Origin of the sequence: Desulfofundulus thermobenzoicus, from assembly GCF_009428905.1 — a bacterium.
GTDB classification, from domain to species: domain Bacteria; phylum Bacillota; class Desulfotomaculia; order Desulfotomaculales; family Desulfovirgulaceae; genus Desulfofundulus_A; species Desulfofundulus_A thermobenzoicus.
On the sequence record NZ_WHYR01000021.1, the window covers coordinates 1 to 57,671 of the forward strand.

Annotated in this window: 59 protein-coding genes (1 of these 59 running past the window's edge); 41 read left to right on the forward strand and 18 right to left on the reverse strand. The window is 55.2% G+C overall.

Features of this window, described 5'->3' with window-relative positions:
* The 3 genes from GFC01_RS08990 to hfq all read left to right on the forward strand — a co-directional run.
* A partial coding sequence (locus tag GFC01_RS08990; RefSeq protein WP_194174882.1) for a class I SAM-dependent methyltransferase occupies positions 1-441 on the forward strand: 441 nt, incomplete at its 5' end.
* Positions 434-1,429 carry a tRNA (adenosine(37)-N6)-dimethylallyltransferase MiaA gene (gene miaA / locus GFC01_RS08995; protein WP_341473860.1) on the forward strand — a complete coding sequence of 332 codons (996 nt, stop codon included), beginning with the start codon at positions 434-436 and terminating at the stop codon, positions 1,427-1,429. The genes GFC01_RS08990 and miaA, both read left to right, overlap by 8 nt.
* Complete coding sequence (gene hfq / locus GFC01_RS09000; RefSeq protein WP_152946428.1) at positions 1,426-1,665, forward strand: RNA chaperone Hfq; 240 nt, start codon at positions 1,426-1,428, stop codon at positions 1,663-1,665. The genes miaA and hfq overlap by 4 nt, the downstream gene beginning before the upstream one ends.
* On the opposite strand, the gene GFC01_RS09005 is transcribed toward hfq, so the two are convergent.
* The 3 genes from GFC01_RS09005 to spoVK all read right to left on the reverse strand — a co-directional run bounded on the left by GFC01_RS09005 (position 1,662) and on the right by spoVK (position 4,891).
* Complete coding sequence (locus tag GFC01_RS09005) at positions 1,662-2,582, reverse strand: selenium metabolism-associated LysR family transcriptional regulator (protein WP_152946430.1); 921 nt, start codon at positions 2,580-2,582, stop codon at positions 1,662-1,664. The genes hfq and GFC01_RS09005 overlap by 4 nt on opposite strands.
* Position 2,583: 1 nt before the next feature.
* Positions 2,584-3,825 (reverse strand): methionine gamma-lyase family protein, encoded by a 1,242-nt coding sequence (locus GFC01_RS09010; RefSeq protein ID WP_152946432.1) that lies wholly within the window; start codon positions 3,823-3,825, stop codon positions 2,584-2,586.
* Between the two features lie 208 nt (positions 3,826-4,033).
* Positions 4,034-4,891 carry a stage V sporulation protein K gene (gene spoVK, locus GFC01_RS09015; RefSeq protein ID WP_243137403.1) on the reverse strand — a complete coding sequence of 286 codons (858 nt, stop codon included), beginning with the start codon at positions 4,889-4,891 and terminating at the stop codon, positions 4,034-4,036.
* 358 nt (positions 4,892-5,249) lie between these two features.
* Between spoVK and GFC01_RS09020 the strand changes: the two genes are divergently transcribed.
* The 15 genes from GFC01_RS09020 (at position 5,250) to GFC01_RS09090 (ending at position 23,748) form a co-directional block, all read left to right on the forward strand.
* Positions 5,250-6,851 carry an ATP-binding protein gene (locus GFC01_RS09020; RefSeq protein ID WP_152946434.1) on the forward strand — a complete coding sequence of 534 codons (1,602 nt, stop codon included), beginning with the start codon at positions 5,250-5,252 and terminating at the stop codon, positions 6,849-6,851.
* 127 nt (positions 6,852-6,978) lie between these two features.
* The gene (locus GFC01_RS09025) at positions 6,979-7,743 is read left to right on the forward strand and encodes a response regulator (protein ID WP_152946436.1); all 765 of its coding nucleotides are present in this window, start codon (positions 6,979-6,981) and stop codon (positions 7,741-7,743) included.
* A 181-nt stretch (positions 7,744-7,924) separates the two neighbouring features.
* A complete protein-coding gene (locus GFC01_RS09030) occupies positions 7,925-8,986 on the forward strand; it encodes a TRAP transporter substrate-binding protein (RefSeq protein ID WP_152946438.1) in 1,062 nt (353 codons plus the stop codon).
* Between the two features lie 169 nt (positions 8,987-9,155).
* Entirely contained in the window at positions 9,156-10,184 is a 1,029-nt protein-coding gene (locus tag GFC01_RS09035; protein ID WP_152946440.1) for a TRAP transporter substrate-binding protein, read from the forward strand.
* A 209-nt stretch (positions 10,185-10,393) separates the two neighbouring features.
* Positions 10,394-10,933, forward strand: a complete 540-nt coding sequence (locus GFC01_RS09040; RefSeq protein WP_152946442.1) for a TRAP transporter small permease — start codon at positions 10,394-10,396, stop codon at positions 10,931-10,933.
* Entirely contained in the window at positions 10,911-12,194 is a 1,284-nt protein-coding gene (locus GFC01_RS09045) for a TRAP transporter large permease (RefSeq protein ID WP_152946444.1), read from the forward strand. The genes GFC01_RS09040 and GFC01_RS09045 overlap by 23 nt, the downstream gene beginning before the upstream one ends.
* A gap of 86 nt (positions 12,195-12,280) precedes the next feature.
* Positions 12,281-14,011: a sigma-54 interaction domain-containing protein gene (locus GFC01_RS09050; protein WP_207707600.1), complete on the forward strand. Its 1,731-nt coding sequence runs from the start codon at positions 12,281-12,283 to the stop codon at positions 14,009-14,011.
* Positions 14,012-14,604: 593 nt separating this feature from the next.
* Complete coding sequence (locus GFC01_RS09055; protein WP_152946446.1) at positions 14,605-15,498, forward strand: HpcH/HpaI aldolase/citrate lyase family protein; 894 nt, start codon at positions 14,605-14,607, stop codon at positions 15,496-15,498.
* Between the two features lie 122 nt (positions 15,499-15,620).
* On the forward strand, positions 15,621-16,847 hold the full coding sequence (locus GFC01_RS09060; RefSeq protein ID WP_152946448.1) for a succinate--CoA ligase subunit beta: 1,227 nt from the start codon (positions 15,621-15,623) through the stop codon (positions 16,845-16,847).
* Positions 16,848-17,744 carry a succinate--CoA ligase subunit alpha gene (locus GFC01_RS09065; protein ID WP_152946449.1) on the forward strand — a complete coding sequence of 299 codons (897 nt, stop codon included), beginning with the start codon at positions 16,848-16,850 and terminating at the stop codon, positions 17,742-17,744.
* A gap of 130 nt (positions 17,745-17,874) precedes the next feature.
* Positions 17,875-19,212, forward strand: a complete 1,338-nt coding sequence (locus GFC01_RS09070; RefSeq protein ID WP_341473861.1) for an MmgE/PrpD family protein — start codon at positions 17,875-17,877, stop codon at positions 19,210-19,212.
* 109 nt (positions 19,213-19,321) lie between these two features.
* The gene (locus GFC01_RS09075) at positions 19,322-20,527 is read left to right on the forward strand and encodes a Coenzyme F420 hydrogenase/dehydrogenase, beta subunit C-terminal domain (RefSeq protein WP_341473862.1); all 1,206 of its coding nucleotides are present in this window, start codon (positions 19,322-19,324) and stop codon (positions 20,525-20,527) included.
* Between the two features lie 186 nt (positions 20,528-20,713).
* Entirely contained in the window at positions 20,714-22,396 is a 1,683-nt protein-coding gene (locus GFC01_RS09080) for an FAD-binding protein (RefSeq protein ID WP_152946455.1), read from the forward strand.
* A gap of 3 nt (positions 22,397-22,399) precedes the next feature.
* Positions 22,400-23,044 (forward strand): succinate dehydrogenase/fumarate reductase iron-sulfur subunit, encoded by a 645-nt coding sequence (locus tag GFC01_RS09085; RefSeq protein WP_152946456.1) that lies wholly within the window; start codon positions 22,400-22,402, stop codon positions 23,042-23,044.
* A gap of 65 nt (positions 23,045-23,109) precedes the next feature.
* Complete coding sequence (locus GFC01_RS09090) at positions 23,110-23,748, forward strand: DUF1847 domain-containing protein (RefSeq protein ID WP_152946458.1); 639 nt, start codon at positions 23,110-23,112, stop codon at positions 23,746-23,748.
* 234 nt (positions 23,749-23,982) lie between these two features.
* Here GFC01_RS09090 and lexA read toward each other — a convergent pair whose 3' ends face one another.
* Positions 23,983-24,591 carry a transcriptional repressor LexA gene (gene lexA, locus GFC01_RS09095; RefSeq protein WP_341473863.1) on the reverse strand — a complete coding sequence of 203 codons (609 nt, stop codon included), beginning with the start codon at positions 24,589-24,591 and terminating at the stop codon, positions 23,983-23,985.
* A gap of 171 nt (positions 24,592-24,762) precedes the next feature.
* Between lexA and GFC01_RS09100 the strand changes: the two genes are divergently transcribed.
* The 21 genes from GFC01_RS09100 to GFC01_RS20175 all read left to right on the forward strand — a co-directional run bounded on the left by GFC01_RS09100 (position 24,763) and on the right by GFC01_RS20175 (position 44,990).
* Positions 24,763-26,466: a sigma 54-interacting transcriptional regulator gene (locus tag GFC01_RS09100; protein WP_152946462.1), complete on the forward strand. Its 1,704-nt coding sequence runs from the start codon at positions 24,763-24,765 to the stop codon at positions 26,464-26,466.
* Positions 26,467-26,763: 297 nt separating this feature from the next.
* Complete coding sequence (locus GFC01_RS09105) at positions 26,764-27,612, forward strand: fumarate hydratase (protein ID WP_243137393.1); 849 nt, start codon at positions 26,764-26,766, stop codon at positions 27,610-27,612.
* 29 nt (positions 27,613-27,641) lie between these two features.
* On the forward strand, positions 27,642-28,196 hold the full coding sequence (locus tag GFC01_RS09110; protein ID WP_152946514.1) for a Fe-S-containing hydro-lyase: 555 nt from the start codon (positions 27,642-27,644) through the stop codon (positions 28,194-28,196).
* 134 nt (positions 28,197-28,330) lie between these two features.
* On the forward strand, positions 28,331-29,446 hold the full coding sequence (gene sucC / locus GFC01_RS09115) for an ADP-forming succinate--CoA ligase subunit beta (RefSeq protein ID WP_341473864.1): 1,116 nt from the start codon (positions 28,331-28,333) through the stop codon (positions 29,444-29,446).
* A gap of 29 nt (positions 29,447-29,475) precedes the next feature.
* On the forward strand, positions 29,476-30,351 hold the full coding sequence (sucD, locus tag GFC01_RS09120; RefSeq protein WP_341473865.1) for a succinate--CoA ligase subunit alpha: 876 nt from the start codon (positions 29,476-29,478) through the stop codon (positions 30,349-30,351).
* 37 nt (positions 30,352-30,388) lie between these two features.
* Positions 30,389-32,059: an acyl-CoA mutase large subunit family protein gene (locus tag GFC01_RS09125; protein ID WP_152946464.1), complete on the forward strand. Its 1,671-nt coding sequence runs from the start codon at positions 30,389-30,391 to the stop codon at positions 32,057-32,059.
* Positions 32,060-32,077: 18 nt separating this feature from the next.
* Entirely contained in the window at positions 32,078-32,482 is a 405-nt protein-coding gene (locus GFC01_RS09130; protein ID WP_152946466.1) for a cobalamin B12-binding domain-containing protein, read from the forward strand.
* 13 nt (positions 32,483-32,495) lie between these two features.
* Positions 32,496-32,897, forward strand: coding sequence for a methylmalonyl-CoA epimerase (gene mce, locus GFC01_RS09135; RefSeq protein WP_152946468.1), 402 nt, complete (start codon positions 32,496-32,498; stop codon positions 32,895-32,897).
* A 23-nt stretch (positions 32,898-32,920) separates the two neighbouring features.
* Positions 32,921-34,456, forward strand: coding sequence for a carboxyl transferase domain-containing protein (locus GFC01_RS09140; protein ID WP_152946470.1), 1,536 nt, complete (start codon positions 32,921-32,923; stop codon positions 34,454-34,456).
* Between the two features lie 22 nt (positions 34,457-34,478).
* Positions 34,479-34,676 carry a hypothetical protein gene (locus GFC01_RS09145; protein ID WP_152946472.1) on the forward strand — a complete coding sequence of 66 codons (198 nt, stop codon included), beginning with the start codon at positions 34,479-34,481 and terminating at the stop codon, positions 34,674-34,676.
* 68 nt (positions 34,677-34,744) lie between these two features.
* On the forward strand, positions 34,745-35,161 hold the full coding sequence (locus GFC01_RS09150) for a biotin/lipoyl-containing protein (RefSeq protein WP_152946474.1): 417 nt from the start codon (positions 34,745-34,747) through the stop codon (positions 35,159-35,161).
* A 44-nt stretch (positions 35,162-35,205) separates the two neighbouring features.
* Positions 35,206-36,138, forward strand: a complete 933-nt coding sequence (gene mdh / locus GFC01_RS09155; protein WP_152946476.1) for a malate dehydrogenase — start codon at positions 35,206-35,208, stop codon at positions 36,136-36,138.
* A 26-nt stretch (positions 36,139-36,164) separates the two neighbouring features.
* The gene (locus GFC01_RS09160; protein ID WP_152946478.1) at positions 36,165-37,556 is read left to right on the forward strand and encodes an oxaloacetate decarboxylase subunit alpha; all 1,392 of its coding nucleotides are present in this window, start codon (positions 36,165-36,167) and stop codon (positions 37,554-37,556) included.
* 199 nt (positions 37,557-37,755) lie between these two features.
* Complete coding sequence (locus GFC01_RS09165; RefSeq protein WP_341473866.1) at positions 37,756-38,460, forward strand: response regulator transcription factor; 705 nt, start codon at positions 37,756-37,758, stop codon at positions 38,458-38,460.
* 188 nt (positions 38,461-38,648) lie between these two features.
* Positions 38,649-39,542 (forward strand): phosphate ABC transporter substrate-binding protein, encoded by an 894-nt coding sequence (locus GFC01_RS09170; RefSeq protein ID WP_152946522.1) that lies wholly within the window; start codon positions 38,649-38,651, stop codon positions 39,540-39,542.
* 85 nt (positions 39,543-39,627) lie between these two features.
* Positions 39,628-40,605, forward strand: coding sequence for a phosphate ABC transporter permease subunit PstC (gene pstC, locus GFC01_RS09175; RefSeq protein WP_152946480.1), 978 nt, complete (start codon positions 39,628-39,630; stop codon positions 40,603-40,605).
* Positions 40,602-41,486, forward strand: a complete 885-nt coding sequence (pstA, locus tag GFC01_RS09180) for a phosphate ABC transporter permease PstA (protein ID WP_341473867.1) — start codon at positions 40,602-40,604, stop codon at positions 41,484-41,486. The genes pstC and pstA overlap by 4 nt, the downstream gene beginning before the upstream one ends.
* Before the next feature lie 31 nt (positions 41,487-41,517).
* Positions 41,518-43,395, forward strand: coding sequence for a methyl-accepting chemotaxis protein (locus GFC01_RS09185; RefSeq protein ID WP_152946482.1), 1,878 nt, complete (start codon positions 41,518-41,520; stop codon positions 43,393-43,395).
* Between the two features lie 60 nt (positions 43,396-43,455).
* Positions 43,456-43,665, forward strand: a complete 210-nt coding sequence (locus tag GFC01_RS19375; protein WP_243137397.1) for a PHP domain-containing protein — start codon at positions 43,456-43,458, stop codon at positions 43,663-43,665.
* A gap of 239 nt (positions 43,666-43,904) precedes the next feature.
* Positions 43,905-44,213: an STAS domain-containing protein gene (locus GFC01_RS09195; protein WP_152946484.1), complete on the forward strand. Its 309-nt coding sequence runs from the start codon at positions 43,905-43,907 to the stop codon at positions 44,211-44,213.
* A 177-nt stretch (positions 44,214-44,390) separates the two neighbouring features.
* Entirely contained in the window at positions 44,391-44,990 is a 600-nt protein-coding gene (locus GFC01_RS20175) for a zinc dependent phospholipase C family protein (RefSeq protein ID WP_423244380.1), read from the forward strand.
* A gap of 703 nt (positions 44,991-45,693) precedes the next feature.
* Here GFC01_RS20175 and GFC01_RS09205 read toward each other — a convergent pair.
* From GFC01_RS09205 to GFC01_RS09215, 3 genes are all read right to left on the reverse strand, one after another.
* A complete protein-coding gene (locus GFC01_RS09205) occupies positions 45,694-45,888 on the reverse strand; it encodes a DUF2922 domain-containing protein (RefSeq protein ID WP_152946487.1) in 195 nt (64 codons plus the stop codon).
* A 26-nt stretch (positions 45,889-45,914) separates the two neighbouring features.
* On the reverse strand, positions 45,915-46,139 hold the full coding sequence (locus tag GFC01_RS09210) for a DUF1659 domain-containing protein (protein ID WP_152946489.1): 225 nt from the start codon (positions 46,137-46,139) through the stop codon (positions 45,915-45,917).
* Between the two features lie 79 nt (positions 46,140-46,218).
* Positions 46,219-47,046 (reverse strand): bactofilin family protein, encoded by an 828-nt coding sequence (locus GFC01_RS09215; RefSeq protein WP_152946491.1) that lies wholly within the window; start codon positions 47,044-47,046, stop codon positions 46,219-46,221.
* Between the two features lie 873 nt (positions 47,047-47,919).
* Between GFC01_RS09215 and GFC01_RS09220 the strand changes: the two genes are divergently transcribed.
* Together GFC01_RS09220 and GFC01_RS09225 are read left to right on the forward strand one after the other, a co-directional pair.
* The gene (locus GFC01_RS09220; protein WP_152946493.1) at positions 47,920-48,201 is read left to right on the forward strand and encodes a hypothetical protein; all 282 of its coding nucleotides are present in this window, start codon (positions 47,920-47,922) and stop codon (positions 48,199-48,201) included.
* Positions 48,182-48,466: a hypothetical protein gene (locus GFC01_RS09225; protein WP_152946495.1), complete on the forward strand. Its 285-nt coding sequence runs from the start codon at positions 48,182-48,184 to the stop codon at positions 48,464-48,466. Before GFC01_RS09220 ends, GFC01_RS09225 begins: the two co-directional genes overlap by 20 nt.
* A gap of 5 nt (positions 48,467-48,471) precedes the next feature.
* On the opposite strand, the gene GFC01_RS09230 is transcribed toward GFC01_RS09225, so the two are convergent.
* The 11 genes from GFC01_RS09230 to GFC01_RS09275 all read right to left on the reverse strand — a co-directional run.
* Positions 48,472-49,005, reverse strand: a complete 534-nt coding sequence (locus tag GFC01_RS09230; RefSeq protein WP_152946497.1) for a DUF2179 domain-containing protein — start codon at positions 49,003-49,005, stop codon at positions 48,472-48,474.
* 112 nt (positions 49,006-49,117) lie between these two features.
* Positions 49,118-50,278, reverse strand: coding sequence for a glycosyltransferase family 4 protein (locus GFC01_RS09235; protein ID WP_152946499.1), 1,161 nt, complete (start codon positions 50,276-50,278; stop codon positions 49,118-49,120).
* Positions 50,279-50,393: 115 nt separating this feature from the next.
* Complete coding sequence (locus GFC01_RS09240; RefSeq protein WP_152946501.1) at positions 50,394-50,864, reverse strand: hypothetical protein; 471 nt, start codon at positions 50,862-50,864, stop codon at positions 50,394-50,396.
* 209 nt (positions 50,865-51,073) lie between these two features.
* A complete protein-coding gene (locus GFC01_RS09245) occupies positions 51,074-51,382 on the reverse strand; it encodes a late competence development ComFB family protein (protein ID WP_152946503.1) in 309 nt (102 codons plus the stop codon).
* 24 nt (positions 51,383-51,406) lie between these two features.
* Complete coding sequence (locus GFC01_RS09250) at positions 51,407-51,883, reverse strand: HAD family hydrolase (RefSeq protein WP_341473868.1); 477 nt, start codon at positions 51,881-51,883, stop codon at positions 51,407-51,409.
* Between the two features lie 26 nt (positions 51,884-51,909).
* Positions 51,910-53,025 carry a 6-phosphofructokinase gene (locus tag GFC01_RS09255; protein WP_152946528.1) on the reverse strand — a complete coding sequence of 372 codons (1,116 nt, stop codon included), beginning with the start codon at positions 53,023-53,025 and terminating at the stop codon, positions 51,910-51,912.
* A gap of 43 nt (positions 53,026-53,068) precedes the next feature.
* Positions 53,069-53,842: an alpha/beta fold hydrolase gene (locus GFC01_RS09260; protein WP_152946505.1), complete on the reverse strand. Its 774-nt coding sequence runs from the start codon at positions 53,840-53,842 to the stop codon at positions 53,069-53,071.
* A 123-nt stretch (positions 53,843-53,965) separates the two neighbouring features.
* The gene (locus GFC01_RS18770) at positions 53,966-54,124 is read right to left on the reverse strand and encodes a hypothetical protein (RefSeq protein ID WP_194174883.1); all 159 of its coding nucleotides are present in this window, start codon (positions 54,122-54,124) and stop codon (positions 53,966-53,968) included.
* Positions 54,125-54,171: 47 nt separating this feature from the next.
* Positions 54,172-56,904, reverse strand: coding sequence for a UPF0182 family membrane protein (locus tag GFC01_RS09265; protein WP_423244381.1), 2,733 nt, complete (start codon positions 56,902-56,904; stop codon positions 54,172-54,174).
* A gap of 44 nt (positions 56,905-56,948) precedes the next feature.
* A complete protein-coding gene (locus tag GFC01_RS09270) occupies positions 56,949-57,143 on the reverse strand; it encodes a hypothetical protein (RefSeq protein WP_152946507.1) in 195 nt (64 codons plus the stop codon).
* A gap of 128 nt (positions 57,144-57,271) precedes the next feature.
* Positions 57,272-57,671 carry the final stretch of a hypothetical protein gene (locus tag GFC01_RS09275; protein WP_152946510.1) on the reverse strand. It continues 629 nt past the right edge of the window, so 400 of the gene's 1,029 nt are visible here — the last part of the coding sequence; its start codon lies off the right edge, out of view; it ends in the stop codon at positions 57,272-57,274.

The following is a 57,671-nucleotide window of genomic DNA, read 5'->3' on the forward strand; positions in this document are numbered from 1 at the left end:
GAAGAGGGCCGGGTGGTGGGGGTGGAGTCGTCCCCGGTGCTGGCCGCCCTGGTGGAGCACGGCCTGGCCGGATACAGGGGCCGGGGTTCAGAGGACCTGGACCGGGCCAGGACCAGGGTGGAGGTGGTTTGCGCGGACCACTTTGAATACCTGCGCAGTATACCCCGGAACAGCTTTGACGTGGTTTATTTCGATCCCATGTTCCGCTGCCCTTTAAGGCTTTCCAGCGCCATGGAACCGGTGAGGGGGGTGGCCAACCCGCAGCCTTTGCGCAGGGAGGCACTGCAGGAAGCCCTGCGGGTGGCCCGCCGGCGGGTGGTAGTGAAGGAAACCCGGGAAAGCGGCGAATTTGCCCGGCTGGGCATCGGGAATGTCCAGGGGGGTAAGTACTCTCCGGTGGCCTACGGCGTACTGGTCAAGGAGGTGGGGTCCGGTGTTTGAGCCCCTACCCCTGCTGGCCATAGTCGGTCCCACGGCAGTGGGTAAAACCGCCGTGTCCGTGGAGGTGGCCCGTCGATTAAACGGGGAGATAGTCTCGGCCGATTCCATGCTCATTTACCGTTACCTGGACATTGGCACGGCCAAGCCTACCATGGCCGAACGCCGGGGCATCCCCCATCATATGATCGACATCATTGATCCCGATGAGCCGTACAGCGTAGCCCTGTACCAGGCGGCGGCCAGAAAGCACATCAACGAAATCTGGCAGCGGGGCAGGCTTCCCATGCTGGTGGGAGGCACCGGCCTTTTTGTCCGGTCCGTCGTCCGGCCCTATCATTTTACCGGCGCCGGGGTTGATCCCCTCTTCCGGGAACAGATGGCTGAAGAGGCCCGCCGGCAGGGCCCCCTGGCCCTGCACCGGCGGTTGGCCCGGGTGGACCCGGTTTCGGCGGAGCGCATCCATCCCCATAATATTAAACGGGTCATCCGGGCGCTGGAAGTATACCACCTGACCGGCCGGCCCATGTCCGCCGGCCTGGAGAATGAAGCCCGGGGACCGGTGTATAACCTGCTGTTCATTGGTTTGACCATGGATCGCCGGCAGTTGTACCGCCGCATAGAAGACCGGGTTGATGAAATGATGGCTGCGGGCCTGGTGGAGGAAGTAAAGGGCCTGTTGCACAGGGGATATCATGCCGGTTTGCAGTCCATGCAGGGGTTGGGTTACCGGGAGATGGTTTACTACCTGCGCGGCCTCTGTTCCCGGGAAGAAGCGGTAAGGTTATTGAAAAGAAACACCCGGCGCTTTGCCAAGCGGCAGTTTACCTGGTTTCGCCGGGAGCCGGACATTCAATGGATTGATGTGGGCCGCTCCGGAGGTTCGGAAAAAACCGCCGCAGAAATTGCAGCCCGGGCAGCAGGAGTCTTCCCATATGTGTCGAAGAGCTATTTAGAGAAAAAATTACCAACGGAGGGACCCGCCAGATGACCAAGCCGCAAATAAATTTACAGGATGCTTTTCTCAACCAGGTGCGTAAGGAAAACATTCCCGTGACCATTTTTCTGGTCAACGGTTTCCAGCTAAAGGGAGTGGTCCGGGGGTTCGACAACTTTACCGTCATCCTGGAAAGCGACGGCAAACAAATGATGGTTTATAAGCACGCCATTTCCACCATCAGTCCCATGCGCCCGGTGAATACCACCTTTTCTGAACCAAAGGTTTAAAGTGGTAGCTGGTCTCTCCGTTGGAGGGGCCTTTTTTCCTGGATAAATTCCCGGAAAACCCTGGCGGCGAAGCTGCCCGGCCATTCCGGCAGGTGGACCAGGTAGAGGAAACGGGTAAGATCCACCTTTTGCAGGCCTACCTGGCATACCCGGCCCAGGGCCAGGGGTTCGGCGGCGGCCAGGGCGGAGACCAGGCTGACCCCCAGGCCGGCCTGCACGGCGGTAATCACCGCCCGGGTGCTGCCCAGTTCCATCATCACCCGCGCTCCTTCCAGCGAATGGTTGTGCTCGGCCAGTTTTGCTTCCAGGGAGCGGCGGGTGCCCGAACCGGCCTCCCTTAAAATTAATGGCTGTTCCAGCAACTCCTCCAGGGTTACCGCTTCCCGGCCCGCCCAGGGGTGTTCCGGCCCCACGATCAGCACCAGCTGATCCTGGTGCCAGGGCAGGCATTCCAGCCCTTCCTCCCTGGCCGGCGCACCGGTTATCCCCAGGTCAATCTCCCTTTCCCGCACCCAGCGGATTACTTCGCCGCTGCCGGCTATGCGTAAAGCAACTTCCACTCCCGGATAAAGCTGGTGAAAGCGGCCGATGTACAGCGGCAAAAGATATTCCCCGGGAATGGTGCTGGCTCCCAGGTAGAGGTGCCCCTTGTGCAGGCCCTTTAGTTTGGCCATTCCTTCCATTATGTTCTGATAGTGGCGCAGCATTTGCCGGGCTTCGGGATAAAGAAGGCGGCCCGCTTCAGTCAATTCCACCCTTTTGTCCCCCCGGTAGAAAAGGGTGGTACCCAGGCTTTCCTCCAGGGATTTGATCTGAAAACTGACCGCCGGCTGGCTCATATAAAGCTGCCGGGCGGCCCGGGTAAAACTGCCCAACTCCGCCACCCATAAAAAAGCTTCCAGCTGTTTTAAATTCATCTCAATCCACCGCCATTATTTCCCTGGCCGCCGCCAGGACGGCCAGTTGCACATATTCTCTGGAAAGGCCCCCCTGCATGTATACGGTATAGGGTTCCCGCATGGGCGCGTCGGCGCTCAATTCAATGGAAGATCCTTGGACAAAGGTACCGGCCGCCATGATTACCGGGTCTTCGTATCCGGGCATGTCCACCGGTTCCGGCCGCACGTGGGCGTCCACCGGGGAAGCCCTTTGCAGCCCCCGGCAGAAGGCCAGGACCCTTTCCCGGCTCCCCAGTTCAATGGCCTGGATGATATCGGTGCGTTCCTCCTCCGGTGCCGGGGAAACATTAAAGCCCAGGCGCTGGAAAAAACGGGCGGCAAAGATGGCCCCTTTTAAGGCCTCGGCCACCACATGGGGGGCCAGGTAAAGACCCTGAAAGAGCAGGCGCTGGTAGTCGGGGGAGGGGCCCACTTCCGATCCCAGTCCCGGTGCCGTCAGACGGGCGGCCGCCATCTCCACATAGGGTTGCCTTCCCACCACATAACCGCCGCTGGGGGCCAGGCCTCCGCCCGGGTTTTTGATCAGGGAGCCGGCGGCCAGATCGGCCCCCACGGCTGCCGGTTCCATGGTTTCCACAAATTCGCCGTAACAGTTGTCCACAAAGACCACCAGGTCCGGCTTTCGTTTTTTCAACCAGTGAATAACCCGGCCCATTTCCTCCAGTGTCATGGATGGCCGCCGGCTGTATCCCCGGGAGCGTTGCAGTAGCACCATCCGGGTATTCTGGTTAATGGCCCGGCCGATTCCCGGCCAGTCCAGCTGTCCATCGGGAAGCAAGTCCACCTGGCGGTAGGTGACTCCCAGCTCTTTTAACGAACCCGGGGCACAGCCCCGGATGCCGATCATTTCCTCCAATGTATCGTAGGGTGCTCCCTGTACGGCCAGCAGTTCGTCCCCCGGACGTAGGATACCGAACAAACAGAGGGCAATGGCGTGGGTGCCGGTGACAATTTGACTGCGCACCAGGGCTGCTTCGGCATAAAACGCCCGGGCATACACCGCTTCCAGCGCTTCCCGCCCCCGGTCGCCGTAACCGTAACCGGTGGAGCCCTTCAGGTGAAAATCGCTGACCCGGGCCTGATGAAAGGCGGCCAGCACCCGGGCGTGATTCTCCCTGGCCCTTATTTCCACCTGCCGGTAGAGGGGCTGTACTTCTGCGTCCACTTCCGCCGCCAGGGCATTCAGGTTTGAAATAATCAATGGGGATCCCCTTCCACCCAATTAAACTTATTTTCTGCCGGTTTTGCATGGTGACCGGCGTTCAACCGTTGTTGGTGTTAAATACCATTAAATATTTCCCGGCAGGAAAAGTCGTAATCGAACTTATTTTAATTGCCGGTGGTTCACCATATCAGTACGGGGAACGACTACCGGTATGTTTGGTTTTCCGTTGCCGGGAAAGGCAAACTTACCGGTTTGACGGGTTGCTTTGCCGGGCCTGGAGCATATCTTCCCGGGTAATGGTCATCAGTTCCTCCCGGCTAACGTGTCCCCTGCGCACCAGGCGTACGGCCTGCTGGCGGATGGCCTGCTCGATCAGGTTGCGCACCAGGCGGGCGTTGCCGCTGTGGATGTGGTTGAGTCTGGTTTCCTCCAGGATCAGGCGCAGTTCATCCCTGGCTCCGGCGGATAACCGGTACTGTCGCTTTTGCAGCATCAGATCGGCAATGGCCAGCAGTTCGCCGGTGGTGTAATCGGGAAAGGTGATGTGAATGGGGAACCGGGAGCGCAGCCCCGGATTGGTTTCCACAAACCATTCCATTTCATGGCGGTAGCCGGCCAGGATGAGGATCAGGTTGTCCTTATGGTCTTCCATGCCTTTGACCAGGGCGTCGATGGCCTCCCGGCCGAAATCCTTTTCCCCGCCCCGGGCCAGGGAATAGGCTTCGTCGATAAACATGATGCCGCCCAGGGCCTTTTTTATTTGCTCCCTGGTTTTCTGGGCGGTGTGGCCGATATATTCCCCCACCAGATCGGCCCTTTCCACTTCCACCAGGTGACCTTTGGGTAAAACACCCATTTCCTTGAAGAGGCGGCCGATGATCCGGGCCACCGTGGTTTTCCCCGTGCCGGGATTGCCCTTGAAGATCATGTGCAATACCTGTGGTTCGGTGGCCAGTTTTTCTTTCTGCCGGCGGCGTTGAATTTCCACGAAAGCGTGGATCTCGCCCACCAGCTTCTTAACCCCCTGCAGGCCCACCAGCTGGTCCAGTTCCTTCATGATTTCCCGGATGTTTTTTTGCCCCTGGTCGTCGCCGGGCGGCAGATCCTTTTTCGGCTGTTTTTCCGCCGGCAGGTTCTGCCGGTTGAATTCCACCACCCGGTAACCGGGACCGGGCCTGAAGCTGATTCTGGCCAAGGGTGATCACCTCGCCGGCTGTGGCACTTATTAACATTATACGCCCGCCGGAAAGGATTCATTTCCCCTGTGAAGTGATTAATCAGAGGCGGCCGGTGATGGAGGCGGCCTTGTGGGCAGGTGTTGTTTTATGGGCAGATCTTCGTTATCGCACGGATTTCTCCTGCCGTCTACCGTTATTTTTCTTAAAGCAGGGGAGGGTTTACCCCTCCGGACAGCGAATATACACCAATAGTCCCAATGGTCTTAATTTTCCGGGGGAGAGATGGCTGTTTTGGGGACATACCGGCGCATTTTACCCCTGCGGGCCAGGCTGGCCATATTGTCCTTTGTTTCAGTGGTGCTGGCCATTCTGGTGGCCGTTGTCCTCATGGGGATGAAGATATCCCACCTGCTGGAGGAAGAAATGGGCATGCGTGCCCTGGCCATCGCCCGTACCCTGGCCCAGATGGAGTCCATACAGAACAATGTGGGTCGCCCCGGGGGTGCCGCCGTCATCCAGCCCATTGCGGAAAAGACCAGGCTGGCCACGGGGGTGGCTTATATTGTGGTGGTGGATATGAACCGGGTGCGTTATTCCCACCCGGTGGCCGAACGCATCGGGGGCCGGTTTACCGATCCGGACCTGGATCAGGCCCTGTCCGACCGGGAATATACCACCCGTACCGCCGGGGTGATGGGACCGGCTGTACGGGCCTTTTCGCCCATCAAGGTGGATGAGGGCACCAGGCAGGTGGGTGTGGTGGTGGTGGGCATTATCACCCCCACCTTTGGCGAGCTTTTCCGGGCCATTCAGGCACAGCTTTATCCTTCACTGGCTGTGGGATTGCTGGCTGCTTTACTGGGTTCCCTGTATCTGGCCAGCCGGATCAAAGGGGCCATGTTCAGCCTGGAGCCCGAGGAAATCGCCCGCATTCTGGAAGAGCGTACGGCCATGCTCCAGGCCATGGGCGATGGTATTATCGCCATCGACCGGGATGAACGCATTACTGTGCTTAATGAAGAAGCCAAGCGCCTACTGGGCGTGAAGGATGACATGGTGGGCCGCCCCATCCGGGAGGTGCTGGCCGACAGCTTTTTGCCCCGTGTTTTACGAACGGGACAACCGGAGTTCAACCAGGAGAGGGTTTTAAACAATACCATAATTATTGTCAACCGGGTGCCCGTACGGGTTAAAGGGAAAATTGTGGGCGCCCTGGCTTCCTTCCGGGACCGTACGGAGGTACACCGCCTGGCCGAGGAGCTGACCGGGGTCAAGTCCTTTGTGGAGGCACTGCGGGTGCAGAACCATGAGTATTTAAACCGCCTGCATACTATAGCCGGGTTAATCCAGCTGGACCGGTCACAGGAAGCCGTAGACTATATCTTTGCCGTTACCGAAGAACAGCAGGAACTGACCCGTTTATTAACCAAAAACGTTTGTGACTACAGTATTGCTGGATTGCTGCTGGGCAAATACAGCCGGGCCCGCGAGCTGAAGGTGGAACTGGCCATCGACCGCTCCAGCCGGCTTTCCCGTCTGCCCCCCCGTATGGATGCCGCCGCCCTGGGGGTGGTCCTGGGCAATCTCCTGGAAAACGCCCTGGACGCGGCCCGGGAAATGGAACCGGCCCGGCGGCAGGTGTATTTTGCCATGAGGGATGACCCGGAGGGCCTGGTGATGATGGTGCGGGATAGGGGACCGGGCATACCGGAGCATCTCCGGGAGCAGATTTTTAAACAGGGCTTTTCCACCAAGGGGAATGGGCGGGGCATTGGCCTGTATCTGGTGAAAAAACATGTGGATACGGCCGGAGGGGAGATTAACCTGCATTCCCGGGAGGGGGAAGGAACCACGGTGACGGTGCGTATACCTTATTCAGCCTGATCAATCCCGGAAAAGGGAAGGGGTGACTCTACCCGCTTAAATTAAGAAGTAACGTTGTCCAACCAGCTAGGAGGAATAACGGCCCGGCCGGGGGTGACCGCAGGACAGACACGAGGGGTGATTTTTCTTGGGCGATATCGGTGTACTCATTGTAGAAGATGATCCCATGGTGGTGGAGGTAAACCGGGGCTTTGTCAACGCCGTGCCCGGCTTTCAGGTGGTGGGGGTGGCCCGCACCGGCCGGGAGGCGGTGGAAATGGTGGTCCGTTTAAAACCGGCCCTGACCCTCCTGGATGTCTACCTGCCCGATATCAGTGGCTTAGAAGCCCTGCAGGAAATCCGCCGCCGGGGGTTGCCCACGGATGTATTGCTGGTCACTGCTGCCCAGGACGTGGAAACCATTCAAAACGCCTTCCGTTACGGAGCGGTGGATTACATTATCAAGCCTTTTAAATTTAACCGTTTGAAGACCGCCCTGGAGGGTTTCGCCCTTTTATACAGCCGGTTGAATAAGGATGACCGGCTGGAGCAGGACGATATCGACCGCCTGGCCCTGGGGTGGGCGCCGGTGGCGGCCGCGGAAACAACGGCCGCAAAGGAAGGGCAGGTTACTGGAAGTTCCCCCGGAAGGATACCGGGGGCCGCCGGCCAAAATGGACCGGAGGAAATGCCCAAAGGCTTAAACGAAGTGACATTAAAGCAGGTTTTACTTCATCTGATTAAAGACGGGGGTGCCCTTTCAGCCGAAGAGGTGGCCGCCGGTCTGGGCCTGGCCCGGGTGACCGCCCGCCGTTACCTGGAATACCTGGCCGCACTGGGTAAGGTCACCCTGGAACTGCAGTATGGTTCTGTAGGCCGTCCCATCAAAAGGTACAAAATTAAAGATCTGTGAACACAAAGACCAAAATTAACTTAATGACCATAATGTTGCCGTGGGTATGCCGGGAGGTTAAAATGAGGACAGGTTTTGAGAAAAGGAGTTCAATTTTGTGGGGCATAAGTTGGGAATTTTCATATAATTGAGATTGTTTTTCCGCGTTGGCTCCGTAATAAAGGGGGCTTCAAGGGTAGACATGACGGGCCGGGTCAGATGGATATTAATTCTAGCGGTATTGTTCCTCCTTACCACCGGTTGCGACCGGCGGGGACCCGACGGGGAGCAGGTGGATCCCCGGGAGAAGATCGTGATCAAGTTTTCCCATGTGGTGGCCGAGGACACACCCAAGGGGCAGGCGGCCCGGCGGTTTGCCCGGCTGGTGCAGGAACGTACCGGGGGCCGGGTGGAAGTACAGGTCTTTCCCAATTCGACCCTCTATAAGGACGGGGAGGAAATGGACGCCCTGCAGCAGGGGGCGGTCCAGATCATTGCCCCCACCACTTCCAAGCTCGGCAGCCTGGCCCCCCAGTGGCAGCTACTGGACCTGCCCTATCTTTTTCAGAACGAAGACGAGGTGCACCGGGCGCTGGACGGCGAAGTGGGCCAGAAGCTCTTTGCCGCTCTGGAAGCCCATAACGTTCATCCCCTGGCCTTCTGGGATAACGGATTCAAGCAGATGACCGGCAGCAAGGGACCCCTGGTTCATCCCCGGGATTTTGCCGGACAAACCTTTCGGGTGATGATCAACAGCCGGGTGCTGGAAGAACAATTTCGCTGCCTGGGCGCCCGGGCCACCGGCCTGCCCTTCAGTGATGTCTACGGCGCCCTGGCCAGCGGGCAGGTGGACGGCCAGGAAAACACCATGTCCAACATTTATTCCCAGCGTTTTTATGAGTATCAGCCCTACCTGACGGTGAGCAACCACGGCTACATAGGCTATGTGGTGCTGACCAGTGCCACCTTCTGGCGCTCCCTGCCGCCCGACATCCGCAGGATTATTGAGGAGACCATGGCCGAGGTAACCCTGTGGGAACGGGAGCAGGCGTCCCGTTTGAATGACGAAAACTTCCGGCAGATTAAGGAGTCGGGAAAAGTACAGGTACACATGCAGACGGCGGAGGAAAGGCGGGAGTGGCAGGAGGCACTGGAGCCCCTGTACAGGAATTTCAGGCCGGTAATCGGCGCCGATTTACTGGATGAGGTTTTCCGGTTAAAGGCCGCCCGTGCCCCGGGTTCCGGAAGAGAGCTTTCAGAATGACATAAACAGGTTCCCGGGTTTGCATTGGTGTCGTCGAGGTAAAAATGGAGAAGGGGGTGAGGAAACCAGCGCCAGTAGCAATAAACTTCAGAAGCGATTAAAGGTTGGCAATGTTCAAAAGGTTTGGATTTGACTGATTGCGGAAAACAATGGAGGAGGTCGAGCAATAATGAAAAAAATATTTTCTGTTGTACTGGTGGCCCTGCTGGCGGTGGGGTTAATGCTGGTGGCTTCCGGCTGTGGTGGCGGCGGCAGCAGCAGTCAGCAAGCTGGCGGGACGAAAACCATCACAGTCAAATTCTCCCACGTAGTGGCCGAGAGCACGCCGAAGGGACAGGCGGCTCTGAAATTCAAAGAACTGTTGGAGAGTAAGTCCAACGGCCAGTTCAAGGTGGAAGTTTACCCCTCTTCCCAGCTTTACGGTGACCCGGAAGAAATGGAAGCTTTATTAGCCAACAATGTACAGTTGATTGCTCCTTCGGCGACCAAGCTGGTGGGTTTAAACCCCGCCTTTCAGCTGGTGGATATGCCTTTTTTGTTCAAGAACGACCAGGCCGCCTACAATTTCTATGACGGAGAGTACGGGCAAAAATTAATGCATTCCCTGGAAAACAAGGGCATCCTGGGCCTGGCCTGGTGGCCCAACGGTTCCAAGCATTTCACCAACAGCAAACGGCCGCTGAAAAGACCGGCAGACTTCCAGGGCTTGAAGTTTCGCACCCAGAGCGGCGGCGTGCTGGACGACCAGTTCAAAGCCCTGGGGGCCGGTTCCCAGACCATAGCCTTTGGAGAAGTGTATCAGGCATTGCAGAACAAGACGGTGGACGGGACGGAGAATACCTTTAACAACATTGATACCCAAAAATACGCCGAAGTGCAGAAATACATGACCGTTTCCTACCACGGCCGTATAGATTATGTGGTGCTCACCAATACCAAGTTCTGGAACAGCCTGACCGAAGACCAGAAGAAGCTGTTTACCGAGTGTATGAATGAGGCCACCAAATATGAACGCAAACTGGCCGATGAACTGAACCAGAAGAGCTTTGAAAACTTGAAGAACAGCGGCAAAATGGAAATCTATACCCTTACAGATGCCGACCGGGAGGCCTTTGTCAAGGCCATGCAGCCGGTTTATGATAAGTATACCGATAAGATTGGCAAAGAATATATTGAAGCGGCCCGGAACAGCAAATAAATAGCCGGCAGGGGGACGGGACCCGTGAGTAGACCGGCCCGTCCCTCATTTGTCCCTCTCTTCGTCAAAATATGACAATACTAACACATAGACTTTGTATGCAGGGTTCTATATGCATAATAATGTGCCATTCTTGCCTGGGGAAAGTTTTCACGTCCCCGTATTTAGGGATGCGGACCATCTATCACTTTTATGAGGGGAGTTATGGTATGGACCGTTTTAAAAGGGCCTATAGAGCCTTTGAGGACTATTTTGCCGGCGGTTTGTTATTTACCGGCTTGACCCTGGTCTTTGTCAATGTTTGTCTGCGTTATATCTGGGGACGCCCCCAGTCGGTGCTGGATGAGTTTTCCGTCTATTTTGTGGTCTGGGGTACGCTTTGTGGTATTGCCGTGGCCTTAAGGGACGACCACCACATCAAGGTGGATATGGTCTTTAGGTTGCTGCCTTTGGGTATCAGGCGCTCGGTGAGTATACTGGCCCATTGCATTGGCCTGTCCTTTGCCCTGTTTTATACCTATTACGGTTATCAGCTGGTGGATAAGTATATCAAAATCGGCCAGCTGTCCATGAACAGCCAGTTTCCCCTGTGGATTGTCAACCTGGTCATGCCCATCAGCGGGGTAATGTTTACGGTTCGTTTCCTGGATCGCCTTTATTTCCACTTTAAGAATGGTGGAAAGGACTGGTTAGCCGCCCAACTCGGAAAGGAAAGGAGTGCCGCCGATGGCGACAGCGTTGCTTTTTAGTATTTTTGTATTGCTTTTTATAATCAATGTGCCTATTGCCATCAGCCTGGCGGTGGCCGCCCTGATTGTTCTGGCCACCACCACCGACTTCACCATGTATATGATTGTGCAGCGCATGTTTGCCGCGCTCCTTTCCCCGCCGCTGATGGCCATCCCGGCCTTTGTCTTTGCCGGGGTGCTTATGTCCCACGGGGGCATTGCTAAATATCTCATTGCCGCCCTGCGTTCCTGGTTCGGCCACCTGCCCGGCGGGCTCTCGGTGGTCACCATCCTGGCCTGCGCCTTTTTTGCCGCCATCTCCGGTTCCAGCCCGGCCACTGCGGCTGCTATCGGAGCGATCATGCTCCCGGCCATGCTCGACGGAGGCTATGATAAACGTTACGCCATGGGCTTGATTGCCGCCGGCGGCACCCTGGGTATTCTGATCCCTCCCAGTGTGACCATGGTGGTTTACGGGGTGACGGTGGAGGAATCCATCGGCAAGCTCTTTATGGGCGGGCTCTTGCCCGGTCTTTTGCTGGCTGCCATGCTCATTTTTTTTGCCATTGTCTACGCCAAAATAAAGGGATACGGATCGGCGGAGCGGGCTTCCTGGCAGGAGCGCTGGACCACCACCCTCAAGGCGCTGCCGGGCGCCTTTCTGCCCATCTTTATCCTGGGCAGTATTTATATGGGTGTGGTTACGCCCACTGAAGCAGCAGTACTGTCCGTTTTTTATACCATTATCGTATCGGCTTTTATTTACCGGGAGTTAAAGGTTGCCGACATCCGTAAAATATTCCGTGAATCCATTAACATCTCTTCGATGATCTTTTTAATCATTGCCGCGGCCATGGTCTTTGCCCTGTTTCTGACCGCCGAACAGGTGCCCAACCAGGTGGCCGAGTGGATTGCCGAAAGCAACTTGAATAAATACGCCTTCTTCTTTGCCACCAACCTGATGTTCTTTATCATGGGTACCTTCCTGGAGGCCGTTTCCATCACCCTGATCACCCTGCCTCTGTTACTACCCATGATCAAGGCGCTGAACATCGATTTAATCCACTTTGCCGTGGTCATGACGGTGAACATGGAGCTGGCCATGATTACCCCGCCGGTGGGCCTGAACCTCTTTGTGGTTTCGGCCATGGCCAAAGAACGTCTGGAAGAGGTAGTCCGGGGAGTGTTGCCTTTTATCCTGCTGCTAATCCTGGGGATGGTCATCTTTATCTTCTGGCCGGATATTTCCCTGTACATTCCCCGGGTATTGATGGAACGTTAGCCCCGGGTAGGGATGCGGGGAGGTGAAGGATTCCGACCGCTTCGCCGTACTGGCGGAACATTAGTCCTGGATAGGGGGGAAAAAGAATGGACGGTTTGTTCGCCACCCTCTGTGCCGCCCTGGGTCCCCTGGCTCGCCTGGCCGGGGGATATGCTACGGTGGTCCATCTGCCCAGCGGCAGGCATAAAACGGTGGATATGGCAGGCAAGGAGGCCCCCCATTATCCCCTGGAAAATTACGAAGGGCTGGCAGAGGCCAGAAAATGCGGTGGCCCCCTGTTGATTCCTTCCAGCAAGGAGCCGGGGGTGCTTAACTTCTTCCTGCCCCTGGGGGATTGCTTGCTGGTAGCAAACAATGCCGACCATGCCCGAAGAGAGGCCAGGCTGGAGGCCATCTTCCGGGAAGCCCTGCCTTTGATTGCCCGGGTGGCCGGGGGTGAGGCGGTGCTTTTTGATAGCCAGGGGATACGTTTTTTCAGTGTGGACCCGGATGGCGGGCAATCGGAAAAAGGGATGGGAGAACTCACCTATCTGGGCCGGCAGGCCATGGAACTGGGGCGGCCGGTAATCGGGCCGTCCCTGCTGGAAGAAGGTGCCATGGCCGTGCGCGTGCCGGTTACTGCCAGCTTTGGGATCGGCTTCAACAATGTCCTGGCGGTAAAACAAAAGAAAATACTGGCGGCCAACCAGCGTCAGGGTTATCCCCGTTATACCTTTACCGACATCATTGGTACCAGCCGGGCCATTCAGCAATGTATTCAGCAGGCCCGTCAGGTGGCTGTTACCAGTTCCACCGTATTGCTTTATGGGGAAACGGGCACCGGAAAGGAATTATTTGCCCAGTCCATCCACAATGCCAGCCAGCGGTCCGGTGGTCCCTTTGTGGCCATCAACTGCGGGGCCATTCCGGCCAGCCTGGTGGAAAGCCAGCTCTTCGGTTATGAAGCCGGGGCTTTTACCGGTGCCCGCAAGGAAGGTCAGCAGGGGGTATTTGAACAGGCCAGCGGCGGTACCCTTTTCCTGGACGAAATAAGCGAAATGGAGCTGGAAATGCAGTCCCGGTTATTGCGGGTACTGCAGGAAAGGGAAGTGGTGCGCATCGGGGGGAAAAAAACCATCCCCGTAGATGTGCGGATAATTGCTTCTACCAATAAGGATCTGTGGCAAATGGTAGTTGGCGGCAAGTTTCGCCAGGATTTATTTTATCGTCTCAATGTAGTGGACCTGCGCATCCCGCCCCTGCGGGAAAGGGTGGAGGACATCCCCCTGCTGGTCCGTCATTTTATCAAAGAATTTCGTAGCCATTTCGGAACCTTCGTTCGAGATATTTCCAACGAGGCGATGGAATACTTGATGCGTTACAGCTGGCCGGGTAATGTGCGCGAATTACAGAACTGCATTGAGCGGACCATGAACCTGGTTACCAACGAATTAATCCAGCCCGGGGATTTACCTGCTTTGATTAGAAACTGTGTCAACCCCTTGGCGGATAACCCGGCAAATGGGGCCGGTGTTACCGGGCTGGTTTTACCGCCGTACCGTATAGCTGTATCAGGCTCTTCCGGTGATCCGCTACCGGCCGGCTTTAACTGTGATGCTCAAGAAAAGATACAGGATACCTGTGAGTTGGAAGGGAATACCCGGTTGGCGGAACGGGCCGCCATCCTGCGGGCGCTGGAGGAAGTGGGCTACAACCGGCGGCGGGCTGCCCGCAGGCTGGGTATCAGCACCACCACCCTTTGGCGCAAAATGAAGCGGTTGGGGCTGCTGGACGGGGAAAACAGGGGTTCTGGTTCCGCTGCACGGGTAACCAAATGATGTGCGCCGTATTAATACCTGTTCCATACCCTTCCTTAAAGAGCCGGTTATTATTTTTATGTTAACTTGTCGGGTTCTTCCGGAAAAATTGTTATATGGAGGGAGTGAAGGATCCCGTTGGTCACTCTCAAACCCGCCATGGCCGGAGTAAGGGCCATGGCTTTCATATTTGCAATGATGTGCTTCCCCTTTATTGCAAAAATGAAATCAACCGGCGGGGGCCATCGCCCGGCGTTTCCCCAGGCTTCCGGGACCGATTCAATTTCAAATATGAAATTATTTTAAGTAAAGGAATTTGATTAAACTAAATCTAAACAATAACATTCCTTAAGAACTTGAGAGTCAAAAGTTCATCACTCAAACACTATATATAGCCATGATTTACGCTAAAGAACACTATATATTGTGTAACATTTGGAAAACTTTCGACGGTCCAGTTAAGAAGATAAACAAGAAGAAAGGATAAAAATACTTGTTTCGGCCCGAAATTCTGCCTTTTCTGCTTTTTCTGTTTATTTCGCCGCTTTTCTCCATCGTTTCTCACCTGCTCCAGGTACAGCTTTTGCTTATAACAGAAACAGAGGTGAGGTGAAATGACAAGACCACTGCGCAGTTTTCTCTTTGCTCCCGCCAGCGACTTACGCAAGGTGGATAAGGCCCTGTCCCTGGATGCCGATGCGGTGATCCTGGACCTGGAAGATGCCGTGGCGGTGTCCGAAAAGGTACGGGCACGGAGCCTGGTGCTGGATGTGCTGGGTCGTGCCGGCCGGGTAGGCATTTATGTGCGGGTTAACGGCGTGAATACCAGCTGGATCGTTGGCGATCTCATGGCGGTGGTGGGGAGCCGTCCGGCGGGCATCATGCTGCCCAAAGCCGAGAACGCCGAAGAGATCCGGCGGGTTGACTGGTTGATCGGTCAGCTGGAAGAGGAATACGGTTTGCCGCCCGGGGAAATGGAACTGGTTCCCCTGGTGGAAACGGCCCGGGGGGTGATGAACGCCTATGAGATTGCCGCCAGCTGTCCCCGGGTCAGGCGCCTGGCCTTCGGGGCCATTGATTATACCCTGGATATTGGTACATCCCTGACCGGTCAGGGTACGGAAATATTTTATGCCCGCTCCCAGCTGGTGGTGGCCAGCCGGGCGGCCGGCATTGCAGGGCCCATTGATACGGTTTACCCCCGCATCAAAGACGAGGAAGGTCTGGCCGCCGAATGCCGTCTGGTGCGCAGCCTGGGGTTTGCGGGCAAGCTGGTGATCCATCCGGCACAACTGGGGCCGGTGAATGATATTTTTGCCCCCACTCCTGGTGAAATAACTTATGCCCGGAAGGTGGTGCAGGCCTTTGATGAGGCTGAGGCCAGGGGGGTGGCGGCGGTGCAGCTGGAAGGCAAATTTATCGATTACCCCGTGGCGGCCTGGGCCAGGCGGATACTGGCTATAGCCCACTCCCTGGGGCTGGACGGAGAAAACGAGTCGCCAAAGTAGTCCAGCCTAAAGCGTGCCCGGGTATCCCCCGGGTTAAAGTCAAAAGCGAAAGGGCTGGTACACGGGCGTTTATAATGCAGGTGCCTGATCATTATGGGCTGCAGTTTAAGGAGGGGAAGATTATGGGCCGTTTACTGGAGCATCACAGCAAGCAGTTGTTAAAAGAAATGGGCATTGCCGTGCCGCTGAATGAAGTGGCCGGCAGCGAAACCGAAGCGGCGGAGGCCGCCCGCCGCATGGGCAAGCCGGTGGTAGTCAAGGCCCTGGTACCCGTGGGGAAGCGGGGTAAGGCGGGAGCCATCAAATTTGCCGAAACTCCGGAGGAAGCGGCTGGGAAAAGCAGGGAATTGCTGGGTATGACCGTACGGAATTTTCCCGTGGAAAAGGTCCTGGTGGAAGAAAAACTGGACATTGACCGGGAATGGTATCTTTCCATTACTTACGATAAAAGCAAACAGGTACCGGTAATCATAGCCAGCACCAGGGGCGGGGTGGATGTGGAAGAATTAAACCGTTCCTACCCCGATGAAATGGTTATTTGTCCCGTAGATCCCCTGACCGGTCTGGCCGGCTTTAAAGCCAGGGAAATCTGGGCGGACCTGGGGGTGGGGGGTAAACTCCTGGGTGCTGCCGGCACCTTGTTAAACAAACTCTACGCTGCCTTTGACCGTTATGATGCCTATCTCTTGGAGGTAAACCCGCTGGTGGTGACCACAGGAGGGGAGTTGGTAGCGGCAGCAACGGTGATGAGCGTGGACGACAGCGCCATATACCGTCAGCCCCGCCTGGCCGACATGGTTCAGCTGGGAAGCGAGCGTGCCTGGCGTCCCCTGACGGAACTGGAGAAGCAAATGGTGGAAGTGAATGAATCCGATCCCTACCGGGGTACGGCCCGCTATACGGAGATGCCCGGTGGGGATATCGGTTTTATGTGCGGGGGCGGCGGCGGCAGCCTGCTCTGTTTTGATACCCTGGTGGCTTTAGGAGGACGACCGGCCAATTATTCCGAGGTGGGGGGAAATCCCCCCGAGCCAAAGGTCTATGGCCTGACGAAGGGGATTCTTTCCAAACCCGGGGTCAGGGGATTGTTTGTGGCCCATAACATTACCAACAACACCCAGGTGGATGTGCTGGCCCGGGGAATCGTCCGGGCATTGCAGGATTTGCATATAGACCCGGCCACCTTCCCGGTGGTGGTAAGAGAAGCCGGGGTAAACGACGCCGTGGCCCGGGAGATCTTTACGGCAGCCGGGGTGGAGTATTATGGAGATGATATGACCATGACCGGGGCCTGTGCCCGGATGGTGGCCCGCATGAAGGAAGTCTATGGTGAAGGGAGGCAACAGTAAATGGGCATTTTAATCAATGGCCATTCCCGCATTGTTATTCAGGGCATTACCGGCCGGGAGGCCAGCATGGTCACCAAACACACCCTGGATTACGGCACCCGCATTCTGGCCGGGGTCACGCCGGGCAAGGGCGGCCAGGAGGTACACGGCGTGCCGGTATACGACACGTTAAAGGCGGCCTGCCGGGAACATGCCCTGGACACGTCGCTGATCTACGTGCCGCCGGCTTTTGTATACGACGCCGTGGCGGAGGCGGTGGCCAACGGGATCAAGCTAATACTCATCGCTACGGAAAACGTGCCTCAAAAGGATGCCGTAAAATTCTTAAACCTGGCCCGCCGGGCCGGGGTGCGGGTGATCGGTCCCAATTCCGTGGGCATGATCAATCCCGGGGAACGGGTAAAACTGGGGGCCATTGGTGGTGATAATGTGGAGCGCTGCTTTGTGCCCGGTCCGGTGGGGGTGATATCCAGAAGCGGCGGCATGACTGCGGAGACCTCCTGGATGGTCAAGCGGGCCGGTTACGGCGTGAGCACCAGCGTAAGCATCGGCGGTGATGCCCTCATCGGCAGCACCATTAAGGATCTGCTGGCTCTTTTTGAAGCCGACCCACAGACCCGGGCTGTGGTGACCTTTTCCGAACCGGGCACTGCCCAGGAGGAAGAAGCGGCGGCCTTTATTCAGGAAGGTGGTTTTACCAAGCCGCTGATTGCCTATATTGCCGGCCGCTTTACGGAGGAGATGCCCGAAGGCACAGTTTTCGGCCACGCGGCAGCCATTATTTCCGGCAATTACGGCCGTCCCTCCCTGAAGGCGGCCCGGCTGCGGGAGTCCGGTGCCCACGTGCTGGAAAACTTCGATGACCTGATTCCTGTTTTAAAACAGGTGCTGGGGTAGAAAAGGCCGGTTTTTGATGAAGCCGGCCGGCCCGGTTAGTCGTCAGTAATAATACGTCAAGTTATATTTTCTAACATCTGACAGCCGACGGCCGACATCTGAATTGCCATGTCATAAAGAAGGTGATTATGTGTTATCTGCTCAGCTGGCTGACTTTATTGGCCAATGTTGTTTTGATAACTTCCCCGAAACCACAGTACACATGGCCAAACTGGCTTTTCTGGACTGGTTGGGTTCGGCTGCCGCCGGGGGCGGGCAACCGCCTGCCTGCATGGCCCTGGCCGTGGTCCGGGGTCAGGGAGGTTCTTCCCAGGCCTCTCTGCTGGCCTGCGGGGAAAAAACTTCCTGTTTGCATGCGGCCCTGGCCAACGGCATTGCCTCCCATATCATTGAGCTGGATGATGTGCACCGGGCATCCATAATTCATGCCGGGGCGGCGGTAATGCCGGCCGCCCTGGCTGTGGCGGAGATGACGGGAGCCAGCGGACGGCAGCTTTTGGAGGCCATTGTGGCCGGTTATGAGGTGGCCATCCGCATTGGCGAGGCCGTTACCCCGTCCCACTATTATTTCTGGCACACCACCGGCACCTGTGGCACCTTCGGTGCGGCAGCGGCGGCCGGGAAACTGCTGGGTTTGGATAAAGAACAGCTGGTATGGGCTCTGGGCAATGCCGGTACCCAGGCCGCCGGATTGTGGGAATTTATTGCCGACGGGGCCATGTCCAAACACCTGCATCCCGGTAAAGCGGCCCAGAATGGCGTGCTGGCCGCCCTGCTGGCCAAAGAGGGTTTTACCGGCGCCACACGCATTCTGGAAGGGGAAAGGGGCTTTTGCCGGGCTACGGCCCCCCGGTTTGATCTGGACAAGATTACCGCCGGCCTGGGAAAACCACCTTTTAAAGTGGAGGAGAACTCCTTTAAGATTCACGCCTCCTGCCGGCATACCCACCCGGCGGTGGATGTGACCCTGGCCCTGGCCGCCCGCCACAAGCTCAAGCCCGCCGACATAGCGGCCATTACCGTCCGCACCTACCGCACGGCCCTGGATATTACGGCCAATCACCATCCGAAAACTGTTTATGCGGCCAAGTTCAGTTTGCCCTTCTGTGTGGCGCTGGCTTTGAAGGCGGGAAGTTGTGCCCTGGGGGACTTCAACCCGGAAAATCTGGGGGATGGGGAAATCCGGGAATTGATGTCCCGGGTCGCCCTGGTTCTGGACGATGCACTGGATGCCCTGCATCCCGCCCGCTGGCCGGCGGTGGTGGAAATAAAAACCGTCTCCGGTGATACCTGTCGGGAGCGCACTGATTTTCCCCGGGGGGATCCGGAGAACCCGGTAACCGTTGGCGAACTGGTGGCCAAGTTTCATGCCCTGGCCGGCGGTCCCTGGGGGGAAGGGAGGGCCCGGGCGCTGGCAGAGGCGGTATTAAACCTGGAAAGGGTGGAAAATGTGGCCACTTTATTTTAAATACGCCGGGTTGCAGTGCGATGGGGAATTCTCCTACCCGCAGTGATCCGGCAGACTGTCAGTTCAGCAGTGGGAGTGCCGGCAGGAGTCTGGCAGGAGGTGGGGAGCAGTGAAAGGATCTTTTGAATATTTGGAAAAAAGGGTTATCCGGCGGGGGCTCTGCACCGCCTGCGGGACCTGTGCCGGTGTCTGTCCGGCCCTGGCCATCGGTTGGACTTATGTGGATGACGAACCTCTGCCGGAATTAACGGGAGAATGTACCGGTTGCGGTGTCTGTACCGCGGTCTGTCCCGGGGAGGAGGTAAACATACCTGCCCTGGAACATTTTGTATTCGGCCGGGCAAGGGACGAAAGGGTTCCCGATCTGGGGCTGTACCGGGATGCCCGGGCCGCCTGGGCCGTTGACCGGGGCATCAGGGCAAAGGGTGCCGGCGGGGGGCTGGTTACGGCCCTGTTGATTTACGCCCTGGAAAAAGGGATTATTGATTGTGCCCTGGTGGCCGGCTTTCAACATAATCAGCCCTGGCGCACCGAACCCCGGTTAGCGGCAAGCAAAGATGAGCTGACGGCGGCGGCCCAGAGCAAATATGCCTGTGTGCCGGTGAACACCCTTTTAACCCGGGCTTACGAACAGGGATACCGGCGCATGGCCGTGGTGGGCCTGCCCTGTCACATCCACGGCTTGCGCAAAATGCAGTATTCCGGCCAGCCGGGTTCCCTGGTGCAGAGCCTGGTTTTCATGGTCGGGTTGTTCTGTGCTTCCCAGTTTTACTTTGAAGGTACCCGCCACCTGCTGGTGGAGCGTCTCGGGATAGAACTGGATGAGATCGCCGGCTTGAGCTACCGGGGCGGCCAGTGGCCCGGCCATCTGGTGGTGGAACTGCAGGACGGGCGGCGGCTGACCCTGGACCGCCACCAGTACATGTACCACCATTTGATGCCCGTCTTTAAGCGGGATCGCTGCGAGATGTGCGTGGACTGGTCAGCCGAACTGGCGGATCTGTCCGTGGGCGATTACTGGGATCCCCGGGCCGGGGCGAAAGAGACCCGGGGTACTTCTTCCTGCCTGGTGCGCACCCCCGTGGGTGAAGCAATAATGGCCGGGGCGGCAAAAGATGGCTATGTACAAACAATTTCCCTGGAAGCTTCCCGCCTGGCGGCCGGTGTGGGGTATGAACTGAAGAAGCACGGGGCTGCCTTCCGGTTAAAGCAGCGGCGCCGTTTTGGCTGGCCCGTGCCGGAATATCACCGGGAAACCGACTATACCCCCTTTGCCCGGGAACTGCACCTGGCGCCGGAAAGTAAAAACAGCTGAGGGTGGTAAGCCTTAGAACTTCTCCGGCAAAAACCCGGGTAATACTCCAGTATTTACCCTTTACTGAACGGGTCGGTGCTTAAAGGCTCTACCATTATGAAGTACTGCTTCATTTTCCTTTAAAATCTTATCGTTCCACGGTGGTTTCTTATTTGTAGCGCTTTGTATCAAGGAGGGGGTTTAAATATGCTTATCCACGAAGTGCTGGTGGTGGGCGGGGGGCTGGCCGGCCTGATGGCCGCCCTGACTGCTGCGCCAAAGGCCGATGTGGCCATATTAAGCAAGATATATCCCACCCGCTCCCACAGCGGGGCGGCCCAGGGGGGATTTAACGCCGCCCTGGGGGAGGATGACAGTGTGGAAGCCCATATTTTTGATACGGTCAAGGGGAGCGATTACCTGGGGGATCAGGATGCCATCGAAGTACTGTGTTCCGAAGGACCGGAAGTGATTCTGGAACTGGAACGGATGGGGGTACCCTGGACGCGCACAGCCGACGGCCGGGTGGCCCAGCGCTCCCTGGGCGGCGCCGGTTTTCCCCGGGCCTGTTTTGCCGCGGACTTTTCCGGCCATGTGGTGCTGCACACCCTTTACGAGCAGGTTCTGAAAAGAGGCCTGAAAATTTATCCCGAGTGGCACCTGGTGGCCTTGCTGGTGGAGGGTGGCCAGGTGGCCGGGGCGCTGGTATACGACCTGCCCCGGGCCAGGCTGGAAGTAATCCGCTGCAAAGTGGTCATCCTGGCCACGGGCGGGTACGGACGGGCCTTCGCCAAGACCACCAACGCCCACGCCAATACCGGGGACGGTATGGCCATTGCCTACCGGGCCGGGGCGGTCCTTTCGGATATGGAGTTCGTCCAGTTCCATCCCACCACCCTTTACGGCACCAACATCCTCATTTCCGAAGCGGCCCGGGGAGAGGGCGGGTACCTGCGCAATATTAACGGAGATCGTTTTATGGCTCAGTATGCACCCCAGAAGATGGAACTGGCTCCCCGGGATGTGGTTTCCCGGGCCATTTTTAAGGAAATTAAAGAAGGGCGGGGTATAAACGACCAGTATGTGCATCTGGATTTGACCCATCTGGGGGAAGGGCTGGTGGCGGAGCGGCTGCCCCAGGTGCGGGACCTTTCCATGCGCTATGCCGGGGTTGATCCGGCAAAGGCCCCCATGCCCATCGAGCCTGCCCAGCATTACAGCATGGGCGGGGTACGTACCGATACATGGGGCATGACCAGTTTGCCCGGTCTTCTGGCCGCCGGTGAAGTGGCCAATGTCAGCGTGCACGGGGCCAACCGGCTGGGGGGCAATTCCCTGCTGGAAACGGTGGTCTTCGGCCGGCGGGCCGGGCTGAAAGCTGCGGAACTGGCGCGACAGGAAGCCTGGCCGGCATTGTCACAGACTACCGTAAACCGGGCCAGACAATCCCTGGTGGCCATACTTGACGGCGGGGAACAGGGTGTGACGGAGGATACTACCTTTGCCATTCGCCGGGAGATGACCGGTATTATGACCGGTCAGGTGGGGGTATTCCGGGTGGGACACGAACTGGAAGATGCGGTTAAAGGGTTGGAAAGGCTGAAAGAACGTTATGGGAGGCTCAAGCCTCCAGGCGGGAGGCAGCCCTACAACTATGCCCTGATGGATTATCTCGAGGTGGGATACCTTTTAGATCTGTGCGAGATAATTGCCCGGGGGGCGCTGCGCCGCACCGAGAGCCGGGGTGCCCATTACCGTCTGGATTATCCCCGGCGGGACGATGAAAACTGGCTCTGCCACACCTTTGCCCGCTGCGGGGAAAAGGGTCCGGAATTCAGTGCCGGTCCGGTGAAGATTACCCGTTATGCGCCGCAGGAGAGGGGGTATTAATTAATGAATATAATATTGAACATATGCCGGTTTAATCCCGGGACAGACGCACAGCCCTATTTCCAGGAGTTTACTGTGGCTATGGAAGGGCATCAAACGGTCCTGGACGCCCTGCTGCAGGCCTGGCAGCAGGATTCCAGCCTGTCCTTCCGCCGCTCCTGCCGCAGCGCCATCTGTGGTTCCTGTGCCCTGTGCATCAACGGGCGCCCGGCCCTGGCCTGCCAGACTCTGATTGGCAACGCCGTGGATAAGGACGGTCGTATCACGTTGGAGCCCCTGCCCCATTTCAGACAGTTGAAGGACCTGGTGGTGGATCTGGAGCCCTTCTTCGAGTCCCTGAAAGCGGTGGTTCCCTGGGTGGTCACCCGGGACGATCACGATGGACGCATGGCGCCGGAGACGGCCCGGAAACTGGAAAGCCCGGCCACCTGCATCCTGTGCGGCGTTTGCCAGGCGGCCATGGATGAGCCGGCGGCATCGAAACCGGCCGCACTGGTAAAGGGTTTGCGGCTGGCCCTGGACCCCAGGGATGCCCTGGGTGCGGCCCGGCTGCAGTTGATGAAGGTGCCGCCGGAAATCTTGCGCTTATTTATTAAAAATCTGCCGGAAAAATGCCCCAAAGGGATCACTTTACCGGATATAATTTAAAAAACAAAGGGCGGGGGAATGGCTACCAGTCATTCCTCTGCCCATTAAGAAAGGATAGTGAGAGTATGAGTAAATGTGCTGAATGTGGTGTTTATGCCTGTCGCACGGGACAGAGGGAAAAGGTTCCCGGGCACTGCCCCATGAATCTTCTGAACGAGGTGTACCAGGAAGCAAAGGAGGAATACCGGAAACCGGACGTGCTGAACATAGCCCTGAACTCGGCTTTAACCGAATCTGCCGGTTACCGGAAATGGACCAGGTTGGAGGAAATCATACAATTCAGCCGCAGGGCGGGCTTTCAAAAACTGGGCCTGGCCTTTTGCGTGGGGTTACGCAAAGAGGCCGCCGAGGTGGTCAGGATTTTAAAGCAGGCGGGGTTTACGGTGGAATCGGTGATGTGCAAAACAGGCTCCATGCCCAAAGAACTCCTGGGTGTTCGGGAAGAACAGAAAGTCCGTCCCGGTCAATTTGAACCCATGTGCAACCCCATCGCCCAGGCTAAAATATTAAACAGGGCCGGAACAGAATTTAATATTTTGCTGGGCCTTTGTGTGGGACATGACAGCTTGTTGATCAAGTATGCCGAGGCTCCGGTCACCGTTCTGGCGGTGAAAGACCGGGTACTGGCCCACAACCCCCTGGGCGCGGTTTATGCCGCCCATTATTATGGACCGGTGCTGGCTGCTTACAAAAAGGCAGATTAATAATTGAATCCCCGGTCATGGTTGATCATTTGGAAAATACACTTTATGACCATCCATTACCAGGGATGCCTTTAAAAGCAGCTACCATTTTCCTCCTACTTTTGCTATTTCCTTTGGAAATAAAACGTTTATTAAACAGGCGTCCGGCCTGACTTCTTTTTTTTAGAGGTTAATTTGGGCAAACGGCAAACAATCCGGATATTTAACTTCATCAATTTACTTAATCTTTATGCATTAAAACTTGCGCAGCAAACCAACCACTTTACCCAGAATAACCGGATTCTTGACCCGGATGGGGGACATGGTTCTGTTTTCCGGCTGCAGGCGGACGTGATCGTTTTCCCGGAAAAACCTTTTTACCGTGGCTTCGTCCTCCAGCAGGGCCACCACAATATCACCGTTGTCTGCCGCGGGCTGACGTCGCACCACCACCATGTCCCCGTCCAGGATGCCGGCCTCAATCATGCTGTCGCCCCGTACCTTGAGCATAAAAAATTCTCCCTCACCGGTAAAGCTGACCGGCAGGGGAATGAGTTCTTCCCGGTTTTCCACGGCCAGGATGGGTTCACCGGCCGCCACCCGCCCCAGGAGAGGTACCATGCGCATGGACGGCTGCATATTGGTGGTGCGCTCCAGCAATTCCAGTGCCCGGGGCTTGGTGGGGTCCCGGCGTAAAAGCCCTTTCTTTTCCAGTCGCTTGAGATAACTATGTACTGTTGAGCTGGATTTTAAGCCCACCACCTCGCCAATTTCCCGTACCGAAGGGGGGTAGCCTTTGAGCCGGACATTTTCCCGGATCACTGCCAGAATGGTTTCTTCCCTGGGCGTAAGTGTGATTTTCACACCGCACCAATCCTTTCTTGTTTTAGTTTTAATTATAACACTAAAAGGGTTTTGGCAAAACAGTTGTTCGTAAAAATTTATTTTATTTTTTAGAAGGAATTACTTCTGCACCCGTCGAAGTAATTTTTCGATAAAATCCAGATTAAGAACGGGATAGAGGGTGAGGGAGGTATGGCCAGATTAAAGGTGGCCATTATCGGGGGGAATGAGGAGGGCCACTCCATATACCGCATGTTAAAGGCCGTGGACGAAGTGGATATCCTTGGTATGGCCGACGCCAATCCGGAGTCGCCGGGAATGGTGGCTGCTTCGGCCGACGGCATTTTTACCACTGACGATTTTACCCGGCTGGTGCGTATCCCGGGAGTGGACGTTCTGGTGGAAGCCACGGGGGATCCGGAAATTCACATGCAGATCCATCGTTTGAAACCCAGGGAAACGGCTGTAATGGAAGCCCGGGCTCTGGATCTGATGCTGGCGGTGCTTAAAGAGAAAGAAAAGCTGCAGGAGGCCCGGCGGATCCAGGGGGAACTGGCGGCCATACTTGATTCGGTCATGGAGGCCATAGAGGTGGCCGATTCCCGCGGGATAATCAAATATGTCAATGCGGCTTTTACCCGCATTACCGGTATCAGCGAAAAGGAACGCATCGGGGAGAATATTTTTAAAACTTCGCCGGACGGCGCCCTGGCCATTGCCCTGCGCACGGGCCGTAGCGTCATGGGTCATCGCACCACTGTGGGGGGGAGCAACGCCGAAGTCATTTCCAACGCCGCGCCCATTCTGGTGGATGGCAAAATGGAAGGGGCGGTGGTGGTCTTCCAGCAGTTTACGGACATCATGAAGCTGATGGACCAGTTGCATCAGAGTACCACCATTATTGAGAACCTGTCGGACAAATTCGGTCAGGTAACCACCAGCAAGTATAGTTTTGCCGATATTCTGGGTAACAGTGGGGAGCTTCGTCGTTGCATCCAGCTGGCCGAGCGGGCCGCCCGCAGCAATTCCACGGTTTTATTGCTGGGCGAGAGCGGTACGGGCAAGGAACTGTTTGCCCATGCCATTCACCACGCCGGTCCGCGGCGGGACAGACCTTTTATCAAGGTGAACTGCGCGGCTATTCCGGAAAGTTTGCTGGAGAGCGAGTTTTTCGGTTATGCCAAGGGAGCCTTTACCGGGGCGGTGAAGTCAAAAATCGGCAAATTTGAACTGGCCCACGGGGGCACCATTTTCCTGGATGAGATCGGTGATATGAATCTCAGCCTGCAGGGCAAGTTGCTCCGGGTATTACAGGAAATGGAATTCGAACGGGTGGGGGGCACCCAGACCATCAAGGTGGATGTGCGGGTGATTGCGGCCACCAACCGTAACCTGCGGGAATTGATCCGTCAGGGCAAGTTTCGGGAGGATCTCTATTACCGTTTGAATGTGGTGGAGATTGTTATCCCCCCTTTAAGGGTACGTAAAGATGATTTGCCTTTGCTGGTTAATAATCTAATTAATAAGTTGAACCGGAAGCTGGGTAAAAAAGTGCAGGGATTGTCCCGGGATGCGGAGGAAGTCCTGTACGGTTATGATTGGCCCGGCAATGTACGGGAGCTGGAGAATGTTATTGAGCGGGTAATGGTGACCGTGGATGAGGAAATTCTTACCAAGAAACATTTTATACAGCATGTGAGCCAGTTCAAGACCCCCCTGGAGCGGGATATCGACCTTATTCCCATCGACCAGATGGAACAGTTGCTTATTAAAAAAGCCATGGCCAAGTTTGGTACCAGTGTGGAAGGGAAAAGGCGCGCGGCCCAGGCCTTGAACATTTCCCTGGCCACACTGTATAATAAACTAAAAAAAAGCCGCATTGAAGATTATAATTGAAGATTAAAACAGTTAACAAGATTACAATTATTAGACACATTATGGTTTTTAGAAAGACGACTGTTTGCCATATTTCCCTTGAAGAAAAGGGTGTTTTTTATATTTTTCTTTCTAATGATTAGAAATAGCGGGTTAATCATCACCTTTTATATAAATTAGAAATATCCCGAAATATCAGTAAACAATAGTTATTTCTGAGCCGGTGATCAGTATTTTGGCGGATGGCATAAAACTTGCGAACACGAATTAAGTATGGGTGCCGGTATGTATTTTCATTTTAGAATGCAGGGAGGGATAATGCCTTTGAGAACCATAGAAGCAGCTACCATTACCGCCACGGTTGCCGATCTCTGCATGAGGGCCAACTACGAACTGGGCGAAGAAGTGATCCGGGCTTTTGAAGAAGCCCTTACCAGGGAAAACTCCCTGACGGGGAAGGACATCTTGCAGCAACTGCTGGAGAACGCCCGCATCGCCCGGGAAGAGTCGGTGCCCATGTGCCAGGATACGGGTTTTGCGGTTGTTTTTCTGGAAGTGGGACAGGAGGTGTGTGTTACCGGAGGAGATCTTTATGAGGCCGTAAACCAGGGTGTACGCCAGGGATATACCGAAGGTTATCTGCGCAAGTCCATTGTCAACCATCCCCTGATTCGCCAGAATACCGGTGACAATACGCCGGCGGTCATTCACACCCGTATTGTACCCGGGGACCGGATAAAAATTACCGTGGCCCCCAAAGGCGGCGGCAGTGAAAACATGAGTGGCATCCGGATGCTTAAGCCGGCGGAAGGGGTGGAAGGGATTAAAAAATTTGTCATCGAGCAGGTGAAAAACGCGGGGCCCAACCCCTGCCCGCCCATTGTGGTGGGCGTGGGCATCGGCGGCACCTTTGAAAAGGCCGCCCTGCTGGCCAAGGAGGCCCTTTTACGTCCATTGGGACAACCCAGTCCCCTGCCGGATATTGCCGGGCTGGAAAGGGAATTGCTGGAGGATATTAATGGTCTGGGTATCGGGCCCCAGGGCCTGGGTGGGCGTACTACGGCCCTGGCGGTGCATATAGAAATCTATCCCTGTCACATTGCCAGCCTGCCGGTGGCGGTGAATATCAACTGCCATGCCAGCCGGCACAAGGAAGCCATATTGTGATCATATCCCTGGCAGGAGGCGAAATAATGATGTCGCAAATTAAACTGACCACCCCGCTTACCGATGAAGTGGTGGAAAACCTGCGCATCGGCCAGCGGGTGTTGTTAAACGGTGTGATTTATACCGGGCGGGATGCGGCCCACAAAAAACTGGTGGAGCTGCTTGACCGGGGGGAAGAGCTGCCCATTCCTTTAAAAGGACAGGTTATTTATTATGTCGGCCCATCTCCGGCCAAACCGGGGCGGGTTATCGGTTCGGCCGGGCCCACCACCAGCGGCCGCATGGATGCCTATGCTCCCAGGCTTATTGCCCTGGGGCTGAAAGGGATGATCGGCAAGGGGAAACGTTCCCCGGAAGTGATTAAAGCCATGAAACAGTACCGGGCCGTATATTTTGGTGCCGTGGGCGGGGCAGCCGCCCTGATTGCCCGCTCCATCAAGTCCTGCCGGGTGGTAGCCTATCCCGAACTGGGGCCGGAGGCCATCCACGAGCTGGTGGTGGAGAATTTTCCGGTCATTGTGGTCAACGATATTCTGGGTGGAGATCTTTATGAAGAAGGCGTAAAAATTTATGCCACCCGTTAACAGGGCGGCCAAATTTTATTGAAGCTGCCTATGGTGCTTGGTATGGTCGTTGAGTGAATTTCCACCTGCATTCAACGACCAGCGACTGCCGGGTTAACCATTCCTGGTGATGACGGTACGGGGAGGAAAAAAAAGTGAAGCTATACGAATATATGGGCAAGGATCTTTTTACCCGTTATGGCATCAATGTACCCCGGGGAAAGATGGTCACTTCCCCCGATGAGGCATTTGCCGCAGCCGCGGAGATTAACGCCCCCGTGGTGATCAAGTCCCAGGTGCTGGCCGGAAAGCGGGGCAAGGGGGGCGGCATCAAGTTCGCCGATACGCCGGAGGAGGCCAGGGAGGCCGCCGCGGCCCTTTTGGGCATGGATCTGCGGGGGTACAGGGTGGACATCCTCCTGGTGGAAGAAAAGATAAAGATCGATAAAGAACTGTATATATCCATCACCATTGACGGTTCCGCCAAGCGTCCGGTAATGATTGCCTCGGCCGAGGGCGGCATGGATATTGAAGAAGTGCCGGAAGAGAAAATCATCAAGGAACATATTGACCTGGATATCGGGATCATGCCCTTTTTGGCCAGGGAAGTGGCCCGCCGTCTCGGTTTAAAAGATAGCCTGGCCAAAGATTTCTACCGTTTGCTGCCGGCCATGTACCGGCTCTTCCGGGAAAAGGACGCCGAACTGGTGGAGATCAATCCGCTGGTCATCAGCGGCGATCGCCTGATTGCGGCCGACTCCAAGATAACCATTGACGACTATGCCCTGTACAGGCAAAAGGATGTACCTTTTGTGGAGGATAAGACCGTACTGGAAAGAAAGGCCAAGGAGATCGGTGTTTCCTTCGTCGAGCTCAATGGGGATATCGCCATCATGGCCAACGGGGCCGGCATGTCCATGGGCACCCTGGATACCATCGCCTATTACGGTGGTTCCCCGGCCAACTTCCTGGACTGCGGCGGCGGCACCGGGTTGGAGGAAACCGCCAAAGCACTGGAGCTTCTGCTGGAAACCAACCCCAGGGTAATCTTCATCAACATATTTGGCGGCATTACCCGTTGTGACGATGTGGCGGGCGCTTTTGTGAAAGTAAAGAAGAGCATGGACATACCCGTTCCGGTGGTTATTCGTCTGGTGGGTACCAATGAAGAGGCCGGGCGGCGCATTCTGGAAGAAGAAGGGATCAGCGCCTATACCTTTATGAACGAGGCCGCGGAAAAGGCCGTGGAACTGGCCAGGGCGGACAAATAACCGGTAGTAGGGAAAGGAGCTGTTTATGAGTGGCCATACTTGTGAATGAAGACACACGGGTGCTTGTACAGGGTATCACCGGTAACCAGGGCAAATTTCATACCAGACAAATGCTTCTGTATGGTACCAAAATTGTAGGGGGAACCTCCCCGGGGAAGGGTGGCCAGGCGGTGGAGGGAGTACCGGTGTTTGACACGGTACGGGCCGCCTGCCAGGCCACCCGGGTGGATGCCTCGGTCATTTTTATCCCGGCCCCCTTCTGCAAGGATGCCGCCTATGAAGCCATAGAGGCCGGGATCAAGCTGGTGGTGATTGTCACCGAAGGCATTCCGGTTCACGATGAAATGGATATTCAGAATTATGCCCGGAAAAAGGATGTCCGGATCATCGGACCCAACACCTTCGGCATTGTTTCCTCCGGCAAGTGCAAGATAGGCATTCCACCCAACCAGTTCTTCAAGCCTGGGGAAATTGGTGTGGTGGCCCGCAGCGGCACCCTGACCTATGAAATTGCCGGCAACCTCACCGCCCACGGCATGGGGCAGTCCACGGTGGTGGGCCTGGGGGGGGACCGGGTGCCCGGTTTAACCTTTACGGACGTTCTGCCCCTGTTTGAAGCCGACCCGGAGACAAAGGCCGTGGTCCTGGTGGGTGAAATTGGCGGCGATGCGGAAGAAACAGCTGCCGAGTATATTAAAACCATGACCAAGCCCGTGGTAGCCTACATTGCCGGTAAAAGCGCCCCTCCGGGCAAGCGCATGGGTCATGCCGGGGCCATCATTGAAAGGGGCAAGGGCACCTTTGAGGGTAAGGTAAAAGCCCTGACGGCCGCCGGAGCCCGGGTGGCCTCCCTGCCCTTTGAAGTACCCGGTTTGCTCAAGGAAGCTCTGGGTATAGTCGGTTAGCGGCTTTTAATGTTCAAGAAGGAGGGAAGAGATACGAATGTTTGACCGGGATAAGCTGGAAAAAATCCGCGGAGCCGGCCGGGCCTATGAAGAAAAGCTGGCGGCCCAGGTGAAAAAGCGCCCTGAAAGACGGCCCCAGTTTGCCACCGATTCGGAAATTGAAATCAAGACGCTTTATACGCCCGTGGATCTGGAGCAGGTGGATTATGAACGGGACCTGGGTTTTCCCGGTTCCTATCCTTTCACCCGCGGGGTACAGCCCAATATGTACCGGGGCCGGTTGTGGACCATGCGCCAGTATGCCGGTTTTGGTACGGCCGAGGAAACCAACAAGCGTTTCCGCTACCTCCTGGAGCAGGGGCAAACGGGCTTAAGCGTAGCCTTCGACCTGCCCACCCAGATTGGCTATGATTCGGATCATCCCCTGGCCCGGGGCGAAGTGGGTAAGGTGGGTGTGGCCATTGATTCCCTGCTGGATATGGAGACTCTGTTTGAGGGCATTCCCCTGGACCGGGTCAGCACTTCCATGACCATTAACGCCCCCGCCGCCATCCTGCTGGCCATGTATATTGCCGTGGCTGAAAAGCAGGGGGTGACTCCGGATAAACTCAACGGCACCATTCAAAACGACATTCTGAAAGAGTACATTGCCCGTGGAACATATATTTTCCCGCCGGGACCCTCCATGCGTTTAATTACCGACATTTTTGCCTATTGCTCAAAGAACATTCCCAACTGGAATACCATCAGCATCAGCGGCTATCACATCCGGGAGGCCGGTTCCACCGCCGTGCAGGAAGTGGCCTTTACCCTGGCCGACGGCATTGCCTATGTGCAGGCAGCCATTAATGCCGGATTAAATGTGGATGATTTTGCCCCCCGCCTGTCCTTCTTCTTTAACGCCCATTTGAACTTCTTTGAAGAAATAGCCAAATTCCGGGCGGCCAGGCGTTTGTGGGCGCGGATTATGAAAGAGCGCTTCGGAGCACAGAACCCCCGTTCCTGGATGCTCCGCTTCCATACCCAGACGGCAGGTTGCAGCCTGACGGCCCAGCAACCCATGGTCAACATCATGCGTACGGCCTATGAGGCTTTGAGTGCCGTACTGGGCGGCACCCAGTCCCTGCACACCAATTCCTACGATGAGGCCCTGGCCCTGCCCAGCGACCAGTCCGTGCTCATTGCCCTGCGTACCCAGCAGGTCATTGGTTATGAGATCGGGGTCACCGATACGGTGGATCCCCTGGGGGGTTCGTACTTTATTGAAAGCCTGACCGGTGAGATTGAAGAAAAGGCGGCCGCTTATATTAACAAGATCGACGAAATGGGTGGTGCCCCGGAAGCTATCGAATTTATGCAGCGGGAAATTCAAAACAGCGCCTACCGCTACCAGATGGATATTGAGAGCGGCCAGAAAGTGGTCATCGGGGTTAATAAGTTCCAGATGGAGGAGGAAAAACCAAAAGGTTTGTTGAAAGTGGACCCGGCTGTGGCCGAACACCAGACGGCCCGGTTGCGGGATTTGAGGGCCAGCCGTGACAACCAGAAGGTGAAACAGGTTCTGGATGCCCTGCGGGATGCGGCTTCCACCAGTGAAAACCTGATGCCTTTGATCATTGATGCCGTGAAAGCCTACGCCACCCTGGGAGAGATTTGTGACTCCCTGCGGGAAGTGTTCGGGGAATACCGTCAGCAAATTGTTTTCTAGAGCCGGGAGGGAAGAGAGATGAGCGAACGGCCCATTCGTGTCCTGGTGGCCAAACCCGGTCTGGACGGTCATGACCGGGGGGCCAAGGTCATTGCCCAGGCTTTGCGGGATGCCGGCATGGAGGTTATTTATACCGGCCTGCGGCAGACGCCGGAGCAGATTGTGGAAGCGGCCCTGCAGGAAGACGTACAGGTGATTGGCCTGAGCATTCTGTCCGGTGCCCACCTGCACCTCTTTCCGGCCGTGGTGGAGGGTTTGCGTGCCCGGGGAGCCGATGACATTCTGGTGCTGGGTGGCGGGATTATTCCCGATGAGGATATCCCGGAATTGAAAAAGGCCGGCATTGCTGAGATTTTTGGACCGGGAACCCCCACCAGGGAAATAGTGAGTTTTATCCGGGAAGAAGTGGCCAAAAGATCCTGAGGGAGGGAAGGGCATGATCAAAAAGATCGATCATGTGGGTATCGCGGTTAAGGATCTCCAGAAGGCCATCGAGTTTTACGAAGGCCTGCTGGGATTGAAGGTGACGGATACGGAAGTGGTGGAAGAGCAAAAGGTTAAGGTGGCCTTTTTGCCTACCGGCGATAGTGAGGTGGAGCTGCTGGAGTCCACCACTCCCGATGGTCCCATTGCCCGTTTCATTGAAAAGAACGGGGAAGGCATCCAGCACATTGCCTTCCGGGTGGATAACCTGGAGGAAAAGCTGGCCGAATTAAAGGCCAGGGGTGTACGTTTAATTGATGAAAAACCCCGGCGGGGGGCCGGCGGAGCCAGGATTGCCTTTCTTCATCCCAGGTCCACCTTTGGCACCCTGGTGGAACTGTGTGAGCGCGACTAATTGATCTCGGGGAGGGAACGTTTTTGGGTATGCAGGAAAAGCTGGAACAATTAAAGCAGTGGCGGGATAAAATCCATGCCGGCGGCGGTCCCAGGCGGATTGAGAAGCAGCACCAGTCGGGCAAGAAAACGGCCCGGGAACGCATCGCCCTGCTCTTTGACCCGGGCACCTTTGTGGAAATTAACACCTTTGCCGGGGACCCGGATATGGCCAATCTGGAACATCCCGGTGAGGGTGTGGTTACCGGCTACGGGAAGGTGGAGGGCCGCAAGGTCTATGTCTTCGCCCAGGATTTCACGGTGGCCGGCGGTTCCTTAGGACGCATCCATGCGGCCAAGATCTGCCATGTCCTGGATCTGGCCATGAAAACCGGCGCTCCCGTGGTTGGTCTGAATGACTCCGGCGGGGCCAGGATCCAGGAGGGGGTGGATGCCCTCAATGGTTACGGGGAAATCTTTTTCCGCAACACCATCGCTTCCGGGGTGATACCCCAGATTTCAGTGATCATGGGACCCTGCGCCGGCGGCGCCGTATACTCCCCGGCCCTGACCGACTTTATTTTTATGGTGCAGGGCGTCGGTCAGATGTTCATCACCGGCCCCCAGGTAATCAAGGCCGTTACCGGCGAAGATGTGACCATGGAGGTGCTGGGCGGGGCGGCCACCCACAACCAGACCAGCGGAGTGGCCCACTTCATGGCCTCTGATGAGGAAACCTGTATGCAAATGGTCCGGCAGCTGTTAAGCTACCTGCCGTCCAACAATCTGGATGAGGCGCCCCAATACGCTGCCGTGGAACCACCCGGCGATCCGGAGGAATTGCTGCAGATCATTCCCGACAATCCCAATATGTCCTACGATGTACGCAAGATAATCCGGCTGGTGGTGGACGGCGGTGAACTCTTTGAGGTCCAACCCCTGTACGCCCGCAACGCCGTGGTCGGTTTCGCCCGCATGAACGGCCAGGCGGTGGGCATCGTGGCCAATCAGCCGGACTACCTGGCCGGTTGTCTGGATATCAACGCCTCCGACAAGATCAGCCGGTTTGTCCGTTTCTGCGATGCCTTTAATTTACCCCTGGTTACCTTCATGGATGTACCCGGCTTCCTGCCCGGTACGGCCCAGGAGTACGGCGGCATTATCCGCCACGGGGCCAAGATGCTTTACGCCTACTCCGAAGCCACCGTGCCCAAGGTGACCATTATCCTGCGCAAGGCTTACGGGGGGGCCTATCTGGCCATGTGCAGCAGTTCCCTGCGGGCCGATGCGGTATTTGCCTGGCCCACGGCGGAAATAGCCGTGATGGGGCCCGAAGGGGCGGTCAACATTATTCACCGCAAGGAAATTGCCGAAGCGGAGAACCCCATGGAAATGCGGGCCAAACTGACGGCCGAATACCGGGATAAGTTTGCCAACCCCTACGTGGCCAGCGCCAGGGGCTTTATCGAGGATGTGATTGATCCCCGGGATACCCGGGCGCGGATCATCACCACCCTGGAATCCCTGGACAGCAAGCGGGAAAGCCGTCCCCGCAAGAAACATGGTAACATGCCTGTTTAATTACACAGGGAGGGATGGGGAAATGGCGGTTAACAAAAGGGTGGCCGGCCCGGAGGTCAACCCGCAGGTGGTGGCGGCCATCACCGCCGCCCTGGCGGCGGCGGGTTATCTGACGGAAGGCAGCAGGATTACCGGTATCCGTCCTTCTAAACAAATTAATGCCTGGAAATTGGCCGGTATCAGGGAATTGATGAACGGACGGGAGATAAGCAGCTTTTAATGGGGAAAACGTGAGTCCGTTCCGGGTTGCCAGCTGGCGACAACGACCATTTCAGGAGGGAAGGAAGTATGAAAAAATTTAAAGTTCTGGTCAACGGGGAACCCTTTGAAGTGCAGGTGGAAGAAATGCAGGCTGTCCCGCCGGCACCCAGTGTGAAGCTGGTTTCCAGCCGCCCGGCCGCTTCCCCTCCGCCTGCGGTACAGGCGGCCCCGGCGGCTCCGGAGCCCGTCAAAACGGCACCGGCTCCGCCGCCCCCGGCGGCACCGGCCGGCGCCGGGGCGGTTACGGCTCCCATGCCGGGCAACATCAATGCGGTGAAAGTAAAGCCGGGGGATCAGGTGAAGGCCGGAGATCCCCTGGTGGTGCTGGAAGCCATGAAGATGGAAAACGAAATTACCGCCCCGGTGGCCGGGACGGTTGAAGAAGTGCGGGTAAAGGCCGGCCAGACGGTGAATAATGGGGACGTACTGGTGGTAATTGGCTGATCCCCAATCTAACGACCGGCGACTATTTGAGGAGGGATGTTATTTTGAAACGGAACAAGATCACCATTGTCGGCGCAGGTAATGTGGGCGCCACCTGCGCCCACTGGGCGGCAGCCAAGGAACTGGGCGACATCGTGCTCATTGACGTGGTGGAAGGGATTCCCCAGGGCAAAGCCCTGGACCTGATGGAAGCGGCACCGGTGGAGGGTTTTGACACCATTATTACCGGTACCAACAGTTATGAGGATACCAGGGATTCCGATGTGGTGGTCATCACCGCCGGCATTGCTCGCAAGCCGGGTATGAGCCGGGACGACCTGCTGGCTACCAACTCTAAAATAGTCAAATCGGTAACGGAACAGGTGATTAAATATTCACCCAATGCTTTTATCATTGTGGTTACCAATCCCTTAGATGTGATGGCCTATGTGGCGCTGAAGGCCAGCGGCTTCCCGGCCAACCGGGTTTTCGGCATGTCCGGGGTGCTGGATTCCGCCCGCTTCCGCACCTTTGTGGCCCTGGAACTGGGTATTTCCTTCGAGGATGTGACCACCTTTGTCATGGGCGGCCATGGGGACGACATGGTTCCCCTGGTCAGGTATACCTACGCCGGTGGTATTCCCATTGAAAAACTGATACCGGCGGAAAGAATTGCAGCCATGGTGGAACGCACCCGCAAGGGCGGCGCTGAAATAGTCAATTACCTGAAGACCGGCAGCGCCTATTATGCTCCCGGGGCTTCGGTGGTGCAAATGGTGGAGGCCGTATTGAGAGATAAGAAACGGATTCTGCCGGTGGCGGCCTATCTCAACGGCGAATACGGTTACCAGGGTATTTACATGGGCGTTCCGGCCATTATCGGCGGCAATGGTGTGGAGAAGGTGCTGGAAATCGAGTTGACAGCCGAAGAAAAGGCGGCCCTGGACAAGTCCGCCAACGCAGTGCGCAACCTGATGAAAGTCCTGGAACAGCAGTAATGAACGGGCTACGGGGGAGGATAGTTATGGACGAGAAGCGGAGGGTGAAGATCACCGATACCACCATGCGGGACGGTCATCAGTCCCTGCTGGCCACCCGCATGCGCATAGAGCACATGTTGCCCATCTGTGAAAAGATCGACCAGGTTGGTTTCCATTCCCTGGAGGTATGGGGCGGGGCCACCTTCGATTCCTGCATGCGCTTTTTAAACGAGGATCCCTGGGAACGGTTGCGCATCCTGCGCCGCCATTTGAAAACCCCCCTGCAGATGCTCCTGCGGGGGCAAAACGTGGTGGGATACAAGCACTACCCCGATGATGTGCTTACCGAATTCATCAAAAAAACCGTTTATAACGGGCTGGACATCTTTCGCATTTTTGACGCCTTAAACGACGTGCGGAACATGCAGAAGGCCATTGAGGTGGTCAAACAGGAAGGGGCCCACGCCCAGGCCACGGTGGTTTATACCATCAGCCCGGTACACAATGTGGAGTATTATGTAAAAACGGCTAAAACATTGGAGGAGATGGGTGCCGACTCCATCTGCCTGAAGGACATGGCCGGCATTCTGGCCCCCCAGCCGGCTTATGAAATTATCAAAGAGTGGAAATCCGTGCTGAAGATTCCGGTGCAGCTGCACTGTCACTACACCAGCGGTATGGCGGCCATGGCCTACCTGCGGGCCATTGACGCCGGGGTGGATGTTATCGACTGCGCCATTTCCACCATGGCCCTGCAAACCTCCCAGCCGGCCGTGGAAACCATGGTGGCAGCACTGCAGGGAACACCCTATGATACGGGGCTGGATTTGAAGCTGCTTACGGAAATTGCCGAACACTTCAAGGAAGTGCGCAAGCATTACAAAGAGTTTGACGTGGCTTCCAAGAGCGTGGATGCCAATGTGATGATCTATCAGATTCCCGGCGGCATGATGTCCAACTTCATTTCCCAGCTCAGCCAGCAGAACGCCCTGCACCGCCTGCCCGAAGTGCTGGAGGAGTTGCCCCGGGTGCGCAAGGAATTCGGCTACCCGCCCCTGGTAACGCCTTCCAGTCAGATTGTGGGTACCCAGGCGGTCCTGAATGTGTTGATGGGGCGCTACAAGCTGGCCACCAACGAAGTGAAACAGTACATGCGGGGGTTTTACGGGCAACCGCCGGCACCGGTGGACGAGGAAGTGCGCCGGATGATCATCGGGGACGAGGAGCCCATCACCTGCCGTCCGGCGGACCTTCTGGAACCGGGATTGCCCGAAGCCCGCAAGGAAGCGGCCCCCTACATGCAAAAGGAAGAGGATGTCATTTCCGTGGCCCTCTTCCCCCAGGTGGCCCCTCAGTTTTTGAAGGAACGCCTGGCCAAAAAACTGAAGGTGGACCTGGAACTGGCCGCCCAGAGCAGTGAATTTTACCCGGCATAAAAAAAGGTCGGGCTTGAAACTATAGACCTGATTCAAAGGATAGGAGTGATTAAATAGCTAAAAGTGCCAGCATAAAGCTGGCATTTTTTCTGTGTGCAGTGTTTAACTTAAAATTAAATTACCAGTAACACCATTTTAACATTTTAACTTTATAGTTTTTCTAAAAGATATTATACCGTCCCGGAAGGCGGTGCAGGATGTGCCGGATATTCTGGTGGTGGATGATGAAGCCAGTATTGTGGAATTGATCCGTTATACCCTGGAAGGGGAAGGTTACCGCGTGTTTGCGGCTGAAGACGGGCAGGCGGCTTTGAGGCTGGCTTTTGAGGTGAATCCGGATCTGATCATCCTGGATATCATGTTGCCAGGGAAGGACGGTTTTGAGGTATGCCAGTCGTTGCGCTCCGATGTCCGGACAAACAATATTCCCGTGCTCATATTGAGCGCCCGGGGTGACGTGGTGGACCGGGTGCTGGGGCTGGAACTGGGTGCCGATGACTATATCACCAAACCCTTCAGTCCCCGGGAACTGGCGGCCCGGGTAAAGGCCAATTTACGCCGCCAAAAGCAAAACAAAACCGGTTCCGGGGAATCGATCAGGGAAATCCGCCATGATCAGCTGGTTATCCGTCCGGAAAAATACGAGGCTGTGATCAATGGAGAAAAGATATCCCTTTCACCTAAGGAATTTGAAATCCTCCTTTTGCTGGCTTCCCACCCGGGACGGGTTTTTTCCCGGGACGCCCTTCTGGAAAGGATCTGGGGCCTTGATTCGGTGCGGGAAACCAGAACGGTGGACGTGCACATCCGGTATTTGAGACAAAAAATAGAGCCCGATCCCGGGAACCCGCGTTATATCGAAACGGTGCGGGGTGTGGGCTACCGTTTTAAAGAAAAGCCATGAATTAACCATGCTTTAACATAAATTTAACCGGGTGATAACATGGGAGTAATGTCATTTTAACAATCCTTTCCTACAATGTCTTTGGTAAAAATGGTGCAATCCCTTAAACCGCGGGGTTGCTTTAAATAGATTATGGGTTTTATTTTTAAAAAGAGGGGGATGTAACGTTGGGTAAAAGGACGAAGTGGATGCTGGCGCTGGCAGCCGTGCTGGTGCTGGCCGTGGCCCTGGCCGGCTGCGGCGGTGGTCAGAGTCAGCAGCAGGGGCAACAGCCCGGTGGACAAGCGGGTGCAGAGATTTCCGGCAACCTGACGGCAGTTGGTTCCACGGCACTGCAGCCTCTGGTAGAGGAGGCGGCCAAACAATTCATGGCCAAAAACCCCAAAGCCCAGGTTACGGTACAGGGCGGTGGCAGCGGCACCGGCCTGACCCAGGTGGCTTCGGGGGCGGCGGACATCGGTAACTCTGATATTTTTGCCGAGGAAAAGAGCGGTATTGATGCTTCGCAACTGAAAGACCACAAGGTTTGTGTAGTGGGTATGGCGGCGGTGGTCAACCCGGGTGTGAAGGTTGATAACCTGACCAAAAAGCAGTTGCAGGACATCTTTACCGGCAAAGTAACCAACTGGAAAGAAGTTGGCGGTCCTGATCAGAAGATTACCGTCATTCACCGGCCCAAAGGGTCCGGTACCCGCGCTACTTTCAAAGCCTTTGCCCTGGACGGAGTAGAAGAAACAGCTTCAGGTATGGAACAGGAATCTTCCGGTACGGTGAAGAAAATGGTCGCGGAAACCCCGGGTGCCATTTCTTACCTGGCCCTGTCCTATATTGATAACAGTATCAAAGCCGTAAAACTGGATGGTGTGGAGCCCACTGTGGAAAACATTGTCACCGGCAAATATCCGGTATGGGCTTATGAGCATATGTATACCAAGGGTGAACCCACCGGTCTGAAGAAGGCCTTCCTGGATTACATGGTCAGCAATGATGTACAGGGAACGCTGGTGGAAAAGCTGGGTTATATTCCGATCACCAGAATGAAAGTGGAGCGGGACGCCCAGGGTAAGATAACCCAGAAGTAAAGTGGCTTTTATACTGAAAACTGGCGGGGCGGTTGCTTTGTGAACCAACCGCCCCGCTATGTTAGGTCTCAAGAGGGAGGTAGTCATGGAAAAGGGTATTTCCCGGACCTTAGGCGGCAATGGGTGTGCCGGTCTGAACAGCTTTTCCCGGGCATATAACGCCAGAAGTGTGCAAAAGAGAAAAAAAATAGGGGAAGTTTTCGGCCGCCTGGTGGCTTTTCTGGCGGCCGCCCTGGTGGTGGTCCTGACCCTGGCCATTATATACTTTATAGGAGCCAAGGGGTTGGCCACCTTTACTGTGAATGGAGTCAGCGTTAGCGAATTTCTTTTCAGTTCCCATTGGTGGCCCGACCGGCCGGTGGAACAGGGAGGGCCCATGATCGGCTCCTTCCCCTTTATCCTGGGATCTATTCTGGTCTCCCTGCTGGCAGTGGCCTTAAGCGCACCTTTGAGCATCATAGTGGCCGTTTTTATGGCTGAAATTGCGCCGGGCTGGGGACAGCGGGCTCTGCAGCCGGCCATTGAGATCCTGGCCGGCATCCCTTCAGTTGTTTATGGATATGTGGGTTTAAGCTTGCTGGTACCATTTATCCGCAACCATATAGGCGGGGGAGGGTTTTCCGTCCTGGCCGGCTTTATTGTCCTGTCCATCATGATTCTGCCCACCATCATCAGTGTGTCCACCGACAGCCTGCGTGCCCTGCCCCCCCAGTGGAAGGAGGCGGCCCTGGCCCTGGGTTCCACCCGCTGGCAGACCATTCGCCTGGTGCTGGTGCCGGCGGCCCGTTCCGGCTTGATTACCGCCATTGTCCTGGGCCTGGCCCGGGCCTTCGGGGAGGCGCTGGCGGTACAAATGGTCATTGGGAACACCCGGACCATTCCCCATTCCATTCTGGACCCGGTGATGACCCTGACCAGCGCCATTACCATTGATATGGGCTATACCATTATGGGTTCATTGTGGAACAACGCCCTCTGGTCCATGGGCCTTCTATTATTGCTAATGTCGTTCTTCTTTATTCTGGTGATCAGGGTGGTAGTGAGGGGAGGGATGGTCCGGTGAATGCCCGCCTGGCTGATCGACTGGCCACCATCATGTTCTGGATGGGGGCGGCTACTGTCCTGGCCATTTTGGCCCTGCTCCTGGGTTACATCCTGCTGCATGGAATCCGTTCCATTGACTGGCATTTCCTTACTGCACCTCCGGAGACTATTGCTGCCGGAGGCGGTGTGGGGCCACAAATTTTTAACTCATTTTACCTGCTCTTCCTGACCATGGTTATTACCTCTCCCTTGGGCTTGCTGGCCGGGATTTATCTGGCCGAGTATGCCGGCAGGGGACGTATTACCGAATTCATTCGCCTTTCCATAGAGACCTTAACGTCCCTGCCTTCCATTGTGGTTGGCCTGTTTGGTTTGTTGTTTTTTGTAAATATGACCGGGTGGGGCTACAGTCTGATGTCCGGAGCCCTGGCCCTGGCGGTAATTAATCTGCCCTTGATGGTACGGGTTTCGGAGGAATCCATCCGCAGCGTGCCCGGGGAATTGCGGGAAGCCAGCCTGGCCCTGGGGGCTACCCGCTGGGAAACCATGTGGCGGGTAATTTTGCCTTCGGCCTTTCCCGGTCTGGTTACCGGGGCCATTATCGCCGCCGGCCGGGTTTTTGGCGAAGCAGCAGCCCTGTTATATACCGCCGGCATGAGCAGCCCTATATTATTTTTTTCCGACCTTAATCCCACGAGTCCCACCTCACCCATAAACCCCTTCCGGCCGGCGGAAACCCTGGCCGTTCATATCTGGAAAATCAATTCGGAAGCGTTGATTCCCGATGTGCGCAGGGTGGCGGACGGTTCGGCGGCGGTGCTTATTCTGGTGGTGCTTTTATTCAACGTCCTGGCCCGCTGGTTGGGCCGCGGTATTTACCGGCGCATGACCGCCACCTGAGATTTTAATTGGGGAAAGGGGAGCTGACCAAATGGGGGAGATGAAAGGAGAGCCTGTGGCCGGTCCGGGAAAGGATACCGGAAAGCAGGCCGGCCCTTTTTATGGCGTGGTTCATTTTCCCGGACGGCTGTTTAGATCACTGTTGCATTTTCCAGAAGTCTTTTTTCATTTTATCCGTTTCGGGAACCGTTTCCAAAAGGGAGTGGAAAGCCGCTCCAGGCCGGACCGGCAAAGAGCGTGCTTTACAGATCGCATCAGTTTTCAATTTCAAATTTTGTTTTTAATGACGGTCATTATTGTGCTGGTAATGGGTGCTCTGGGTGTGGCAGCTTACTGGGGAGGAAAGCAGTGGATTGTCAATTATACTGACAACCGCCTCTCTGCATCGGCCACGAATGTTTCGGAGAAAATTGACGTATTTACCTCCGGCATGGACAGCCGGTTGATTGACCGCAAGGCCAGTTACATGCTGGCTGCTGAAGCGGCCTCCTTTGACCGGCAGGGGTTATCGGCCAGCACCATTATCATTGATAAGCAGGGAAATGAAGTGCTTTTTGCCGGGGGAGAAGATTACCGTTTCATCCCGCCACAGGATTTCAAAGAAAAGATCTTTACCAGCCGTTCGGGATTGGAGACAGTGAGCGTAAAGGGACAAAGGTGGCGCGTGGCTTTCCAGCACATACCCGGCCGGGAATGGGTTTATATAATCGGCATTCCGGAAGAACAGTACGTATTGCCATTAAAACAATTGAGAAATCTTATTGTTCTTGGCGGCCTGGTGGCCCTGCTGGCCACCACATTGATTTGTGCCCTGGGTGCCCGGAGATTTGCCGGTCCATTAAATGAGATAACCCGGATCATGTCCCGGGCCGGGGAAGGTAACCTAACCCTGCGGGCCAGGGAAAGGAAAGTGGGCAGGGAATTATCCCTGCTGGGCAGGGGTTTTAACCTGATGCTGGCAGACCTGGGTCGCCTGATCAGTGCCTTCAGCCACACGGCCGGGGACCTGCACCGATCCAGCCGGCGGATGCAAGTGGTGAGTGAAAACCAGGTCCGCTTTGCCCGGAACGCCGAGGCCCATGTGGAAAAGATGGCTGCGTCGATGAAAGAGATGGCCGGTGTGGTGGAAAGTGCCGATAGATCCAGCAAGGAAATGATGCGGCTGGTGGAAGAGAGCCTGGACGGGCTGAACCTGGTAGTGGAAAAAATTAACAGGAACCGCCGCCTGGCCGGGGAAAGTGCGGTGGCGGTGATGGATTTAACAGAACATATACAGCAAATTGATAAGATAATCGATATTATAAATAATATTTCCCGCCAGACACACCTGTTGTCCCTCAATGCTTCCATAGAAGCGGCCAGAGCCGGGGGGGTGCACGGGCGGGGCTTCGCCGTGGTGGCGGAAGAAGTGCGCCGGCTGGCTGAAGAAACGGGGCGGGCCATTGAAGAAGTGGGCCGTATTATTAAATTGATTCAGGAAAGTGCCGCCCGGGTTTTGGAACAGGTGCAGGTCAGTGCGGAAATGGCCCGGCAGGGAGCGGAAGCAGTGGAACATACCAGTGATTCTCTTAACAGGATGCACCAATCGGTGGTGCACACCGGGGAGCAGGTGGGCCGGCTTGCCGGCGGCGTAAGGGATCTGGATGCCGGTGTTAAAGAGGTGGTGCGCACCGTGCGCATCATTGCCGGAACAGAGGAAGCAGAGGGAGAGGGCGAAAAGCATGTTTCCGCCAGGGAGGTGGCCATGCTGGCCGGTAACCTGGCCCGGATGGCCGAACAAATGCAGGCCCAGCTGGCCCGTTTTGTGGTGGAGAAAGGGAAAACTGGCCCCGGTGAGAACCGGTCCGGGAGCGCAGGCAAGGATTCCGGATATACCAGGAAAATTAATAGTGAGTTAATACCCGCATAACCCGGGGTTAACGTAACTGTTCTATAATAAATCTACCAGCCAGGAAGGGAGGTAATACCCATGGAACTGCAGGCCGATTTACACACCCACACCATTGCCAGCAGCCATGCCTTCAGTACGGTTAAAGAGATGGCCTCAGCGGCCGCTGCTGCCGGATTGCAGCTGCTGGGGATCACCGATCATGGAGTGAATATGCCCGGCGCTCCCCATGAGTATTATTTCAGCCAGTTGCTAACACTGCCTGATGAAATTGAAGGTATACATATTTAAAGGGTGTGGAGGCCAACATCATTGACAGTAACGGTAATCTGGATATGCCCGTGGAAATCCTTTCCCGGCTGGATCTGGTGCTGGCCGGGTTTCACGCCGGTTGTGGCTTTCCTTCCGGCTGACGCAGTGTTCTGACCGGAATCCTCCCGGGGATGTAAAGAAAAATTAACTGATTTTTAATTGCAGGTTGCTGGATTCTTAATGTTTTAGTGTTAAGATTGACCCGGGAGGTGAGTTGTTTGGTTAAGATCTGGATGGAGCAGGGCCGCATTTATGTGGGTGGTATTATAATTAACCATCATTTTAAAAAGGTGCAAAGGGCACTGGAAGAAATGGCCAGGGAAGAAAGCCGCATGGTGGTGGACCTGGGAGAGCTGGAGTTCATTGACGAAACCGGTGTCAGCCAGTTGTTGGGTATGATTGACCGTTTTAACGACCGGGGGATTCAGGTTGAGCTGATCAATGCCCAGGATAAGGTGCTGGCCAGGTTTCTGCAGGTGGGTGCCCGGCTCTGGCTGGATAAGCAGCTATTCAGTAAGGTGGGGTAATGGTGAGTTTATACCCTGCCTGTAACTTCGAAATGAATCCGGTTACTTTGAACCGGTTATGATAAATATATTAGAGGAGTAGTATCCGACAGGAGGAAGAGCCATCCGGTGATCAGTCCCTCTACATGGGCGGTAGCCAAGCTGCTTTTAGCTGTGGCCGGTCCTTTGCAAAATCTGGTGGATCGAGGGGGAATAACCCACACCTTTTGTAACCAACAGGCCGTATCCATATTGGAGCAGGATGGCCGAACCGGAGAGGCCAGATTATTACGCAAGCATTTTATAATGTTTAACCGGGGTACCCTATGGGCGGATCGGGGGTGGAAATGTTTCGCTCATTATCTGGATCCTTCGTCCGGGAGGGGTATCGGTTCGTGGCCGGACGCGGCTTCAGAGTGCGAGACATATTTTCAACGGGCCATGGAGTGGTGGGTGAAGGGTAGGAAAGAGGTTGCCTTCTTCTTCCTGGGGGCGGCTGCTCATCTGGTCCAGGACCTCTGCGTTCCCCATCATGCCTGTGGGATTCCTTTCAATGGGCACCAACAATATGAAACCTGGGTGAAAGAAAATTGCGGGTTCTTTCGGATCAGTAATGGTGGGCTTTATCAGGTGGCAGGTAGTCCGGGCCAGTGGGTATACGCCAACGCCCGTTTGGCCAAGAATTATTATCCCCGGATTTGCCAGCAGGAATACCACGAAGTAACGGAAGTTCTTTTAGGTCGGGCCCAGCGAACCACCGCCGGATTCATTCAATTTTTTTGCTCCAGGATTATGTAAACAGTTTATGTAAACAACCATAGCCCACTACCTCCTTCTTCACTATAAAAGGACTGCGGAATTTATACCGCCAGTCCTCTTTTTTATTTTTATAAACGGGGAAAGATTACCGGTTGGTGGAGACGGGTAAATCATTTCGCCGTAACAATTTTCCTTTAAACAATCGGATGGGTCCGTTTGGCGAACGAATAATGATTTTTATTGTCCACTCTAATAAAATAATAAATAATAAAATAATAAAATGGACAGCTAAAAATAGAACGGACGACGGCAAGTCCGGCCTGAATGGGATGAATACTGCGATGTATATGCTGGTATTAGAAGGAAAATCTGTGATATTGCTGCGAATGTTTTGTTGTAGTGTTTGTGAATTGGATAATGGTTCCTATAATAAGTATTATGTCAACCGCCCTTGTAAGGTTACTGGCCGGCACTGCGCCTGCAATGGCCCGGGGCGGCCCTGCGGCGGCCGGCAGGCCCACAGGATGCAACCGGCCGGCCCTTTGATACAGGTGCCGTAAAGCGGGCCGCAGGCTCGCGCCGGCCTTTGGGCGTGGCTACGTTGCGTCTTCGCTTGGAACACGTATTTGCCGGGCGGGACAGGCTGACATAATACTTGTGGTGGTTGATAAGGCCGGTGGTACTTACGGGACGCGCGGCGGCCCGGTGGTGGTTTGACAGGGCCGGTGCACGCGCGGGGGTTTTAGACCAGGTCGGTTACCACGACCACGTCGCTGTCCACCAGCTCGGTCAAGGCCGGGTAGAAGACGTTGGCATTGATTATCGCCTGGGCGCCCTGCTGGATCTGTTCCTTCGTGATGTCATCCTTAGGGTCAGGGACGCGAAGAGTCTTACGAGTGCCGTCACTAACCTGAAAAGTCAAGCGCAAGTAGGTCATGAATCATTTCCCCCCTTAATTAAGAATTAAGCCTGGACCAGACGGGCGCGGTTAATCTCGCCCACCTGATTCAGAGTAAACTTCTGGAGACCGGCGATGGCCTGGGCAAAATCCCAGACCTGCTGGTCGGTGGCATCCAGCTTCAGGCCGGAGTAAGTAAGGTGCTTATACTTCGGGTTGCCGTTTTCGTCCACGCCGGTCTGCAGGGTCAGGACTACGGACTTGCCAGTAGGAATGGCATTGACGGCCATTGGGATTCCTCCTTTTGTAAGTTTTACGCGGGTTTAAGGAAGCGCGCCTGCGGGCGCGCATTAAAGGTCCCGCCCTTACTTAAGGGCCAGGTAGATGATGCAAGCACACAGGACCGAAAGGGCCAGGCCCGGGCCAATGAGCTGGCGCAGCATGATTACCGCCTCCTTCGGGGGGCGAAAGGTCACCGTGGACGGTCAAATTGCCGTGAACCACCAGATCACCGTGGATTTCCAGGTCAAATGGAACAGTCAGCCGGCCGCTCACTTCCAGATTGCCGTGAACGGACAGCCGGCCGCGAACCACCAGATCGCCGTGGACTGCAAGGCCACCGTGGATAACCACGGGAGTGGCCGAATCAACAGGGTTATCGTCATCAATGGGGTTACCGTTACCCTCTAGCCTATCGTCATTAACGATGTCTTCAAGGTTACCGTTATCCATAAGCTTATTGTTTACACCAGCATCCAGTTGGTAGTCCCCGGCCGTCTGGCTGGAGACCGTCTGGCTTTGAGACATGAGGGCTGGCGGGGTGGGCTGTTGAGCCATATTGGTTTGCGTCCGTGTAAAGGTCCTCTGCTTGTCAATGTACTGCTCCCAGCCGGCGGGGTCATCTGCCGTCACCCAGTGGACGATTCCTTGACGGCGGTGCCAGTAACGATGGATCCAGTCGGCAACCGTGGAACCCGGGCAGGCAGTCAGTGTGCCGTGGATGTGAGGGGCAACTTCCCGGCCGGTCCGGGGGTCAATGAGACATAAGGAAAGGGACAGCCTGTACCGCCACTCCTTGCGCCGGGCAACGGCCCGCAATGCATTGAACAACCGGTCAATTGCCTTGTCAACGTCGATGTAATCGGGCTCACGGCGAAAGGTCAGGGTGATGGCAACGGTGTTCCACTTGCGCTCCATTCTGAAGCCTCCTCTCACCCGTATATAGTATCGGGGTTTTGAGCAGTACCGGCGAGGAAGGCTTCCATAAGAAAACCCCCTCACCCGTATATAGTACCGGGGTTTTGATCGATACCGGTGAGGAAGGCTTCCTTTCTTCCGGAGCTGTTAGTCCAGGGAGGCCGGTGTCCCTGCTGGCAGCGGGGGGTTTCCTTTCCCCCGTGGCCGGTGCCGTACGGCGGCCGGGGTCCCTGTTTTCTCCCGGCAGGCTTGCCCGGCGGGCGGCAGTGATATGCTTCTCCCCCAGGCTGCCGTGGGCCTGGTGGTTCTCCCGGGGCCGGTGCCGTGGCCCTGGCTTTCGGCAGGTCTAAACGTACCGGTTCGGGGCTGGAACCACTCCGGCAACGGCTTGCATGAACCAGGTGGCTCCGTTGGGACTTGCGCCATGGCTGGTTGAACATAATACGCCTTATCCGCCCCGCAGCCAGGAAGCAAAGATCCGGGGTCAGCGGGGCCGATGAAGTCGGCATTATGTCAACCGCCCTTGTAAGGTTACTGGCCGGCACTGCGCCTGCAATGGCCCGGGGCGGCCCTGCGGCGGCCGGCAGGCCCACAGGATGCAACCGGCCGGCCCTTTGATACAGGTGCCGTAAAGCGGGCCGCAGGCTCGCGCCGGCCTTTGGGCGTGGCTACGTTGCGTCTTCGCCTGGAACGCGTATTTGCCGGGCGGAACAGGTCGACATAATACTTGTGGTGGTTGATAAGGCCGGTGGTACTTACGGGACGCGCGGCGGCCCGGTGGTGGTTGATAAGGCCGGTGCACGCGCGGGGGTTTTAGACCATATCGGTTAAGGTGATCACATCGTCATCCCATGGCTAGTCTAATGGCTGCTGGTGATTGACATCATTTGGTTGCTGGAATATACTATTTTAGGGTTGGGGCATTTGTTGGGCTTAAAAGGTGCAGTTAAAGAATACTGTCAATTAATACTGTCAATTAATAAAGATGATAATAAAGATGATAAAGACAAAAAATGGAGTCAATCGCAGTGGCATTTTGGAGAGTTACAAACCTTTTTAAATTTAATTAATTTAGGGGGCGGTTTTCATTTTCAAGGGATGGTGGATTATCTTGTTGCTCCTTATGGGGACATTATTGGTAGGTTGTTCCCGTAATCCTGTTTCCGGTTTACCGGCGCAAAGTCAAGCGGAGGGGACAACTGCTCCCCGTTTTGAGGTTATTTTCGAGCATAAAGAGACCAGAAATATCGGTGGTTTTACCGTAATCAGGGATAACCGGACCGGTCAGGAATATTTGGTGGTGACCGGTTTGAATGGTTCTCCTGCAGTGGTTCCCCTGGACCAGCGACCGGTTACACCCAACACGGGTGCCATGCGCAGTAACTTTATGGAACAAGAATTACTGGCCGTTCCCCGGTAGCTGTCCTATTTACCTTTCCTGGGGAAAATGCCGCCGTGGATCTGACGGGCGTCTGAAACACTGAAAAAGGTACCCGGATCGACTTCGTCCAACAAGGAAAGTGCCCGTTGCAGGTCCCGGCGTTTCAGCAGGACAAAAAGTATGTTCCTTTCACCGTATCGTCCCTGACAGCATACGCTGGACACCCCGAAGCCGGCCTGGCGGAAAATTTCGATGAACCTGGTTGCCCGGTCCGGGGCCGGAAAAAGCTGCAGGGTCAAATATCCCAGGGCCAGGCGGTTTTCAATGATGCTTCCCACGTAGTTGCCGGTGGCGAAGCCGCCGGCGTAGGCAATCACCTTTCCCGGATCAGTCAACCCTCCCGCCAGCACCTGGTTGAGGGCCAGAATAAAGACGCTTACCTCCACAAACCCCACCATTGCGGCCAGCAGCCTCTTATCCCGCATGAGCATCAATACGCGGACCACGTCCAGGGACATATCCACTACCCGGGCGGTGAAAATAAATAGATATCCGCCCAAAAGAGTTAGCCATTCCAAGTTTGTCTCCCTCCTGGTGGAAAACATAAACAAAACCGGGAACACTCCAGGTGTCCCCGGCTTTTTTTATTCGATACAAACGTCTCATTTCCTCTCGCTTTTTACGATTACTTTATACGGTCTTTCGCAAAAAGTTTTTATTCTCCAGGAGGGTGCTATATTCGCTGGATAGTTTCAGCGCGCAGTTACGGGAAGAAAGGGATTGGGCATTAATCCGGGCCCGGACGGACATCCTTTGCCGCAGATCGTCCTCCGCCAGCAGCTTTTTAATATGGCTTGTGAATTCCGGTATGCTTTCTCCGGTCAGGAAGCCGTCATCCCCATCCACTACCATCTCGCTGGTGCCAAAGGCCTTTACGGCCACCACTGGCAAACCGGAAGCCCTGGCTTCGGCCAGTACCAGACCCTGGGTTTCCGTCTTGGAGGCAAAGACAAACAAATCGGCGCTCCGGTAGCATTTAATCACTTCCATTCGGGCAAGGGGACCGGTAAACAGTACCCGTGATGCTATCCCCAGCCGGGTTGCCAGTTTTTTTAAGTTACTTTCCTCCGGTCCCCCCCCCACCAGCACCAATCTGGTTTGGGGCAGTTCCTTAGTTATACGGGCGAAAGCTTTAAGTAAGAAATCGATATTTTTTTCACGCCCCAAACGCCCCACAAAAAGAAGTATTTTTTCCTCCCGGTTCAAACCAAATTGGCTTTGTAGCCAGTTACTATCAGCCTCTGCAAAATCCTCCAGTTTGATGCCCGTGGGAATATTGCAGATCCTTGTTTTCACACCCATTTCTTTTAAATGTTTACCGATGACCGACGTGGGCGTAATTACCAAATGGCACTGGTTACAAAAATCCCGGCAATAGCGCCTGGTTAATGCCCGGGTGAGGTTGCGGGCAAAGGGTACGTAATGTACATAGTGATCATATAAAGTATGAAAGGTAAAGACCAGTGGTACTCCCAATTTACGGGCAAAACGGGCTCCCACCTGGCCCAGCAAAAAAGGTGAATGTACGTGAATGATGTCCGGCTGCCATTTGCTGATTACTGAATTTAATCGTGGGGAGAAGGGTATGGCCAGGGTGAAATCCCTGTTGGTAGGAGCGGGAATGGATGGAAAACGGAAAACTCTATTTTCATTGCGGCAATGGGGATAACTGGGAGCAAATATGTAGATTTCATGTCCCAGGGCAGTCAGTTCGCAGGTAAATGTTTCTATGGAATGCACTACCCCACTGGTGTAGGGACGGTAGCTATCGGTAAAGACGGCAATTTTCAATCAATCCACCCCTTTAATCCACCCCTTTAACGACCAACGACTATTTTCGAAGGAAGTGGTTTGTGCAGGCTTGCTGTTACTTATTATAACATATTCTGATTGGTGGTGGCACGGTTTATTCCCCTGGAATATCCCACCGGAAAACGGCCCGGGTTATGTGCCAGCCCGCTTCTGATTTATGTAAACTAAAATCAGCCTCTCCCCGTATCTTCTCCCCGCTGGTAACGTCTTCACTGAGCAAGGAGGCCTGTACTATGGCTTCCCGATTACTTTGCCAGTATATCCCGGTATGGGTGACTGTGGTCCGGCTATACCAGTCTGTGGGTTGGGCGATAAATTGCCATGCCTGTTCGCTCAAATGGGATAAAAGGGGTTCGGCATAATAGCGTGATAATACCGCTCTCACTTCTCCAACGTTTCCGGCTTGCCACCAGGAATCGTCTTCCACCGCTCCCCGAATTACAGCTATTATTTCCCTCTCTTCTGCCGGTATGGCAGTCCGGTGCAGAGTGCTCCCCTCCCCTGCCGTTAACATCCATGGCATTAGCAGCAGGTACAAAACCAGCGCTACATTTTTCATGAACATTATTTCTCCCTCCCCGGTATGAGCTTCTGAAATAGTATTCGACCGGGGAGGGCCGGGTACCTTGTTAAATTATGGTTACTATTGCTGAATAAGGAAAAATTTTCGACTTTAACTTTAAAGGACAAAACAGATAACGGATCACGAAAAAAATAAATGCCCTTCCGTATGGCCTGGCCCGGCTACGGAGGGCGCTGGTGATAAGTTTTCTGCTATTCCATATATTCAGCCGATCCGGAAATCGGGTTTTTATGCCTGGGATTGGCCACCACCCGCTTGATGGCGTTGGTAATGGCGGCCACCACCTGAGCCTTGCCCCCGATCTGATCGAAGCTAACTTTGGTAAAGATGGTTCCTTCGTCGGTGGCCACATAATGGGGTGGCAACTGGTTTAGGGATAGGGCCAGGATGTCTTCCTGGCAGCGGGCACAGGTGCAAACTCCCGGGTTATTCCTGGTATACTCCTTTAATACGTCGGGTAATATCCTGCGCACCGCTTCTTCCGTATAGTTGTAAACCATGGCTAAAACCTCCTTTCCCCTGCCCTATGTACGCAGGGTAGCCACCAGACGTTTGGGATGCAGCAACATATCCAGGCCATCACAGATGTCTCTCACCACCACATCGGCTGCCAGCAGGGCCTGCACGGATGTTCCCTCCGGCCCCAGCACCACTATGCCCAGGGCTGCTTTTTTCAGCATCCGGGTGTCATTGGTGCCGTTACCCACGGTTGCGGTACGGTTCTCTCCCAGGCGGGTGATGAATGCTTCCTTTTGAGTGCTTCCTTCGCCGGGGGACAGGATGTGTACGCTGCCCCTGATGTTCCGGCAGGCCTGTTGCCCTGTACCGAAGGTATCGGCAGTAAGAATGTGAATGGTTAATTGTTCGGACAGGGTATTCAACCTTTCTTCCACACCCGGCAGCAAAGTTCCATCGACGGCCATGGTTCCGTTAAAATCCAGAACCAGATGTTCTATTTCCAGCTTTCCCCGCCCTGGAATCTCCACGGTAAGCAAATCCATCCCCCCAGTATTTTATTGCATGTTAATTAATCCCCCAGGCAGATGCCCAGCTGTCGTGCCGAAAGAAGCAAATCACTGTTCAGGGGTACCTGGCGGATTTTGCCAGCAGCCTCCTCCAGGGGTACTGAAGAAATGGTGGCTCCCTGCAGGCAGACCATTTCCCCAAAGCGCTTCTCCATGAGCAGCCGCACCGCCCCTGTTCCATAACGGGTAGCCAGAATACGGTCGTAGGCCGATGGGGAACCTCCCCGTTGCAGATGGCCCAAAACCGTTACCCTGGTTTCCTTACCGGTGGCTTCCTCCACCTGTTGGGATACCACGTTGCCGATTCCTCCTAAGCGGATGGGATCGAAGCTATCCTCCACCCTTTTGTGGACCACCATTTCTCCCCCTACCGGTCTGGCTCCTTCAGCCACCACGACGATACTGAACTTTTTACCCTGCATTTCCCTCTGGTTGATCTGGTCGATAACCTTTTTTATATCGTAGGGTATTTCCGGTATAAGAATTACATCGGCACCGCCGGCCACTCCGGCCGCCAGGGCGATCCAGCCGGCATAACGCCCCATAACTTCCAGCACCATTACCCGGTGGTGGGATTCAGCAGTAGTATGGAGCTTGTCCAGGGCTTCGGTGGCGGTGGTCAGGGCGGTATCAAAACCAAAGGTCTGGTCCGTGGCCAGGAGATCATTGTCAATGGTTTTGGGCACTCCCACCACCGGCAGTCCTTTGGCGTACAGTTCCTTGGCAATGGCCAGGCTGCCATCGCCGCCAATGATCACCAGGGCGTCCACGCCGTGGATGCTGACATTTTCGAATATACGATCGGACACATCCACAAATTCCTTTTTACCACCCTTTATAACCGGATAATGGAAGGGGTTGTCCCGGTTGGTGGTACCCAGGATGGTTCCCCCCCGGGGCAGAATACCCACCACATCCTTTTCGCTAAGTTCCCGGGCCTGGTTTTTAATCAGACCGCCAAAGCCGTTTAAAAAACCCACCACGGAAAGGCCGTATTCCCTGATGGCCGTTTTTACCACCGCCCGAATTACCGCGTTCAATCCCGGCGCATCACCCCCGCCGGTTAATACACCAATGCGTTTTATTTTTCCCGGGGTCACTTGCCCCTTCACCTCCATAATATCCATGGTTGTTTTTTAGTATTTACTGCAAACCGTCAGCTTACCAGAGCGGTCTTTCCTTCAGGAATTGATCAATAACCCGGTTCAGCTCGGCGGGTTTTTCCAGCATAACCATATGTCCCGCTTCCGGAATGACCTCCAGGTGCGCCCTGGGTAGTTTTTCCGCCAGGTACCGCCCGTATTTTACCGGGGTTAGACGATCCTCATCGCCGGTAACCGCCAGGGCCGGCACCTCAATAGCCGGCAATTCGGCCATCAGGTCAAAATTGTCACAGGCGGTGTAGTCCCTCAAAAAGACCAGGGACGAAACATTTTTTATTTCCTCCCGGGCCGCTTCCAGCAGTGATGGCGGGGCACTGCGGCCATAGGCCAGGGACGCCAGATTCCCGGGGATTTCCCCCCTGGCAAAGGCGTCCAGCAGGTCGGGCAAAACCCGCAGGCGGGCACCGGTACCGATAAGGAGCATGCCGGCCAGTTTTTCGGGATAACAACGGGCAAAGTCCAGGGTAATGGCTCCGCCCATGGAATGTCCGGCCAGGAAGAAAGGGTGCCCGATTAATTTTTCCGCAAAGGAAAAAATGAATTCCCGGTAGGTGCTTACCCGGTCGGCGCTCTCACCCCCCGACTGGCCGTGACCGGGCAGATCTACGGCCATGACCAGGTAATCGTCTTTGAAAAAGTTAAGCTGGGGCAACCAGTGGCGGTGACTCCCCCCTGCTCCATGGACAAACACGATGGTTTGACGGGGTTCTTTATCTACGGGCATTCCGGCAGCGTAATGATAGTTGGTGCCGTCAATAGTGACGAAAGGCATGGACAACCCCTCCAGAGAAAAAATTACCGGTGTCAGAACCGGTAAAAGTTAAGAAAGGCCACTGCTGTCATACCGGGCAAGGAAAGGGCTTCCTTTAATACATGGCATAATACATGGCACCCCTTAATGGTGACCGTGGGCATCGCATCCGTGAGATGCCGGTTTTTCAGGCACGTCCTCATACTTCTGCCACATAGTTCCCAGGAAGTTGGCGATTACCAGCATGGCCACGCTGGTTACCACCCCAAAAACCAACCCCTGCCACCAGTGTTCGAAAAACATGGTTCTTCCCTCCCTTATATTTAAGGTGCTTTTAAATATTCCGGCGTTTATTTAGCCTTTGATTTTAAATCGTCCAGGATGCTCTTCAATTGTTTCAGGGATTGGCCATAACCGGCCCAGTCACCTGTTTTTAGCCGTTCCATGGCTTCATCATACAGCCGGCTGGCTTCACTGGCCAGTTGAGCAACGGATTGATTATTATCAGTGGTATTCTGCTGTTGTTCCCCTTCGGATGTCCGGGGTATCTCCCCGTTCGCTCCAAAAATTTTTGGTAAAGCTTCGGCCAGGGAGGGTTCCATTACCACCCGGTCCCCGTGAACCACAATTACCCGGCGCAATTCGGGCATTTTGCTCTGTTCCGCTTGCAGGTACAGTGGTTTCACATACAACAGGGCGTCTTTCACCGGAATTACCAGCAAATTACCCCTGAAGACCCGGGACCCCCGCTGGTCCCACAGGGAGATTTGCTGGGAGATGGTGGTATCCTGGTTAATACGGGCCTCAATTTGCATGGGGCCGTAAACCAGTTCCTGCTTGGGAAATTCGTATACCAACAATCGTCCGTAATTCTCCCCGTCGGACCGTCCGGCCAGCCAGGCCACCATGTTCTTTTTGTTCTGGGGAACAAAGGGCATAATTTGAATATATTCCGGTTCCCTTTCCCCCGGTAGCCTGGTAATGGTATAATATGCTTCCATTGGCTTTTCCTTGTCTTCAATTATCTCGGTGGGTATATCCCATTTATCTTCTTTGTTATAAAAGACGCGGTAGTCTTCCATATGATATACGGCGTACTTCCGGGCTTGAATCATAAAGTAATCTTCCGGGTAACGGATGTGCTTTTTTAATTCCGCGGGCATGGCGGAAAGGGGCTGGAAAACTCCCGGGAAGATCTTGCTATAGGTCTGGATAATGGGATCTTCCTGGTCGGCCAGGTAAAAATTAACGCTCCCGTCATAGGCGTCGATAACCACTTTCACGGCGTTGCGAATATAATTCAGCTTGTGGTTGTATGGTTCTGCGTAAGGGAACATGTCCGTGGTGGTGTAGGCGTCCCATATCCAGTAAAGTTTGCCACTGGCCACCACGATGTACGGGTCGCTGTCGTAGGTCAGGAAGGGCATCAGTTTGGGAACACGATCCCGGATGTTGCGGTAATACAATACCTGGCTGTTGCTGGTAATGCCCCCGGCGAGCAGTAACCGGTAGTCTTTAAAAGACAGGGCAAAAAGTATGCGCCGGCTCGGTGAGCCGATATGCACCCCCTTTTCCCCTTCATAGGTGTTCCATGCATTTTCGTCCCCCTTGGGGTAGTCGAATTCCGGGCTTTTGGTGTTAACCACCACGTAGTTGTTGGTGGTTTCGCCGAAATAAATTTGTGGTCGGTTGATTTTCAGGTCCGTGTGGGTGGTGGGAGGAATATCCTTTACCAGGAACTGGGGTAAACCCTCCCGGGTCACTTCATTTACCGTACTCATGGCGATCCCGTAACCATGGGTGTATTCCATATGCTGGTTCACCCATAACTTGGCCTGGGGTGGTAGCTGATCCTGGTTTAATTCCCGGGCGGCCACCATAACCTGGCGGTAACGACCGTCAATGGTATAACGGTCTATATCAATATTTTTTAATTCGTAGTAGGGACGCATTTCCTGCAGCTGGCTGTATGTTTGTTGTAGCGGCCGGTAGTCCCATAACCGGATGTTTTCTATGGTATCCCGGTTATCCTGGACATCCTGTGCCGTAAGCCGGCGGCCGGCCGGGAACGTCTTTTTTTCGACCTTGTTTAAGTTGTAAGCCAGCCGGGTGAACTTGATGCTCTGTTCAATGTACGGCTTTTCCTTTTCCCTTTCCGTAGGTACAACGATAAATTTTTGTACCGCCACCGGGTAAATGCCGCTGAGGATTAAAGAAGCGGTCAACCAGGCACCCAGGGTGAAAAGAACCAGTCGAAACCGGGAAAGGAACACATTTAGAATCATCACTGTCGCAGCCAGAAGGGCGATTACAAACAGGATCTTATAGGCCAGCAGATTGGCGTGGATGTCTGTGTACCCGGGACCGTAAACAATCCCCCGTTCCGAGTACAGCAAATGGTATTGATCCAGGCGGTATCCCCAGGCGCGCAACAAAAAGAAGGCGGCTAGAAGCCCCGACAGGTGATACCTGGTGGTCCGGTTCTGTAAAATGGTGCTGAAATTCCTTTGGGCGCCCCCGGCCAGGATATAGATGCCGGCCACCGCCAGAATGCTCAACAATAGGGTGCCTGTCAGCAACCGGTACACAAACTGGTACAGGGGTAATTGAAACACATAAAAGCTCACGTCCCGGTTGAAAACGGGGTCCTGTATGTTAAAGGGAGTGCTGTGGAAAAATTGCTGAAAAATGATCCACCTGTCCGACAGGGCCATTCCGGCCAGGACGGCCGGGATTAAACTGACCAGGGCGGCCAGCAGGGTGATCGCCCCTGAGCGGGCATATTTACTCCAGGAGGGCTGGCTGATGGTAATGACATCCCCTTCATTGACCGGTCTGCTGGCGGCAGCCTGGATGATGGTATTTCTGGTTAAAAGCAGGTTGATAAAAAGAACGAGGAAAATTATGGCCGCAGTGGCCAGACACATGCCCCACCCGGAAATAAAAATGGTTAAAAACACCCGTTGAAAACCCAGGGATTGAAACCAGAGCCAATCCGTATAAAAATGCGCTCCCCAGCCAAGGAAAACAAGAAAAAGGAGGAGTAAAACGACGATTAATTTAAAAGTGCGCTTCAAATTCACTGGTGCGGACAAGTTATTCTCCCCCTTCAATCAGCTGGTTGATTTTATAATGGTTTGGGATTTTTCTGGGATTCATCGGCTTCATGGCGTAGTTTGGCTTCACAAAACTGACAGATCAATAAGGGGGACTTTTTGCGAGCCAGCTCTTTTTCTTCCTCTTCATAATAATCATCCTCGGGATCCGGATGAAATTGTTCCACTTCCACCATCCGGCCACACATTATGCATCTTCCGGCCACGAACTCCCCTCCCCACTTTATGTGAATTCCCGTATAATGAAACTTATTCGCCATGGGATGGCAATTTCCTTCCCCCATGTGTCAATGGGATGAAATAACCAGCAACCCCAGGGGTCGGAGGTGGTATTTTACTGTTTAAAATGTTCCTTTAATTCTGCGGCCATTTCCTCCGGCACATGGAGTGTCCACGGTTCATCGTGCAACACCTGTAAATGGCTGTAATCACTGCCCACCAGGGGGAAAATGGTATAGCGTCCCACAATGCGGACGGTGGCCCAGAAACCATTGTCTTCGGAGCGGGCGGTGTATAAGGTGGCATTAAAGCTGGCGATGTTTAACTGATCATAATAGCGGATCACCTTTTGTAATCCTGCGGCCATATCCCGCAGGTCCTGATCTTCAATATCGGCAACGGTGGCCCTGTTGGGCAGTATGGCTGTAATGTCACATAATGCCCTGGGAGCAAAAGTGGCCAGCCAGTGGGTATTGCCCACCCTGCCCAGGTAACGTTCTCCCTTATCCAGTTCG

Excerpts from the sequence above, each read along its gene's own strand:
- GFC01_RS09065 (WP_152946449.1), top strand. The coding sequence starts at position 16,848 with ATGGGCATTTTAATCAATGGCCATTCCCGCATTGTTATTCAGGGCATT.
- GFC01_RS09060 (WP_152946448.1), top strand. The coding sequence starts at position 15,621 with ATGGGCCGTTTACTGGAGCATCACAGCAAGCAGTTGTTAAAAGAAATG.
- GFC01_RS09250 (WP_341473868.1), bottom strand. The coding sequence starts at position 51,883 with ATGGATTTGCTTACCGTGGAGATTCCAGGGCGGGGAAAGCTGGAAATA.
- GFC01_RS09005 (WP_152946430.1), bottom strand. The coding sequence starts at position 2,582 with ATGAATTTAAAACAGCTGGAAGCTTTTTTATGGGTGGCGGAGTTGGGC.
- GFC01_RS09100 (WP_152946462.1), top strand. The coding sequence starts at position 24,763 with ATGGCCAGATTAAAGGTGGCCATTATCGGGGGGAATGAGGAGGGCCAC.
- GFC01_RS19375 (WP_243137397.1), top strand. The coding sequence starts at position 43,456 with ATGGAACTGCAGGCCGATTTACACACCCACACCATTGCCAGCAGCCAT.
- GFC01_RS09080 (WP_152946455.1), top strand. The coding sequence starts at position 20,714 with ATGCTTATCCACGAAGTGCTGGTGGTGGGCGGGGGGCTGGCCGGCCTG.
- GFC01_RS09170 (WP_152946522.1), top strand. The coding sequence starts at position 38,649 with ATGCTGGCGCTGGCAGCCGTGCTGGTGCTGGCCGTGGCCCTGGCCGGC.
- GFC01_RS09125 (WP_152946464.1), top strand. The coding sequence starts at position 30,389 with ATGTTTGACCGGGATAAGCTGGAAAAAATCCGCGGAGCCGGCCGGGCC.
- GFC01_RS09205 (WP_152946487.1), bottom strand. The coding sequence starts at position 45,888 with ATGACCTACTTGCGCTTGACTTTTCAGGTTAGTGACGGCACTCGTAAG.
- GFC01_RS09210 (WP_152946489.1), bottom strand. The coding sequence starts at position 46,139 with ATGGCCGTCAATGCCATTCCTACTGGCAAGTCCGTAGTCCTGACCCTG.
- GFC01_RS09240 (WP_152946501.1), bottom strand. The coding sequence starts at position 50,864 with ATGTTCATGAAAAATGTAGCGCTGGTTTTGTACCTGCTGCTAATGCCA.
- GFC01_RS18770 (WP_194174883.1), bottom strand. The coding sequence starts at position 54,124 with ATGTTTTTCGAACACTGGTGGCAGGGGTTGGTTTTTGGGGTGGTAACC.
- GFC01_RS09145 (WP_152946472.1), top strand. The coding sequence starts at position 34,479 with ATGGCGGTTAACAAAAGGGTGGCCGGCCCGGAGGTCAACCCGCAGGTG.
- GFC01_RS09035 (WP_152946440.1), top strand. The coding sequence starts at position 9,156 with ATGAAAAAAATATTTTCTGTTGTACTGGTGGCCCTGCTGGCGGTGGGG.
- GFC01_RS09055 (WP_152946446.1), top strand. The coding sequence starts at position 14,605 with ATGACAAGACCACTGCGCAGTTTTCTCTTTGCTCCCGCCAGCGACTTA.
- GFC01_RS09130 (WP_152946466.1), top strand. The coding sequence starts at position 32,078 with ATGAGCGAACGGCCCATTCGTGTCCTGGTGGCCAAACCCGGTCTGGAC.
- GFC01_RS09160 (WP_152946478.1), top strand. The coding sequence starts at position 36,165 with ATGGACGAGAAGCGGAGGGTGAAGATCACCGATACCACCATGCGGGAC.
- GFC01_RS09090 (WP_152946458.1), top strand. The coding sequence starts at position 23,110 with ATGAGTAAATGTGCTGAATGTGGTGTTTATGCCTGTCGCACGGGACAG.
- GFC01_RS09215 (WP_152946491.1), bottom strand. The coding sequence starts at position 47,046 with ATGGAGCGCAAGTGGAACACCGTTGCCATCACCCTGACCTTTCGCCGT.
- GFC01_RS09245 (WP_152946503.1), bottom strand. The coding sequence starts at position 51,382 with ATGGTTTACAACTATACGGAAGAAGCGGTGCGCAGGATATTACCCGAC.
- GFC01_RS09105 (WP_243137393.1), top strand. The coding sequence starts at position 26,764 with ATGCCTTTGAGAACCATAGAAGCAGCTACCATTACCGCCACGGTTGCC.
- GFC01_RS09020 (WP_152946434.1), top strand. The coding sequence starts at position 5,250 with ATGGCTGTTTTGGGGACATACCGGCGCATTTTACCCCTGCGGGCCAGG.
- GFC01_RS09085 (WP_152946456.1), top strand. The coding sequence starts at position 22,400 with ATGAATATAATATTGAACATATGCCGGTTTAATCCCGGGACAGACGCA.
- GFC01_RS09030 (WP_152946438.1), top strand. The coding sequence starts at position 7,925 with ATGACGGGCCGGGTCAGATGGATATTAATTCTAGCGGTATTGTTCCTC.
- GFC01_RS09040 (WP_152946442.1), top strand. The coding sequence starts at position 10,394 with ATGGACCGTTTTAAAAGGGCCTATAGAGCCTTTGAGGACTATTTTGCC.
- GFC01_RS09110 (WP_152946514.1), top strand. The coding sequence starts at position 27,642 with ATGTCGCAAATTAAACTGACCACCCCGCTTACCGATGAAGTGGTGGAA.
- GFC01_RS09255 (WP_152946528.1), bottom strand. The coding sequence starts at position 53,025 with ATGGAGGTGAAGGGGCAAGTGACCCCGGGAAAAATAAAACGCATTGGT.
- mce (WP_152946468.1), top strand. The coding sequence starts at position 32,496 with ATGATCAAAAAGATCGATCATGTGGGTATCGCGGTTAAGGATCTCCAG.
- pstC (WP_152946480.1), top strand. The coding sequence starts at position 39,628 with ATGGAAAAGGGTATTTCCCGGACCTTAGGCGGCAATGGGTGTGCCGGT.
- GFC01_RS09150 (WP_152946474.1), top strand. The coding sequence starts at position 34,745 with ATGAAAAAATTTAAAGTTCTGGTCAACGGGGAACCCTTTGAAGTGCAG.
- GFC01_RS09260 (WP_152946505.1), bottom strand. The coding sequence starts at position 53,842 with ATGCCTTTCGTCACTATTGACGGCACCAACTATCATTACGCTGCCGGA.
- GFC01_RS09185 (WP_152946482.1), top strand. The coding sequence starts at position 41,518 with ATGGGGGAGATGAAAGGAGAGCCTGTGGCCGGTCCGGGAAAGGATACC.
- GFC01_RS09050 (WP_207707600.1), top strand. The coding sequence starts at position 12,281 with ATGGACGGTTTGTTCGCCACCCTCTGTGCCGCCCTGGGTCCCCTGGCT.
- hfq (WP_152946428.1), top strand. The coding sequence starts at position 1,426 with ATGACCAAGCCGCAAATAAATTTACAGGATGCTTTTCTCAACCAGGTG.
- GFC01_RS09045 (WP_152946444.1), top strand. The coding sequence starts at position 10,911 with ATGGCGACAGCGTTGCTTTTTAGTATTTTTGTATTGCTTTTTATAATC.